The following is a 43,979-nucleotide window of genomic DNA, read 5'->3' on the forward strand; positions in this document are numbered from 1 at the left end:
CGCTGGAGTCGAGGCATCAGGCGCTGGGGAGAACCAGAGCAGGTCTATCTCAACCAACGAGACAAGGAGCGCCGAGCGGCATAAGCAATTTAAAGCTCGACGCGTCAACTACCTTGACAGACGCCGGATCGACCGTGGCATCAATCTGGGCGTCTGAATAGGCTCGCCCGAGGATCTTGGTCAGCAGGCGGCCACTCACGCTGGCGGATCCGCTGAAGGTGCCTGTCTGAAAGGCCTCATGGCTTGGCGCGGAGATCACGAAGCTGTCCGACCAGGATGCCGTCGCGTTGCCCTGGAAGCCTCCCGCCAATCCATCGCTGGCTGCAAAGCCTGCTGCCTGCAGTGTGCCAGGGGTGCTGGAGGCCTGGGCCCTGATCGTGGCGCCTCCTGGAACAAGCCTTTCAATGCCAGCCTGCGCCCCCTGTTTGTCCTGGGTGTCAGACTGGCTCAAGGTGTGGCCACTCACGAACGCGGATGCGGTGGCTCCGGTCGTTGTCGCCATCGCGTTGCTGGCAACGGTCAGGGCGAGAAGCCATGGGGCCAGCACTGCAGGTGTTCCAGAGATCCGCATCGCCGTGCTCCTCCCAAGTGGCTTGTGAGCAAGGCTACGCCGATCCAGGGCCTGAGCCCATCCCTTGTTTTTCTGCCTTCCTGGCTTGTTCTCCCTCGTTCTAGGGCTTCCAGGCAGAGGGAGAAGAGGGCTCAACCCAAGCCACGGCGGCGTTCAATCTCACCGGCATCGGCCTTGTTCTGCAATATGGTCCGACTGCTTGGTCCGACTACTGGGCGCACAAGGGCGTCTTGCCGATGTTTCCCCAGGTCCGGTAGCGCTTGGTGTCGATGTGGATGCGCCCGGAGGCATAGCGGCTCATGCCCATGTTCCAGGCTTGCCCTTCGTCTTGCCAGAAGCGGCACAGGCCGGCGATCCAGCGGGATTGATCCTCCGCCGTGGTGATGTCCAGCGCGAAGTGCGTCTTGTGGGCGCTTTGGGCGGCACCATGTGCGCAGTTATTCAAGGCCGGGTTGCGGTAGGCGGAGTGCACTTCGAAGGCTGGCAGAAGTTGGCGCCGCTGGAGTTCGGCCACCAGCTTCAAGGTCAAGCGCACATCAGGCCAGTTGCTGCGCGGCGGTACCTCGAAAGGCACGGCGCCGCAACGCTGCCAATCACTGGCGGTGCGCAGCAACTGGCGCAGGGGGATGATGCCGGCCAGTTGCTCCTGGGCCAGAAACGCCTCGAAGGCCTGAACCTGTGCGGGCTGGCCGGATCGCCATTGTTCGAACAGCACGGTGCTGCGCTCGTCAATGGCCTGTGCCAAGGCCAGGCCAGGCAAGGCCATCAGCAAAAGGAACAAACGGAAAAGGAAGAAGCGAGAAAGGCGGTTCATGCCTGCTGGTGCGCGCCATGCTTGTCAGGACGCGCCCATTAGACATCAACCGCCTTGGCTCAACGCCTGGGTGCCGATCAGGCCAGATCGAAGCGATCCAGTTCCATCACCTTGGTCCAGGCCTTCACGAAGTCCTGGACGAACACGCCCTGCGCATCGCTGGAGGCATACACCTCGGCCAGTGCCCGCAGTTGCGAGTTGGAGCCGAACACCAGGTCGGCCACGGTGGCCGTCCACTTGGGCGCGCCAGTGCCGCGGTCACGGCCTTCCAGCACGTTCTCGTCGGCATCGGTGCGCTTCCACACGGTGTTCATGTCCAGCAGGTTCACGAAGAAGTCGTTGCTGAGCGTGCCTGGGCGTTGCGTGAGCACGCCGTGCTTCGTGTGGCCGGTGTTGGTGTCCAGCACGCGCAGGCCGCCCACCAGCACCGTCATCTCCGGTGCGCTCAGGGTCAGCAGTTGGGCCTTGTCGACCAGGCGCTCGCCCACGGCACCCTTGAAGCCCTGGCGCACGTAGCTGCGGAATCCATCGGCCTTGGGCTCCATCACCTCGAAAGACGCTACATCGGTCTGCGCCTGCGTGGCATCCGTGCGGCCGGGGTGGAAGGGCACGGTCACGTCCTGGCCGGCGGCCTTGGCCGCGGCTTCGACGCCGGCATTGCCCGCCAGCACGATCAGGTCGGCCAGCGAGATCTTCTTGCTGCCGCTCTGTGCATCGTTGAAGGCCTTGCGCACAGCCTCGAGCTTGCTCAGTACCTGAGCCAGTTCGGCCGGCTGGTTCACGTCCCAGTCCTTCTGCGGGGCCAGGGCGATGCGTGCACCGTTGGCGCCGCCGCGCTTGTCGCCACCCCGGAAGGTGGAGGCCGAGGCCCAGGCCGTGCCCACCAGTTGGCGGATGCTCAGGCCCGAGGCCAGCACCTGGGCCTTGAGCGCGGCCACGTCGGCGTCATTGACCAGAGGGTGGTCCACGGCGGGCACCGGGTCTTGCCAGATCAGTACTTCGCTGGGCACCAGCTTGCCCAGGTAGCGCTCACGCGGGCCCATGTCGCGGTGCGTCAGCTTGAACCACGCACGAGCGAAAGCATCGGCGAACTCGGCCGGGTTCTGGTGGAAGCGGCGCGAGATCTTCTCGTAGATGGGATCGAAGCGCAGCGACAGGTCGGCCGTGGTCATCATCGGCGCGTGCTTGATCGACGGGTCGTGCGCGTCGGGGATCATGTGCTCGGGCTTGACGTTCTTGGCGCGCCACTGGTGGGCGCCGGCCGGGCTCTTGGTCAGCTCCCATTCGTAGCCGAACAGGGTGTCGAAGTAGCCGTTGTCCCAGGTGGTGGGGTTGGGCTTCCACGCGCCTTCGATGCCACTGGTGGTGGTGTGCACGCCATGGCCTCCGCCGAACTTGTTGATCCAGCCCAGGCCCATGTCTTCGACCAGGGCACCTTCGGGCTCGGCGCCGACCAGGCTGGGATCGCCCGCGCCGTGGGCCTTGCCGAAGGTGTGGCCGCCGGCCACCAGGGCCACGGTCTCTTCGTCGTTCATGGCCATGCGGGCGAAGGTGTCGCGCACGTCTTGGCCCGAAGCCACCGGGTCGGGGTTGCCGTCCGGGCCTTCGGGGTTCACGTAGATCAGGCCCATCTGCACGGCGGCCAGCGGGTTGGCCAGATCGCGCTTGCCGGAGTAGCGGCTGTTGGGTTTGTCGCTGGTGGCCAGCCATTCGGCCTCGGGGCCCCAGTCGATGTCGGTGGGGGGCTCCCACACATCGGGGCGGCCACCGGCGAAGCCGAAGGTCTTGAAGCCCATCGATTCGAGGGCGACGTTGCCGGTCAGGATCATCAGGTCGGCCCAGGAGAGCTTGCGGCCGTACTTCTGCTTGATGGGCCACAGCAGGCGGCGGGCCTTGTCCAGGTTGCCGTTGTCGGGCCAGCTGTTGAGCGGGGCGAAGCGCTGGGTGCCCGAGCCGCCGCCGCCACGGCCGTCGGCCAGGCGGTAGGTGCCGGCCGAGTGCCAGGCCATGCGGATGAAGAGGGGGCCGTAGTGGCCGTAGTCGGCGGGCCACCAGGCTTGCGAATCCGTCATCAGGGCGGTCAGATCCTTGACCACGGCGTCCAGGTCCAGGGTCTTGAACGCCTCAGCGTAGTCAAAGCCGGGCTCCATGGGGTTGGAGAGCGCGGAGTGCTGGTGCAGGATCGACAGGTCCAGCTGGTTGGGCCACCAGTCGGTGTTGCTGCGGATGCGGGCGGGGGCTGGTTGCGCGCCGTGACCGAAAGGGCACTTGGCTTCGTTCGACATTTTGTTCTCCTGTGGTGACAATGGGCAACGACGGACAAAGTCTAGGAGCGTGCCCCGCAGCCCGCAATCCAAGAATTTCTATGGCACGCATAGGCATGTGATCGTCCTGTCCTTTCGGACCATGGGCTGTTTCATGCTGCGGTAGCATGCCGCGCAATGTTCCGCCGGCTTCCCCGTCCGTTTCCCCTTTCGTCGTCCATGCAACTCAAGGCGAAGATCGTCCTGCTGGCCGCGCTGCCGCTGCTGCTGAGCCTGCTGGCCATCGGCGTGTCGGTGCTCGACCAGCAGCGCACCCTGGCGCGCCAAACGCAGTCGCTGGTGCGCGAGGCCTACATGAACGCCCGGCGCACCGAGCTCAAGAACTACGTGGATCTGGCCATCGGCATGCTGCAGCCGCTCACGGCCTCCGCACCCGCGCAGCGCACCCCGCAGGAAGAGGCCGAACTGCAGCGCCGCGCGCTGGCGGCCCTGGAGGCGCTGAACTATGGCCACGATGGCTATTTCTTCGTCTATGACCAGCACGGCACGGTGCTGATGCACTCCCGCCAGCAGGAGCTGATCGGCAAGAACCTGTGGAACCTGCAGGACACCCATGGCCGCTACACGATCCGCAACCTGCTGGCCCAGGCCAAGGCGGGGGGCGGCTACGAGAACTACCTGTGGCGCAAGCCCTCCAGCGGGCAGATGTCGCCCAAGCTGGGCTATGTGGAGCTGCTGCCGCCCTGGGGCTGGATGGTGGGCACGGGCCTGTACCTGGACGACATCCAGGCCACGCTGGCCGAACTGGACATGGAGATGAACAACAGCATCCGCACCACGCTGGGCTGGCTGATGGCGCTGGCCGCCGGGGGCACCGTGGCGATCAGCGTATTCGGGCTGATGCTGAACCTGCGCGAGCACCGCCAGGCCGATGCCAAGCTGCGCCTGATGGCGCGGCAGGTGGTGCAGTCGCAGGAAGATGAGCGCGCCCACCTGGCCCGTGAACTGCACGATGGCACCAGCCAGACCCTGGTCGCCGGCAAGCTGCTGATCGAATCGGCCGTGGTGGAGCTGGAAGGGCGTGGCCAGACGCCGCCGGATGCGCTGGCGCAGGCGCTCAAGCGCATCAACGATGCCCTGCACGAGGTGCGCCACCTGTCGCACAGCCTGCGCCCCGCCTTGCTCGACACCCTGGGCCTGCCGGCCGCGCTGGCGCACCTGGCCTCGGAGTTCGGGCAGCACGCCGGCCTGCGCATCGAGGCGCACACCGAAGGCCCCGAGACCGAACTGCCTGATGAAGTCAAGACCGTTTTGTTCCGCGTGGCGCAGGAGGCCCTGACCAACGTGGCCAAGCACGCCCGGGCCACCACGGTGGACCTGAGCCTGGCCTTCGAGCCGGACCACATCGAGCTGCGCATCAACGACGATGGCCGTGGCTTCGACGTGGACCGTATCAGCGCACACCCGACCGCGGGCATCGGGCTGCGCAACATGCGTGAGCGCCTGGCCGCCATCGGTGGGCGGCTGGAGGTGCACGCGGACCAGCCCTCCAAGGCCGCCCCCATGAGCGCAGATGATGCGCTGCACGGCACCCTGGTCATGGCCAGTGTGCCGCGCCATGCCCTGCAGCGCTGGGCGCTCGATGAAGCCATGCAGGCCTCGTCGGTACCCGTGGCGCGCGTGCTGGACAATGCCACCGCCCGCAGCCTGGACACCTGACATGACCGATCCCGCCTCCATCCACCTGCTCATCGTCGACGACCACCCGCTGGTGCGCGACGGGCTGCGCCTGCGCTTGGGAATGCTGCCGTCCATCGCCTCCGTCGGCGAGGCGGGCAGTGCCGGCGAGGCTTGGGACTGGATGGAGCGCTGCCCGCCCGAGACCACGCCCAACCTGGTCCTGATGGACGTGGGCATGAAGGACACCAACGGCATCGACCTGACGGCCGCGCTGCTGGAGCACTACCCGGAGCTGCGCATCCTGATCCTGAGCATGTACGACAACCCCGAGTATGTGCACCGCGCGCTGCAGGCCGGCGCCCGCGGCTACGTGCTCAAGGATGCGCCGGCCAGCGACATCGTCAGCGCCATCGACACGGTGGCGGCCGGCGGCACCTACCTGAGCGCGGCCGTGTCCGGGCGCCTGTTCAGCCGGCCCGATCCCAAGCCGGTGCTGACCCCGCGCGAGGCCGAGATACTCAAGGCCCTGGGGCAGGGCCAGAGCAGCAAGCAGATCGCGCGTGATCTGGACGTGAGCGTGCGCACCGTGGAAACGCACCGCCAGAGCATCAAGCGCAAGCTGGGCATCGAAGGGCAGGCCGAGCTGATCAAGGTGGCCGTGGAGCGCACGCGCGACTGAGTCTGCCCTGCGGACCTAGGGTTATCGAGTACGTGCTCCCACGCGCAGCCCCTGCGCAGCACGACGGATGCGCCGCACGGCTGCATGGGCGAGACTGCCGCAGCCCCCAAGGCCAGCGGCACGTGCCGCATGGCCGGCCCTGAGGAGACAAGACCATGCTCGACAACTTGAAGCGCCACGCCGTGTGGCTGCTGATATCCATCCTGGGCGCCTTTGCCCTGGCCACCGTGGCGCTGGGCCGCGGCGAAGCCATCAGCGCCTTGTGGGTGGTGGTGGCCGCGCTGTGCGTCTACCTGATCGCCTACCGCTACTACAGCCTGTACATCGCCACGCGCGTGCTGCAGCTGGACCCCACGCGCCGCACGCCGGCCTGGGCGCACAACGATGGGCTCGACTACGTGCCCACCAACAAGTACGTGCTGTACGGCCACCACTTCGCGGCCATCGCGGGCGCAGGCCCGCTGGTGGGCCCGGTGCTGGCCGCGCAGATGGGCTACCTGCCCGGCCTGCTGTGGCTGCTGGCCGGCGTGGTCTTCGCGGGGGCGGTGCAGGACTTCATCGTTCTGTTCATCTCCAGCCGGCGCGACGGCCGCTCGCTGGGCGATCTGGTCAAGCAGGAGATGGGCACGGTGCCCGGCCTGGTGGCGCTGTTCGGTGCTTTCATGATCATGATCATCATCCTGGCGGTGCTGGCGCTGATCGTGGTCAAGGCCCTGGCGCACTCGCCCTGGGGTACCTTCACGGTGGCCGCCACCATCCCTGTGGCGCTTTTCATGGGCCTGTATGTGCGCTACCTGCGCCCGGGCCGCATCGGCGAGGTGTCCATCATCGGCTTCGTGCTGCTGATGCTGGCCATCGTGGGTGGCCAGTGGGTGCATGACAACCCGGTCTGGAACGCCGCCTTCACCTTCGATGGCAAGGCGCTGACCTGGATGCTGATCGGTTACGGCTTCGTGGCCGCCACGCTGCCCGTGTGGCTGCTGCTGGCCCCGCGTGATTACCTGTCGACCTTCCTGAAGATCGGCACCATCATCGCGCTGGCCGTGGGCATCCTGATCGTGGCGCCCGAGATGAAGATGCCGGCCATCACGCAGTTCGCACAGGGCAACGGCCCGGTGTGGTCGGGCAGCCTGTTCCCCTTCCTGTTCATCACCATCGCCTGTGGCGCGGTGTCGGGCTTCCACGCGCTGATCTCGTCGGGCACCACGCCCAAGATGCTGGAGAACGAGACGCACGCCCGCTTCATCGGCTACGGCGGCATGCTGGCCGAATCCTTCGTGGCCGTGATGGCACTGGTGGCCGCCTCGGTCATCAACCCTGGCGTGTACTTTGCGATGAACAGCCCCCCGGCGCTGGTGGGCACCACCCCCGAGGCCGTGGCCGCCACGCTGTCGACCTGGGGCTTCGTGGTCACACCCGACGTGCTGATCCAGACCGCCAAGGACGTGGGTGAGAACACCATCCTCAACCGTGCCGGCGGCGCCCCCACCCTGGCCGTGGGCATGGCGCAGATCCTTCACGAGGTGATCAGCGGCGACGGCATGATGGCCTTCTGGTACCACTTCGCCATCCTGTTCGAGGCGCTGTTCATCCTGACCGCGGTGGATGCGGGCACGCGGGCCGGCCGTTTCATGCTGCAGGATCTGCTGGGCACCTTTGTGCCCGCCCTCAAGCGCACCGAGAGCCTGCCCGCCAACCTGCTGGCCACTGGCCTGTGCGTGGCCACCTGGGGCTACTTCCTGTACCAGGGCGTGGTCGATCCGCTGGGCGGCATCAACACGCTGTGGCCGCTGTTCGGCATCGCCAACCAGATGCTGGCTGCCGTGGCGCTGATGCTGGGCACCGTGGTGCTGTTCAGGATGAAGCGCGAGCGCTTCGCTTGGGTGGCCATCCTGCCGACCATCTGGCTGCTGGCCTGTACGCTGACGGCCGGCTGGCTCAAGGTGTTCTCGTCCGACGTGAAGGTGGGCTTCCTGGCCAATGCCGACCGCTATGCGAACGCCCTGGCCCAAGGCCAACTGCTGGCCCCGGCCAAGACGCAGCACGCCATGGAGCAGATCGTGTTCAACAACCGCCTGGACGCCGGCCTGTGCCTGCTGTTCCTGTTCGTGGTGCTCACGGTGCTGGTCTACAGCGTGAAGGCCTGCCTGCAGGCGCGCGCCCAGAATCGCGCCACCTCCAGCGAGACACCTTACCACCGCCTGCCGGACGAAGCCCTGCAGGGCGCCCGAGGCTGAGGCTGAGATGGCTGCGCAAGGCAACGATCATTTCTCGCACGGCCGGCCGACCTCGCCGGCCGACCCGGGCGAGCCATCCGGTGCAAAACGCTGGATGGGCTCGCTCGGGCAAGCGGGGCGTTACCTGGGGCAGAGCCTGCGCCTGATGGTGGGCATGCCCGACTACGACAACTACCTGAACCACATGGAGCGCACGCACCCGGATCAGGAGCCGATGAGCTACGAGGCCTTCTTCCGCGAGCGGCTGGAGGCGCGCTACGGCGGTGCCGCTGGCAAGTGCTGCTGACGCTCTGGATGGCGCCTGTACGCTGATCCATGTCGAGCCCGACAGGCCGCGCGTGCGGCCTGTTCATCGCGGCAGCAGGCGCTTGATGGCCGCATCGAGGGCCGCTTCACCCCCTTCGCCGAAATGCCGCAACACCACGCGGCCATCCGGCCCCACCAGGTACTGCGCAGGCCAGTAGAGGTTGCGCCAGGCCGTCCAGGTGGCAAAACCGTTGTCCTGCGCCACGGCGTACGTCAGGCCATGGCGCTTGACGGCGGCACGCACATTGGCCGTGTCCCGCTCGAAGGGGAACTCCGGCGAGTGCACCCCCACGATGATCAGGCCCCGCGCGGCATAGCGCGCCTGCAATTGCTGCAGGTGCGGCAGCGTGCGGATGCAGTTCACGCAGGCGTAGGTCCAGAAATCCACCAGCACCACCTTGCCCTTGAGCGAGGCCATGCTCAAGGGCGGGCTGTTGATCCACGGCCCCAGCCCGGCAAACTCGGGCGCCTGCTCGCCGATGTCCACCGGCGCCGCCTGGGCCGAAGGCAGCAGCACGTCGCTGGCCGAGCTGGCGGCGCTGGACACGGTGCGTGCGAGCCAGGCCATGGCCTGCGTGTCCACCTGGGCCAGCATGGCCACGGCGGTGGCCAGCACCATCGCTCCGAAGGCCTGGCGCAGGCGCCCGGCATGGCGTGCCAGCAGGCCCAGGCGCGTCAGCGCCCAGTGGCCGCCGTGGGCCAGCAGCAGCATGGGCAGGCCCGCGCCGAGGGCATAGGCCATCAGCAGGGGCGCGGCCTGCGCGGGCGAGCCGGCCCCGACCGCCAGGGCCAGGATGGACGCCAGCACCGGGCCGGCGCAGGGCGTCCACAGGGCGCCGAGTGTTGCCCCCAGCAGCAGGCCGCCGGCCGCGCCGCCTCGGTCGAAGGTGCCCAGGCGGTGCGCCTCACAGGCCAGCGCCCCCAGCGGACGTGACAGCCCGGCCATCAGGCGATCCGTCAGACCGGGCCACAGCATCAGCAGGCCGGTCAGCAGCAAGGTGGTGGCGGCCACGTGGCGCAGGCCTTGCGCCGACAGGCCCAGCGCCTGGGCCGAGGCGCCGAAGAGCAGCACCACGCCCACGAAGCCCAGCACGATGGCGATGGGCCGCAGGCGCCCACCCTGCACCGAGACACCCAGCATGGCCGGCAGCAGCGGCAGCACGCAGGGGCTGGCCACGGTGGCCAGGCCGGCGCCAGCGGCCAGCGCGGTCTGTGCGAGGTCGAGGCTCATCACTGCGCTCCTTGCGGCGTGAAAGCTTGGGCCGCAGGCCGCGCGGTGGCGGCCGCATCGGCGCGACGCCACACCTGCGTGCGGCCGAACAGCGGCAGCCCGACATAGGGCCGCAGCACCAGGCCGCGGTAGGTCTTGCCGTTCTCGCGGTTGTAGATGTGGCCCTGCCAGCCCGAGGGGGCGCTGCCCTTCGTGCCGTCGCCATCGGGCATGAAATCCTTGAGGATGGTCATGACCAGGGCGGGGCGCGTGTCCACTGGCGTCATCACCTCGCCGGGGCGGCTCATGGACTGCGTGCCCAGCACGCGGGTGATGGTGCCGCACCAGGCGGGCCCGCAATGGGCGATCTCCACCTCCACATTGCCGTTGGCGGAGATCCAGCGGCCTTGCGGGCTGCCCGGCGGCGGGGTCTCTCGATGGGGCGGGTGTGTTGGGCATGGCGGGCTCCGGTGCTTGCGTTGAACGAGCCTCCATTGCAGGCGCCACGCGTATCCGGCGTTTGTCCGCCCAGGCGCTGTTGAGCAACCGTGCTTGTCAGCTCAGGCCGCAGACAAACTGCGATACAAAAATCCCCTGGTGCCTGGCGCTTCAAGTGCTGCCGCGTCATGCGCAGGGCTTAAGGTAGCGCCCATGGACACCCCCGATCACCTGCTGCTGGTCGACGACGACCGGCCCATGCTGGGCCTGCGGCGCGATTACCTCGAAGCCAGCGGCTACCGCGTCAGCACCGCTGCGAACGGGCGCGAGATGCGCCAGGTGCTGGCCGGCCACCGCATCGACCTGGTCGTGCTGGACCTGATGCTGCCCGGCGAGGATGGCCTGTCGCTGTGCCGCGACCTGCGTGCGCGTGGCGAGGGCCACATCCCCGTGCTGATGCTGACCGCGCACGGCGACGAGGCCTACCGCGTGCTGGGCCTGGAGATGGGCGCCGACGACTACCTGGCAAGCCCTTCGCCAGGCGCCCGGCGCGAAGGAGCTGGCTTTCTGTGACTGGCGCCTGGACACCACCGCGCGCCATCTGCTGGAGCCCAGGGCACCGTGGTGCCGCTCACCGGCGGCGAATACCGGCTGCTGATGGTGCGGATCGAGCACCCGCAGCGCGTGCTCACGCGCGACCAGTTGCTCAACCTCACGCAGGGGCGTAATGCCGACCCGCTGGACCGCTCCATCGACCTCCTGATCAGCCGACTGCGCCGCCGCCTGCGTGAGGAGTCGTGCGAGCCGCGCTACATCAAGACCGTGCGCAGCGAGGGCTATGTGTTCTGCGCCGAGGTCGCCTTCCGGGGGCCGGCGGCATGAGCACGGCCAGGGAACAGCTTGTGCCCGAGGCGCCAGCCCAGCCAACGCGAGCCTAGTGGCCCCGCACGCTGGGCTGGCGCATAGGGCTCATCCTGCTGGGCGGGTTGGCGCTGGCCTATGGGCTCTCGCTGGCCTCGATCATGCGCGAGCGCCAGGGCGTGGCCGACACGATGATGCGTGCCTACGTGGCGCGCGACCTGGCCTCGTCGGTGGGCGTGCTCGACCGCCTGCCCGTGGCCGAACGTGCCACCTGGCTGGCACCTTTGTCCCGGCCTAACTACCGCCTGGCTCTGGGTGACGAGCTGGACGTGGCGGCGGCCCCGGGCGCCGAGCCTTCTGCCATCGCGCTGGCCCTGGCTGCCGACCTGCGCCAGCGCCTGGACGACAGCCGTGTGCGGGGCCTGGCGCCTGAAGGCGAGCGCGGCGCCCTGATCCGTCTGCGGCTGGCCGACGGCACGCCGTTGGCCGTGCACCTGGCTCCGCCCATGCGGGGCGTGAACGCGGCCAACGCGGCCTTGCTGCTGGCGCAACTGGCCGTGCTGGGCGCTTGCGTGGCCTGGGCGGTGCGCCTGGCCACGCGGCCGCTGGCACAACTGGCGCAGGCCGAGGTGCTGCCGTCCATCGATGCGGCGGATTCTGCCGAAGTGCAGCGCGCACATAGCGCCTTCCAGGCCATGCAGGCTCGCATCCGCGAGCACATGGCCGAGCGCCTGCAATTGCTGGCCGCCATCTCGCATGATCTGCAGACGCCGATCACCCGCCTGCGCCTGCGCACCGAGGCGCTGCAGACACGGCGCTGCGCGAGAAATTCGAGTCGGACCTGCTGGGCATGCAGCGGCTGGTGGAGGAGGGCCTGGCCTATGCCCGCACCGTGCACGCCAGCGCCGAGCCCGCCTGCCCGGTGGACCTGCACGCGCTGCTCGATGGCCTGGTGTGCGACTACACCGATGCCGGCCGGGCCGTGACGCTCGATGCCCCGGCCACGCTGGTGGTGACGACACGCCCGCAGGCCGTGCAGCGCATCGTCGGCCACCTGGTGGACAACGCGCTGAAATTCGCCGGGGCGGCCAAGGTGTCGGCGCAGACTGCGATGGGCGGAGGGTTGGCGCGCGACACTTTTTGGCTCACGCGTCAGGCTTTTCGTGTCGCGCGTGACATACCCGTGTGTGACACGCCACCCTCAAAGCGTCATCGTCGAAGCTGAACGCCTCGCGTGCCGCGGTGCGGCGATGATGGGCCGACCCAGTACCCCAAGTTGTCCACCGTTGTTGTGGATAACTTTGTGCGGAAGGAGGGGAGAAGGGCGGGGGAAGGGCAATTTCCCCTGGGAAGCGGGTTGGCTTGCCTCAAAAGGCAGCACACAGCGCCCCCGCGGTGTTTCACGCCCGTCGGCGGGTGGTTTCACGGCCTGCAAGGCGGTGTATTGCTGCAGCACCGCCTGGAACAGGGCGATGAAGGCCTAGATGTCGGCCTCCGTCTTGACGAAGGGGGCGCAGTCTTCCAGCCAGCCATCGAGCACGATGTTGTTGACCTTGGACAGCAGGCGGGCTACGTGGTCCAGGGCGTCGCGCGAGGCTGCCAGGAAGCGGTCGCCCGCCGGGCTGCCATCACCTTGCGAGACCCCCAGCACCTGCTTGAGCATCTCGAAGGTGAGCGCGACTTCCTGAGGCGAGGCCATGGCCTCGTCCACGCGCGTGGTGCTGCTGCACGGCCATGAAGGCACGGCCGCAGCGGGCAAGGTCATCGAGGCTTTCGGCCACGTGGCCATCGGCTCGCTGATGCACGATCTGCCGTTCGGCGAGTCCTTCCGCCAGTACGCGCTGCTGACCATCGGTGACGGCCTGGTCGCCCAGATCCCGGCGCCGCTGCTGTCGGCCGCCGCCATCATCGTCACCCGCATGAGCGACGCGGGCGATCTCTCGCAGCAGATCGGCTCGCAGCTGCGGGCCTCGCCCAGCGTGCTCTACAGCGCCGCCGCCGTGATGGGCGTGCTGGCGGTGATCCCGGACATGCCCTGGCTGACCTTCCTGTGCTTCACGGCGGTGCTGGCCTTCGCGGCCTGGCGCATGGACCGGTGGCACAAGGCCAGGCTCGCAGCGGGGGAGGCCGAGGCCCTGGGCGCTGCGCTGCTCACATCGCCGACCGAGCCGGAGTTGAACTGGTCCAGCCTGCCGGTGGTCGAGCCCATCTCGGTGGCGCTGGGCTACAAACTGGTGGGGCAGATCGACCAGGCGCAAGGGGCGCCGCCGCTGCTTAAGCGCGTGAAGGACGTGCGCCAGAACCTCAGCGAGCAACTGGGCGTGCTGCTGCCGCCGATCGGGGTGCGTGATGACCTGGCGCTCAAGCCCTCACAGTATTCGGTGCTGCTGGCGGGGTGCCCATTGCCCAGGCAGAGGTCTTCCCGGATCGCTTGATGGCGGTGCCATCGCCCCAGGTGTACGGTGATCTGGATTGCATCCCAGGTGTGGAGCCGGCTTATGGGCTGCCAGTCACGTGGATCGAGCCGGATCAGAAGGCCCACGCACTGGGCCTGGGCTACCAGGTGGTCGATGGGCCCAGCGTGGTGGCCACGCACCTGTCCAAGCTGGTGCGCGACAACCTGCCCGAGCTGTTCCGCCATGAAGATGTGAGCGCGCTGATGGAGCGCTTGTCGGCCTTGTCACCCAAGCTGGCCGCCGCGCTTAAAAAGGCCATCACGCCGAGTCTGCTGCTCAAGGTGTTTCGGGCCTTGCTGGTCGAGAACGTGTCGCGCAAGGACATCGTGCCCATCGCCACCACCTTGCTGGACAACGCCGAGGCCGTGAAGGATCCGATCCTGCTCGCCGCCGAAGTGCGCTGCACCCTGCGTCGCCAGATCGTGAGTCACCTGTGCGGCACCAGGCCCGAGATGAAGAGCTTCAACCTCAGCGGCGAGCGGGAGAACATGCTGATGGGCGCGCTGAACCAGGCTCGGCAAGCAGGTAAGGTGATGCTCGATAGCTTCCCGGTGGATCCGAACCTGCTGTCGCAACTGCAGACGCACATGCCCATCGCCCGTGAGCAGATGAAGCAGCAGTCCACGGCGCCGCTGCTGCTGGTGATGCCGCAGATGCGCCCCCTGCTGGCCCGCTATGCGCGGCTGTTCGCGCCAGGGCTGCATGTGCTGTCCTACAACGAGATCATCGAGAACCGCGAGGTCAACATCATCGGCACGCTGGGTTGATCGGCTGGCGGCCTCACCGAGGCCAGGGCATGCCTGCGTGGCCGGGGTGATCCCCGGTGCCCACCCCAGTACTCATCTGCACGGCCGCGCCAACGCTGCCCATGGCCACGAGCACCTCGGCCCCGGCGCGGAACAGGCTGCCAGGTGGTCAGGCGGGCATATGGGCTCTGGGCCGGGAGCCAACTGCACGGCCAGGGCAAAGCCTTGGCCACCTGCTTCAGCCTCTTCCGCCGGCAACTGGTTCATCCATCGGCATGCCGTCAAGCGCTGGCCCGCACGGGTCACCGCATCAGCCAGCAGGGCAGAGGCTTTGCGCAGCAAGCGCAGCACGGCATCGTCTTCGACCAGGATGGTCAGTTCCACCCCGTCAGCCACCATCTGCGTCTGCAGCTCGACCTGGCCGATGCCGGGCAACAGCCCGGCGACTCGCAAGCCCCAGCCCGGCCGGCGGCCAACAGCCTTGTGGTGCCGCGATGGGGGCGTCCTGGGGGCAACAGGTGCATGGCCAGGGCTTCGGCGTTGGTGTGCAAGCTGAGCATGTTGAACTCCTTCAGTGATCCGTTGGCGCCGTTGAGTGGTGGGGGCATCGCCTTCGACGCCCTCATCCACACAAGGCGACGCTTTTGTCGCGCGCATTAAATCGGCGGAGCAAAAAAGATGTCGACGGATCGACGGGAGGCTCAGCCTCCCTGGCCTCAGCTCGACAGAAGGAATTCGGCCACGCGCGCTGCGGTGTCCGCCGGGTGCTCCTGCATGAAGCAATGCCCGCCATCCACCGCTTCCACCGCCACCACGGCATTGCTGCCGGACCACAACTGCGCCGATGAGATGACGAAGGGGAAGGTGTGGTGCCCGTGGATCAACAGCGTGGGCGTATGCACGCGCCGCAGGGATGACCACAGCCCCACGGGCCCCGAGCTGAAGATGGCGGCTTCACGGGTGGGGTGGCACTTGAGTTCTACCTGGCCATCGGGCAGATCCTTGACGGCGTGGTCGACGAAGGCCCGCAGGGCTTCTTCTGTCCAGCCCTTGTAGGTGCCCCGGCCACGCAGCCCGTCCATGGCGCTCTCCCGGTCAGGCCAGTGCGTGCGGCGGCGCAGGGCTGCGCGCGCCAGAGGCGTGTGCTTGGCCAGCCCGGTGCTTTCGGCCAGCGTCAGGCCCAGGGCCATCATGGCCGGGAACAGTACGGGATCGAGCAGCACGGTGCGCTTGAACAGACGAGGGTGCTCGGCCATGGCCAGGCAGGTGAGTACACCGCCGAAGCTGTGGCCCAGCCCGAAGCAGGGCACGGCGCCGAAGAGATCGTGCTGATGGTGCTTGAAGGCCTCCACGGCCAGATCCGCGCACCGGTTCCAGCCGACGAAGCGCTCGCCGGGATCGCTGTCGCCATGCCCCTGCACATCGCTCAGCCACAGGTCGAAGTGCTTGCTCAGCGCGCGCAGCATCGGCTCGTACGCGCGGGCGCAAAAGCCGTTGCCATGGATGAAATGGATCAGCGGTTTGCCGGACGGCGGGGTGTGCCAGCCGCGCAGGGTGAAACCGTCTCGGGTGTCGTAAGCCCAGGCAATCAGTTGCATCGGGGGATTTGGTAACGCGAAGCAGCCAGGATCCTAACCCTGCGGGGGCATGTCCGGTATCGCCGGTTCATGCATTACCATCCGCGCATGAAAATCAAACAAGCGCTTGATTTTGGAAAGGCGCCTGAGCCTAAGAAAGTTCGGCCTGATGATGCCGTGTCTGACCGTGGCGCACGTGCGCGCGGACGACTGTTGTGCGAAGCCACCAGAATCTTCTCGGAGAAGGGCTTTGCCAAGGCATCGACGAGAGAGATTTGCCAGGCTGCCGAGCTGAACGTGGCGTCCATCCACTACTATTTCGGGGACAAGGCCGGGTTGTACCGGGCGGTGCTGTGCAAGCCGCTGGAGGACTTTGGGGAGGATTTCGAGCAGTTCGACCAGCCGGGCTTGCCCCTGCGCGAATCGCTGCGCCGCTTCGTGGCGGCCCTGCTGTGTCCCTGGGGACAGGATGAACTGTCCACCTGGCTGATGCGGGTCCATCTGCGTGAGATGGTCGAGCCTACGCCCGATTACAAGGACGTGATGGTCAGCCACATCCAGCCTTACCACCAGCGCCTGGTGCTGCTGCTGGCGCGGCATGCGGGCGCCAGCAAGCCGGACGATGCCTTGCATCAGCTGGCGTTCGCGTTGGTGGCCATGGTGCAGGACTACGGCGTGTCGCGCGAGTTCATGCAGATCCTGGCGCCCACGTTGCTTAAGGGGCCCAAGGCCATGACGCAGGTGCTCGAACGCCTGGTGGGCTATGGCGAAGCCCTGATTGAACATGAAGCCCGTGTGCGTGCATCGGCGACTCCGCGAGCCCCTTCGCGCACGGCACCAGAAGGACAGAAAAAGAGGACGATGAGATGACATTGAAGAAGACGACATGGGCCGGGGGCGTGGTGGTGGTCGTGCTTGCCGTCGGGGTCATCTGGCTGTTCACCCGTGATGACGACAAGGCCGCTGACTCGGCCACGCCGGCCGCGAAGAGCGCATCCGGCCCCAAAGCGGCCTTGAGCGTTTCCACCGTCAGGCCCGAGAGCTCGCAATGGCCGGCCGCGGTCACGGCCACGGGCTCCATTGCAGCTTGGCAGGAAACCGTCATCGGCCCCGAGCTGTCAGGCCTGCGCCTGGTGGAGGTGCGGGTGAACGTGGGCGATGTGGTCCGCAAGGGGCAGGTGCTGGCGGTGCTGCAACGCGATGCGGTGCAGTCCGAGGTCAATGCGGCACGCGCCAACGTGGCGCAGACCGAGGCCAACCTGGGCGAGGCCAAGGCCAATGCCGACCGTGCGCGGGTGCTCGAGCCCAGCGAGGCCATGAGCGCCCAGGAGGCGCAGCGTGCCTACACCGCCGAGAAGACGGCGGCGGCCCAGGTGGCATCGGCGAAGGCCAGCCTGCAATCGAACGAGCTGCGGCTGTCACAGACACAGGTGGTGGCCAGCGACGACGGCGTCATCTCCGCCCGCCCGGCCACGGTCGGCACGGTGGTGCAGGCCGGGCAGGAGCTGTTCCGGCTGATCCGCCAGCATCGTCTGGAGTGGCGCGCCGAAGTGCCGGCCGCCGATCTGCTGCGTGTCAAGCCTCGCATGGCGGTTCACCTGACGCCGGCCGGAGGCCAGGAGATGCAGGGCACTGTGCGCATGGTCGCGCCCACGGTCGATGCCGGTACGCGCAATGGCCTGGTCTATGTGGATCTGCCCGTGCAGGCGGGCGCACGTGCCGGGGCGCGGGCGGGCAGTTTTGCCACAGGGCGCTTGGACATGGGTACCGCGGAAGGCCTGACGCTGCCGCAAGCGGCCGTGCTGCTGCGTGATGGTTTCAACTACGTGTTCATCGTGGGCACGGACCACAAGGTCACGCAGACGAAGATCAGCGTGGGTCGCCGCATGCAGGATCGCATCGAGATCACGAAGGGGCTGCCGGCCCAGGCCGAGGTGGTGTCTTCCGGCGGGGTGTTCCTGGCGGATGGCGACACTGTGCGTGTTGTGCCAGCCCCGGCATCATCACCGGCGCCTGCCGCATCGGCCAGCGTGGCCGGAAAGGCCCAGCCATGATGAACGTCTCGGCCTGGTCGATCCGCAACCCCATCCCGGCGGTGCTGCTGTTCCTGATGCTCACGGGGGTGGGCCTCATGGGCTTTGAGCGCATGAAGATCCAGAACTTCCCGGACATCGACCTGCCCACTGTCAATGTCACGGCATCCCTGCCCGGTGCTTCGCCCGCGCAGTTGGAAACCGATGTGGCTCGCAAGATGGAAAACTCCATCGCCACGCTGCAGGGCATCAAGCACATCTACACCCAGGTGCAGGATGGCCTGGTCGTGCTGACGGTGGAGTTCCGCCTGGAAAAGCCCACGCAGGAGGCGGTCAATGACGTGCGTGATGCGGTCTCGCGCGTGCGTGCGGACTTGCCGTCCGACCTGCGCGACCCGGTGGTCTCCAAGGTCAACATCTCCGGTCTGCCGATCCTGACGTATACCGTCTCGTCCGAGCGCATGGACGATGAGGCGCTGTCCTGGTTCGTCGACAACGATGTGACGCGGGCTTTGCTGGCCGCCAGGGGTGTGGGCGCGGTGGCCCGTGTGGGAGGCGTCACCCGCGAGGTGCGGGTCGAGGTCGATCCGGCGCGGCTGCTGTCGCTCAACGCTACGGTGGCCGATGTGTCCCGCCAGTTGCGCAAGATCCAGCAGGAGGCCTCGGGCGGGCGCTCGGAGGTGGGCGGCGCGGAACAGTCCGTGCGCACCATTGCCACCGTGCGATCGGCCGACGAACTGGCCGCCATGAACATCACGCTCAGCGATGGGCGCCGCGTGCGTCTGGATCAGATTGCCACCGTCTCGGACACCGTGGCAGAGCAGCGCTCAGCGGCCATGCTCAATGGCAAGCCCGTGGTGGGCTTCGAAATCTCCCGTGCACGGGGATCGGGTGAGGTCGAGGTGGCGGACAGCGTTCGCGCTGCCCTGGACGAGCTGAAGGCCAAGCGCCCCGACATCACCATCACCGAGGCTTTCAACTTCGTCGACCCCGTTGAGGAGAACTACGAAGGGTCCATGCACCTGCTCTACGAAGGGGCCGTGCTGGCCGTGATCGTGGTGTGGTTCTTCCTGCGCGACTGGCGTGCCACGGTGGTGGCCGCGGCCGCCTTGCCGCTGTCGGTGATCCCGGCTTTCTGCGTGATGTACGTGTTCGGCTTCACCATCAACATCGTCACGCTGCTGTCGCTGTCACTGGTGGTGGGCATCCTGGTGGACGATGCGATCGTCGAGATCGAGAACATCATGCGCCACCTGCGCATGGGCAAGACGCCGTTCGAGGCTGCGATGGAAGCGGCCGACGAGATCGGCCTGGCCGTGATCGCCACCACCTTCACACTGATCGCCGTGTTCCTGCCGACCGCCTTCATGAGCGGCGTGCCCGGCAAATTCTTCGTCCAGTTTGGCTGGACGGCGGCCATCGCGGTGTTTTTCTCGCTGGTCGTGGCCCGGATGCTCACGCCCATGATGGCGGCCTACATGCTGCGCCCGCCCAAGGGCGATCACGCCGATCCGGGCTGGATGCGCATGTACCTGCGCTGGGCCCGCTGGTGTCTGCATCACCGCGGCTGGACCATGCTGGCTGTGGTGGGCTTCACCGCCGCGTCCATCGTGCTGTCGGGTCTGCTGCCCACCGGGTTCATCCCGCCGGATGACCTGTCGCAGACGCAGGTGAGCGTTTCGCTGCCGCCAGGCAGTACCTTCGAGCAGACACGGGATGCATCCGAACGTGCGCGTGACATCGTCCAGCGCAATGAGCACGTCAAGATGATTTACACGGCCATCGGCGGCGGAAGCTCGGGAGGCGATCCGTTTGCGCCGCAGGGCGCCGGCCAGGTCAACAAGGCCACCTTGACGCTGAACCTCACGCACCGCAGTGATCGCTCCGGCGTGAGCAAGCAGGACATCGAGAACCAGTTGCGCCAGGCCTTGCACGCCTTGCCAGGCGCCCGCGTGACGGTTGGCTTTGGTGGTTCGTCTGAAAAATACGTGCTGGTACTGGCCGGTGAGGACGGGGACACCCTGAGCGAGTACGCCCGCACGGTAGAGCGGGAGTTGCGTGCCATCCCCGGCATTGGCAGCGTGACGTCCAACGCCAGCCTGACCCGTCCCGAGCTGATCGTGCGGCCCGACAGTGCCCGCGCAGCAGACCTGGGCGTGAGCACCGCGGCCATTGCCGACACCCTGCGCATTGCCACGGCGGGTGACTACAATCAAGGCTTGGCCAAGATGAACCTGTCGCAGCGGCAGGTGCCGGTGATGGTGCGCCTGCCGCAGGAGGCACGCAGCGACCTCAACCTGATCGCACGCTTGCCGGTCCCTGGCGCACGCGGCCCCGTGCCGCTGGAGAACGTTGCTGTTATCGGCGTGGATGGCGGCGCGGCACAGATCAACCGCTATGACCGCCTGCGCAACATCAACTTCGAGATCGAGCTCAATCAGCAGCCGCTGGGCGAGGTGGAGAAGGCCGTGTTGGCCCTGCCGAGCCTGCAGGCCTTGCCGCCAGGCATCATCCGCACCACCGTGGGCGATGCCGAAGCCATGGCCGAGCTGTTCACCAGCTTCGGTCTGGCCATGCTCACCGGGGTGATGTGCATCTACGTGGTGCTGGTGCTGCTGTTCAAGGATTTCGTGCAGCCGATCACCATCCTGGCAGCGCTGGTGTTGTCCGTGCCCGGGGCCTTCATGGCGCTGTTCATCACGCAGACGGCCTTGTCCATGCCGTCCATGATCGGCTTGATCATGCTGATGGGCATCGCGACCAAGAACTCGATCCTGCTGGTGGACTACGTGATCATCGCGCGCAAGGAGCATGGGCTGGATTGCTGGGAGGCCATCATCGATGCCTGCCACAAGCGGGCCCGGCCCATCATCATGACGACCATTGCCATGGGCGCTGGCATGATGCCGATTGCCCTGGGGATTGGGGTGGATCCAAGCTTCCGTGCTCCGATGGCCATCGTGGTGATCGGCGGCTTGATCACCTCGACCTTCCTGAGCCTGCTGGTGATCCCAGTGGTCTTCACCTTCGTGGATGACCTGATCGACTGGACGCACCGGCTGGTTCGCCGCAAGGGCTATGGAGAGGCTTCGGTGAGCGAGGGGTGAGCCCCTTGCCTCACAGGTGGGTGGGCTCAATGTCCATTCGCCCATGAAAAAACCGCCCTGGCCGAAACCAGGGCGGTTTTTTTGCCATCAACCAACCCGGTTACCCAGGCCGGCTGACAGCGTCAGCCTATCAGGCTTGTTGCTTGCGGGCGCGACGAGCGGCCACGCCAACCAGGGCCAGGCCAGCGATGGCCATGGCGTAGGTCGAAGGCTCGGGCACGGCAGCCACGTTGATCGTGGAGTTGATCGAGCCGTAGTCCGTCACGTTACGCAGAGTGGTTACACCCAGGTCCACCAGGCGGAGGGCGCTCACAAAGTGGTTGAAACCCGATTGGGTGATGGTCAGGCCGGTGATGGAGTTGTTGTAGCTGCCAGCACCTTGCAGCGTGGTCGGGCCGCTGATGTTGGCGAAGTCCCACAGGTAGAAGTCGTTGATCGTGGTGATCTGGTCGCTGCCGTAGGGAGCAGCTTCGCCAGCGGCGGCACCGCGGAAGTCACCCGTGATGGAGGCGTAGATGCGCTTGTTGGTCAGGTCGACCGAAAGGTTGGTCACGGACAGGGAGCCACCCAGCGAAACGCCTTCCAGCACGCCAGCGGTCTGGATGGCGCCACCAGCGGTGTTCACCGTCAGGACTTCGCCGGCGGCGCCAGTCACCACGGAAGTGATGGGGGCGCTGGCGGACACACCGGTGCGGGTGCTACCGAACGGGGGGCGAGGCGTCAGGGTTTCAACCACCGTGGCGGGCGCGGCGGCCTTCACAACAACCTTGCCGACGTTCAGAGCAGTGATCAGGCTGCTCGAGAACGACAGCGTGCCCGTGCCACCTTCCAGGGTGGTGCCGTCAGGCAGAGCGTTGCCCACGGTGGTGGTGGTTTGAGCGCTGGCGACGCCGGCGATGGTCAGAGCTGCGGCGGCAGCCAGGGTCTTCAGTGTGTATTGCATGTCTTCTCCACTATCTCTAACAGCGGACCTTTATTAGTTCCTGCTTTGATTTGTGAAGGCGTCCGCGTATTCCTTCACGAATGCCCTGTCTTTGTCTACAGGGCTGACGCATCCTAAAGGTGCGTTTTAGGGCTGACTACCTGCTGTTGACCCTTAATTACCGTCGTTACGTATGTAACGGAGGTGGGTTCACTTTTAAACATGCGAGTGAGGGGGTGTTAGGGGTAAATACGCTGGTTTCTAAGATCCTAAAACCTAGATCAATCAGGGTTCCGGCGCGGAGTCAAAGGCTTTTTTGCGGATACGAATGGCCAGACCCAAGACCCCCAGGCCCACCATCAACAAGGCGGTGGTGGATGGTTCGGGAGCCGCTGACGTGATCACGCCATAACTGGTGACGTTCCGCAGTGTGTGGCTGCCGAGGTCATAAAGCCGCAGGGCACTGACAATGTGTTCATAGCCTTGCTGGTTGATGCTGAGATTGCTCAGACTGAAATCGGGAGGGCCACCAACCGGGAAATGGGTGCCTTGGGGAATCGATTGAAGACCGCCGGCCAGATGGCCCTGCACGCTTTGAAAATCCCAGAGCCTCAGGGTTGTGGTGGTGATGAACTCGCTGTCGAACGGTGCAAAACCTTCCGGGGTGCCCACGCCTCGGAAATCCCCGGTGAACGTTGCATAGACACTTTTATTGTGGAAATCGATGGACAGGCTCTCTATCGAGAGCGTCCCGCCGAAGGACAGACCGACACGAAAGGTGGTCGACCATGACATGCCACCCACCAGGTTGATTGAGGCAACGCCGCCAGCGTCGTCCATGCCGACGCTTCTGACCGGGCTGGCCATGACGATGTCACTGCGCACAGCACCCAGGATGGGATGCGTTGAAATGGATTCGTCGATGATCGACGGCTCGATGCGCTGGACGCTGGCCTTGTTGGTGTTGAAAAATTACAGCAGGCTGGCAGAGAAAGGCAACTGGACAGCGCCGCCGTGGAAAACGAGGTTGTCGTAGCTGTCCCCTACCTCCATGGTGGTAATTGCTTGGGCAGGAAATGTTGACAAGCCCAGGGTAATGAAGCCCCCCAGGGCGATAAGCCTGGTTGAAAAGCGCATAGGTCTCCCCTGCTGATCAATGTTGATGGATGCCGGGTGTGCGGGTAGAAAAGGTTTGCCACAGCCCCCGTCGCATGCTAGCCATGAGCGCTCAAGTGACCTGTCAGGGGTAGCCCTGAATTCTTATCGTTTGTTGCATGGCGTTGTTAAATTGCCTGCAGGGCGCAAAAAGCCCGGCGTTGCCGGGCTTTTTGCGAGGGCTGGTGGCCCAGCCTCTGCCGAAGCGGATCAGCTCAGACGCGCTCGATGACCATCGCGATGCCCTGGCCACCGCCGATGCACATCGTGATCAGTGCGTAGCGGCCGTTGACGCGTTGCAGCTCGTACAGGGCCTTGGTCACCAGGATGGCACCGGTGGCACCGACAGGGTGGCCCAGCGAGATGCCCGAGCCGTTGGGGTTGGTCTTCTCGTTGGGGAAGCCCATTTCCTTGGACACGGCGCAGGCCTGAGCCGCGAAGGCTTCGTTGGACTCGATCACGTCCAGGTCTGCCACGCTCAGGCCGGCCTTGGCCAGTGCAGCCTTGGATGCGGGTACGGGGCCGATGCCCATGTACTCGGGCTCGACACCGGCGTGGCCGTAGGACACCAGGCGGGCCAGGGGCTTGAGGCCCAGTTCCTTGGCCTTGTCGGCAGAAGCCATGACCACGGCGGCGGCGCCATCGTTCAGGCCGGAGGCGTTGCCGGCGGTCACGGTGCCTTCTTCCTTCTTGAAGGCGGGCTTCATCTTGGCCAGCACTTCGGCGGTGGTGTCACCCTTCACGTGCTCGTCGGTGTCGAACAGCGTGGTGCCCTTGCGGGTCTGCAGCTCGACGGGAACGATCTGTTCCTTGAAGTAGCCGGCGGCGATCGCGGCGGCGGCGCGCTTCTGGCTCTGCGCGGCGTAGGCATCCTGTTGTTCACGCGTGATGTCGTAGCGTGCGGCCACGTTCTCGGCGGTGATGCCCATGTGGATGTGCTTGCGCGGGTCATGCAGGGCGCCGAGCATGAAGTCCAGCATCTTGACGTCGCCCATGCGCGCGCCCCAGCGGTTGCTGGTGACGAGGTAGGCGCCACGGCTCATGGATTCGGCACCGGCGCCGATGGCCACGTCGCAGTCACCCAGCAGGATGGATTGCGCGGCGGACACCACGGCCTGCAGGCCCGAGCCGCACAGGCGGTTCACGTTGAAGGCAGGGGCTTCTTGCGGCACGCCAGCGTTCAGGGCCGCCACGCGGCTGATGTAGGCGTCTTGCGGGATGGTCGGGATCACGTTGCCCAGCACCACGTGGCCCACGTCCTTGGGCTGCACGCCAGCGCGCTCCATGGCGGTCTTGATGACCAGGGCGCCCAGGTCGGCAGGCGGAACGTCCTTGAGCGAGCCGCCGAACGTGCCGATGGCGGTGCGGGCGGCGCCCACGAAGACGACTTCACGAGTCATGATGCTTTCCTTCAGGATGTGGCAGGTGGGGTGGTGCAGGCCTTGTCCGGAAGACCGGCAAGATCTGGTCTGGTTCATTGTCAGATTATGAGGCTTCGGCAGTGTGCCAAACGTTCCGCCTGATGGTTTCAAACACGGCCAGATGCCGTGGGATCTGAGGGTAGTGTGGTCGGCTTCGCTGCCAGCAGTTGCGAGGCCTGTTCGGCGATCAATGCGTCGCCATGCTCCAGCATCAGGTAGCGGAAGGCTTCTGCAGCGGGGGACAGCACCTTGGAGGCCTCGTGCACCAGGTTCCAGGTGCGCATCACGGGGGTGTCTTCGAACTCGATGATCTGCAACTGGCCGCCGCGCAATTCGGCGGCGACGGCATGCAGGGACAGAAAACCGATGCCCAGGCCCGCCATGATCGAAGCCTTGACCGTCTCATTGCTGGGGATCTCCATCGCCACGCGCGGCGCCAGGCGGTGCTCGCGCAGGTAGTTGTCCAGCGCGTGGCGCACCTCTGAACCCAGCTCGCGGGCGATCAGCGGGTAGTGGACCAGCGCCTCGATCGGCGGGTGGCCCACGCTGAGCAATGGATGCCCAGGCGGGCACACGAACACCATGGGGTGCCCGGCGAAAGGCTCGGAGCGCAGGGCGTATTCGCGCGGCGGGCGCCCCATCACCGCCAGGTCGATCTCGTTGCTGTGCAGACGATCGAGCAGTTTGGTGAGGTCTCGCGTTACATCGAGACGCACGTCGACACCCGGGTGCTCCGCGCGGAACCGGGCCAGCAACGAGGGCAGGAAGTAGCCGGCCGTGCTCAGCAAACCAATGGTCAGCACGCCGGTTTCGACCCGTTTGAAACGTGCCATCACGTTCTCGGCGTCTTTCAAGGTGGACATCAGCCGCTTGGCGTAGACGAGGAAGTACTCGCCGCCCATGGTGAGCTGCACCTGCCGGCCCTGCCGTTCAAACAGGGGCAGGCCAACGTGACTTTCCAGTTCCTTGACCTGCATGGTCACGGCCGGTGGCGTCAGGTGCAGGCTTTCGGCGGCACGACTGAAGCTGAGGTGCCGCGCGACCTCCGTGAAGACCCTCAATTGCCTGAAAGTCACGCTCTTCATTAAGTAATTCCTTAACTGTGGCGAAACAAAGTCTGAATTTACCTTACTTGTCCGATTCCCTACATTGATTCGCAACCCCTTCAACGAGTCATTGCAGCGAGGTCGACATGAACAAACCGGTCGAGGATGGCGTCATCCTGGATGCCAAGAAGCGCTACAGCGCGGGCGTGCTCAAGTACCGCCAGATGGGCTACTGGGCACCGGATTACGTGCCCAAGGCCACGGACGTGGTCTGCCTGTTCCGCATCACCCCGCAAGAGGGCGTGGACCCGATCGAAGCCGCCGCCGCCGTGGCCGGTGAATCCTCTACCGCGACCTGGACAGTGGTGTGGACCGACCGCCTGACCGCCTGCGACAGCTACCGTGCCAAGGCTTTCCGCGTCGAGCAGGTACCGGGCAACCCGGAGCAGCACTTCGCCTGGGTGGCCTATGACCTGATCCTGTTCGAAGAGGGCTCGATCGCCAACATGACGGCGTCCCTCATTGGCAACGTCTTCAGCTTCAAGCCGCTCAAGGCCTGCCGCCTGGAAGACATCCAGATCCCCGTGGCCTACGTGAAGACCTTCAAAGGCCCGCCCACTGGCATGGTGGTCGAGCGCGAGCGCCTGGACAAGTTCGGCCGCCCGCTGCTGGGGGCGACGACCAAGCCCAAGCTGGGCCTGTCGGGCCGCAACTATGGCCGCGTGATCTACGAAGGCCTCAAGGGCGGCCTCGATTTCATGAAGGACGACGAGAACATCAACTCGCAGCCTTTTATGCACTGGCGTGACCGTTTCCTGTTCGTGATGGACGCGGTCAACAAGGCGCAGGCCGTGACCGGCGAGGTGAAAGGCTCGTACCTCAACGTCACCGCTGCGACGATGGAAGACATGTACGAGCGCGCCGAGTTTGCCAAGCAACTGGGCTCGGTCGTGATCATGGTGGACCTGGTGATCGGCTGGACGGCGATCCAGTCCATGGCCAACTGGTGCCGCAAGAACGACATGGTGATGCACATGCACCGAGCGGGCCACGGCACCTACACGCGACAGAAGTCGCACGGCGTGAGCTTCCGCGTGATGGCCAAGTGGCTGCGCCTGGCTGGCTGCGACCACCTGCACGCTGGCACGGCCGTGGGCAAGCTTGAGGGCGATCCGATGACGGTGCAGGGCTACTACAACGTCTGCCGCGACAGCTACACCCACAAGGATCTGCAACGCGGCCTGCACTTCGACCAAGACTGGGCCGACATGAAGAAGGTGATGCCAGTGGCATCGGGCGGCATCCACGCCGGCCAGATGCACCAGCTGCTCGACCTGTTCGGCGACGACGTGATCCTGCAGTTCGGTGGCGGCACCATCGGCCATCCGCAGGGCATCCAGGCCGGTGCCGTGGCCAACCGCGTGGCGCTGGAGTGCATGGTCAAGGCCCGCAACGAAGGCCGCGACATCCTCAACGAGGGCCGCGACATCCTGGCCGAGGCCGCGCGTTTCTGCAGCCCGCTCAAGCAGGCGCTGGACACCTGGGGCGACATCACCTTCAACTACACGCCGACGGACACGAGCGACTATGCCGTGACGTCCTCGGTGGGCATGTGAAGCGCAACGACCGTATCCACAGGAGATCACCACCATGATGACCAACCCCGCCGGCCGCCTGACGCAAGGCCAGTTCAGCTTCCTGCCCGACCTGACGGACGCCGAGATCTTGAAGCAGATCGAATACGGCCTGAAGAATGGCTATGCGTGGAGCGTCGAGTACACCGACGATCCACACCCGCGCAACACCTACTGGGACATGTTCGGCCACCCCATGTTCGATCTGCAGGACCCGGCCGGCGTGTTGATGGAACTGAAGGAATGCCGCAAGGCCTTTCCCAACCACTACATCCGCCTGCTGGCTTTTGATTCGGTGCGCGGTGTGGAGAGCGTGGTGATGAACTTCATCGTCAACCGCCCTGCGAAAGAGCCTGGCTTCTTCCTGGAGCGCACGGAAATCGATGGCCGCAGCATGCGCTACAGCACGCGCTCGTATTCGGCGGCCCAGCCTGAAGGTGAGCGTTACCAGGGCTGAGGCCTGTACGGGAGGGCACAGCCATGAACGCACCGCTCTACAGCCTGCCGGGAAGCCAGACTCAGGCATCGATGCCTCGTGCGGCATCGACCGATGCGGATGCCAGCGTGTCGCCTGCTGCCGCTGTGGCGGCGACAGCGACACCGGTGTTTCGCACCGTCGCGGACGTGCTGGCGCAAAGCCAGGTCGAGTCCGTGATGGACGAGCTGGACCGCGATCTGGTCGGTCTGGCGCCTGTGAAAGCGCGCATCCGCGACATCGCCGCGCTGCTGGTGATCGACAAGCTGCGTGCGGCGCATGGGCTGGCGGCGCAGAGCCCCTCACTGCACATGTGCTTCACCGGCAACCCCGGCACGGGCAAGACCACCGTGGCCATGCGCATGGCGCAGATCCTGCACCGCCTGGGCTACATCCGCAAAGGCCACCTTGTGGCCGTGACGCGCGACGACCTGGTCGGCCAGTACATCGGCCACACGGCGCCCAAGACCAAGGAAGTGCTCAAGAAGGCCATGGGCGGCGTGCTTTTCATCGACGAGGCCTACTACCTGTACCGCCCGGAGAACGAGCGCGACTACGGGCAGGAGGCCATCGAGATCCTGCTGCAGGTGATGGAGAACCAGCGTGACGATCTGGTCGTGATCCTGGCGGGCTACAAGGACCGCATGGACACCTTCTTCAAGAGCAACCCGGGCATGTCCTCGCGCATTGCGCACCACCTCGATTTCCCGGATTACGCGGTGGGCGAGTTGCTGTCCATCGGCGACATCATGCTGGCGGGGCAGCACTACCGCTTCGGACCGGGTGCGCGTGAGGCCTTTGACGACTACTTGCAGCGCCGCGTGGCCCAGCCGCATTTCGCCAACGCGCGCAGCGTGCGCAATGCATTGGACCGTGCGCGCTTGCGCCAGGCCAGCCGTCTGTTCGAAGACCGCGACCGCATGCTGAGCCAAGAGGACCTGACCACCATCGAAGCGCGGGACATCCGCGCCAGCCGCTTGTTCGGCGCGCCCTCCGGTGCCGACCAGCCAGCCCAGGCGGCCTGAGCCCACTGGGCTCACGAACACACACATCACAAGAACCGCAGGACTCCCCATGAACAACACCACCCCGCCGCCCAACCTGCTGGACGAGGCCTTGCAACGCCACCTGGTCGGCATGGCCCCGGACGCGGCCTTGGCCTTGCGCGAGACGATCAATGCCATCGCCCAGGCCTGCGTGCGCATCAGCGATGTCGCTTCGCTGGGCGTGCTGGCCGATGCGCATGGCCTGGCGGGCGAGCGCGATGTGCATAGTGAGGAGCCGAAAAGGCTCGATGTGATCGCCGATGGCCTGATGGCGTCCAGCCTCTCGGCCTGTCGCCACGTGGCCGCCTGGGCCAGCCAGGAGCACGAACAGCCGCATGTCTCCCATGCCCACGGCACGAAGGGTGGCCATCTGGTGGTGTTCGATCCGCTGGATGGTTCTTCGAACATTGAGGCCAACATCTCGATCGGCACGATCTTCTCGGTGCTGCCGCACCGCTACCGGGGTATGGCGCCCGGCGCGGCCGACTTCATGCAGCCGGGGCATCAGCAGATCGCCGCGGGCTACGTGCTGTATGGGCCAGCCACGTTGATGGTGCTGACCTGCCGGCGTGGCGTGCTGGTGTTCGGGCTGGACTGGCGCGGAGCACGTGATACAGGAGCGGGCAATGGGCCGGGCGCCGCGCCGCAGTGGGTGTTGACCTACGACGACGTTCGCATCCCCGAGCACACCCGCGAGTTCGCGATCAACGCCTCCAACCAGCGCTTCTGGGAAAAGCCCATCCAACGCTACGTGGCCGAGTGCGTGGCCGGTGACAGCGGCCCGCGCATGAAAGACTTCAACATGCGCTGGGTGGCCTCCATGGTGGCCGAAGTGCACCGCATCATGACGCGCGGCGGCGTCTTCCTTTACCCGCGCGACACGCGCGAGCCGCGCAGGCCAGATCGCTTGCGGCTGCTGGCCGAGGCGGCCCCCATGGCCCTGCTGGTGGAGCAGGCCGGCGGCCGCGCCACCAACGGCACGAGCGAACTGCTCGACTTGGTACCCGATACCTTGCACCAGCGCGTGCCGGTGATCTTGGGCTCGAAAGACGAGATCGACCGCATCGTCGGCTACCACGCCGATCCCAGCGAGAACGTGTCCTGGCAGCTGTTCAAGACGCGCTCGCTGTTCGTGCAGCCGCAGGCCTGAGGCGGGGCGCATCAGCATGTCCAGACGCCACCCCGTCATCGTCGTCACCGGCTCCAGCGGTGCCGGCACCACCACCGTCAAGACTACGTTCGACACCATCTTTCGCCGCGAGGGCGTGAGGGCCGCCGTGATCGAGGGTGACGCCTTCCACCGCTATACCCGCTCGGAGATGAAGCTGGCCATGGACCTGGCCGAGCGTGAGAACAGGCACCTGAGCCATTTCAGCCCCGACGCCAACGAATGGCAGGAGCTTGAGCAGCAGTTCCGCGCCTACGGCGAGACGGGCCGCTGCCGCACGCGCTACTACCTGCACAACAAGGCCGAAGCCGAACCCTATGGCCAGGAGCCCGGCACCTTCACCGCCTGGGTGGACACCCCCGTGGACACCGACCTGCTGTTCTACGAAGGCCTGCACGGTTGCGCCAAGACCGACACCGTGGACGTGGCCCGCCATGTGGACCTCAAGATCGGCGTCGTGCCCATCATCAACCTGGAGTGGATCCAGAAGATCCACCGCGACACCAAATCGCGCGGCTACTCCAAGGAGGCGGTGGCGGACACCATCCTGCGCCGCATGCACGATTACGTGCACTACATCTGCCCGCAGTTCGCCGAGACGGACATCAACTTCCAGCGCGTGCCCGTGGTGGATACCTCCAACCCCTTCATCGCTCGCGACATCCCCACGGCGGGCGAGAGCATGACGGTGATCCGTTTCCGCAACCCGCGCGGCATCGACTTTCCCTACCTGCTGTCGATGATCTCGGACTCGTTCATGTCACGGGCCAACACCATCGTGGTGCCCGGCGGCAAGATGGACCTGGCCATGCAGCTCATCCTCACGCCCATGATCCTGCGGCTGATGGAGATCCGCCGTGCACAGATGCAATGACCCAGGCAATGACCATTGACGCCATGACCAAGCCAAGCACGACCTCTGCAGCGCCACCCTCCGTGCGCCTGATCACTTTCGACCTCGATGGCACCCTGGTGGACACCGCCCGTGAGATCGCCGAGGCCGCCAACCGCACCTTGGCGCAGATTGGCCTGCCGCGCCGCCCGCTGGCCGACGTGACGTGCCTGATCGGCCACGGCACCCGCGAGCTGATGCGGGGCCTGCTGGCCCAAGCCGTGGCGGCTGGCGATGCCCGCGCGGAGGATCTGGACCTCGACGCCATCATGCAGCGCTTCGAAGGCCACTACCACGACACCACCGGCACCGACAGCCAGCTCTACCCAGGCTGTCTGGAAGGCCTGGTGCGTCTGCGCGATGCGGGCGTGCAGATGGCCTGCGTCACCAACAAGGAGCACCGCTTTGCCGTGCGGGTGCTGCAATCCACTGGACTGTCCGGATTCTTCCGCGTCGTCATCGGCGGTGACAGCTTGGCACAGAAAAAACCCCATGCGGCGGTGATTCAGTATTGCCTAGATGCGCTAGCTGTGCCTCAATCACAGACAGCGCACTTGGGAGATTCCAGCATCGATGTCGACACCGCCCGCCGTGCAGGCGTGGCGGCGTGGGCTGTGCCTTACGGTTACAACGGCGGGCAACCCATCGAAACATCGCATCCGGATGCCATTTTCCCTGGCGTCGACGCCGTGGCCGATCATGTGCTGTCCGTGGCCGCGAAGGCGGCTTGACGTTCGTCACGGTTCGGTCACGAAACTGGCGCGATCATGCGCCGTGGATGTGGTTGGCACTCTGAACCCCTCGACCAGGAGAGAAGCATGGCAGTGAGCACCCCGATCGCCGACATCGGCTGGCCCGCGGCGCCGTTCCGGCTCAAGAGCGTGGACGGCAAGTTCTATACCTTGCAGCAGTTGGCCGGCCCGCGTGGCACCTTGGTCATCTTCATGTGCAACCACTGCCCCTATGTGAAGGCCGTGCTGCCGCGCATCCTGCGTGATGCCTACGATCTGGCCAAGCATGGCGTGAACACCATCGCCATCAACGCGAACGACGACGAGGCCTACCCTGAAGACAGCTTCGAGGAAATGAAGCGCCTGTCGAAGGCGCAGGGCTTCACCTTCCAGTACCTGCACGACGACACGCAGGACATCGCCCGGGCCTACGATGCCGTCTGCACGCCGGATTTCTACGGCTTCGATGCCGATCTGCGCCTGCAGTACCGTGGCCGCCTGGATGGCTCACGCAAGGAGCTGGCCCCGGAAGACGAGCCCCGCGAGCTGTTTGATGCCATGCGCCTGATCGCCCACTACGGCTATGGCCCGGCCGAGCAGAACCCCAGCATCGGCTGCTCCATCAAGTGGCGTGAATCGGCCGTGGCGCCGGCACTGCTTCAAGCCGCGTACGCACAACCTTCGCTCTGAACCACCGGGGCGGCTTGGCGCCGCCCTGCGTCGTGTCCCTGCCTGCGCGCCTGCAGGATCATCTCGGCAGCCTTCTCGCCGATCATGATCGCAGGCGCGTTGGTGTTGCCGCCGATCAGCGTGGGCATGATGGACGCATCCACCACACGCAGGCCCTGCACGCCATGCACGCGCAGTTGATCATCGACCACGGCCATGTCGTCGGCGCCCATGCGGCAGGTGCCCACCGGGTGGTAGATGCTTTCGGCATGCTGGCGGATGTGCCGCTCCAGCGCCTCGTCGCTGGTGGCCTGAAGGCCGGGCGCGACCTCGTCACCACGGAAGGGATCGAAGGCCGGTGACGCGAAGATGCGCCGCACCTGGCGCACGCCCTTGACCAGGGTGCGCAGGTCATCCGGGTGCGTGAGGTAGCCGGCGTCGATGCTGGGTGCCTGCAGCGGGTCCTTGCTGGCCAGAGTGATGCGGCCCCGGCTCTTGGGGCGCAGCTGGCACACGTGCATGGTGAAGCCTTCGTTCGTCATGAAGCGTAGGTCACGGCCATGGTCGCGCAGGCTGGCCGGCATGAAGTGCAGTTGCAGGTCGGGGATGGGCTCATCGGGCGAGCTCTTGATGAAGCCGCAACCCTCGGCGCCGTTGTTGGTCAGGAAGCCCGAGCTGCTTGTCAGGAACTGGACGGCGGCGCCCGGCATGCGGAGCATGTTGCGCCAGCTCAGGCCGGACGACACGCGCTGCAGCGAGCGCCGGGTGAGCGTCACGTCCAGGTGGTCCTGCAGGTTTTTCCCCACGCCGGGCAGGTGGTGCACCGTGTCGATGCCCACCTCGCGCAGATGCCCGGCATCGCCTACGCCGGAGAGCATCAGCAACTGCGGCGTCTGCACCGCGCCGGCGCACACGATCACCTCGGTGCGTGCATGCACCTCGCGGCGGTGACGGCCCTGCATGAACTCGACGCCGGTGAAGCGCCGGCCCTGCGACAGCAGCCGTGTGGCCTGGGCACCGGTCAGGATCGTCAGGTTGGGGCGGGCACGGACCTCATCGCTCAGAAAGCCCTTGGCCGCGCTGCAGCGGCGGCCGTTCTTCTGTGTGACCTGGAAGTAGCCCACGCCTTCCTGCTGCGCGCCATTGACGTCATCGTTGAGCGGGAAGCCGGCCTGCTGCGCCGCTTCCAGGAAGCGCTCGGTCAGCACGTTGGGTTGGCGGAAGTCCATCACGTTCAGCGGGCCGCCCGTGCCGTGGTACTCGCTGGCGCCGCGCTCCTGGTTTTCGGAGCGCTTGAAGTAGGGCAGCACCTCGGCATAGCTCCAGCCTCGGTTGCCCAGGGCGGCCCAGTGGTCGTAATCGAAGGTGTGGCCACGGGTGTAGCACATGGCGTTCATGGAACTGGAGCCGCCCAGCATGCGCCCGCGTGGCCAGAACAGCTGACGATTGGCGAGTTGGGCATCGGGGCGGGTCGTAAACTGCCAGTTGAGCCGGTGGCTCAGCATCAGCCACAGCATCCCGGCCGGGATGTGGATGGCGGGGTGCCAGTCATTGGGGCCGGCCTCCAGCAGGCAGACGCTCACGTCAGGATCCTCACTCAAGCGGCTTGCCACGACACATCCCGCCGAACCGCCACCGACCACCACGTAATCCACCAGCATGGTTTCTGTCCTTCCAGGGTAGTGAGCTTGATCGACCCGCCTTCGATCATTCGAGGCGGGCGACAAGCTCATTTACATACCAAAAGAATTTAAGATACCTATAGTATGTCCGACGGAACGAAAGGCGTCAAACGCCTGAGGGATATCAATGCCGAAGCCACGCGCAAGGCCTTGGTGGAGGCGGCCGCCAAGCGTTTCGCCAGTGACGGGCATGCCGGTACCAGCCTGGATGACGTCGCAGGGGATGTGGGGACGACCAAGGGCGCGGTCTACCACCACTTCAAGGACAAGAAGGCGCTGTTCCTGGCCGCGTACGAGTTGCTGTCCCAGGATCTGATCGCGTCACTGTCGACGGACCCGCGCATGCAGGAAAGCACCGTGGCTGGGCCCATCGGCGCCTTCCTGGTGCTCGCCACGCAGGACCGCTACCGCCGGGTGCTCTTCGTTGAAGGCCCGGCCGTGCTGGGCAGCAAGGTTTGCCGGGAGATCGACATGCGCTATGCCTTCGGGCTGCTGGCGCGCATGGTGGGGCGCTATGGCGTGGTCGAACTGCTGCCGCAGGTGTCGATCGGCGTGTTGTCCAACCTGTTGATCGCTTTGCTGATCGAAGGCGCGCAGCTGATCAGTGCGTCGGAGGATCCGGCGCAGACGGCTCAGCAGGTGGAGCTGCTGCTCACGCAGGCCATCGAGTCCATGAGCCGGCCGTTGAGCAACGCTTGAGGGGCTGCGGCAGTGCGTGCGGACGTGCCTCCTAAGGGCTCAGTCTCGGGGCAGGGCAGCGGCCTGCTGGGCCAGTGCCCGGATCTGATCCCACTGGCCTGCAGCCATTACGGCCTTGGGCGCGAGCCATGAGCCACCCACGCACGCCACATTGGGCAGGGCCAGATACTTGGGTGCGCTGTCCAGCGTGATCCCGCCGGTCGGGCAGAACACGGCCTGAGGGAAGGGGCCGTGCAGGGATTGCAGCAGCTTGATGCCGCCCACGGCCTCGGCCGGGAACAGCTTGAACCGTTCCAGCCCCGCATCCAGGCCCAGCATCAACTCTGACGCGGTGGCCACGCCAGGCAGCAGGGGCAGGGCGCCGGGCTGCTGAACGGCCTCGGCCAGCGCAGGGGTCAGGCCTGGGGATACCGCGAACTGCGCTCCTGCACGTTGTGCCGCCGCGAGTTGTGCCGGGTTGGTCACGGTGCCGGCGGCGATCACGGCCTGGGGCACGGCGCGGGCCATGGCTTCGATCACAGCCAGGGCCTGCGGGGTGCGCAGCGTGATCTCGAGCACCTTGATGCCGCCCTCGAACAAGGCCTGGGCCAGTGGTGCGGCATGGGCCACATCATCGACGACCAGCACCGGGATCACCGGGCTCAGTCGCATGGCTTGGTCGATCAGGGTGGCGCGGGTGTCGGTCATCGTTCGGGTGTCTTGTTTGCGGATGGGGTTGCGGTGCTGCGTTCGGTTCACCAGTCGCCGCCGAAGCTGGCGGCCCCTTGTTCTGCGCCGGTGACGGTATGGCGCATGCCGCCAAAGAGATCCCGCCCCATGCCGTGGTGGTGGGCTTCACGGTCCAGCGCGACCAGTTCGCGGGCGTTCCATTCTTCGGCCGGGACGACGGCATCCAGCGTGCCGGCCACGGCATCGAGCAGGATCACATCGCCGGTGCGCACGCGGCCCAGAGGGCCTTGTGCCACCACCTCGGGTGTGATGTGGATGGCCGCGGGTACCTTGCCCGAGGCGCCGGACATGCGGCCATCGGTCACCAGGGCCACCTTGAAGCCCTGGTCCTGCAGATTGGTCAGCGTGGGCGTGAGCGAGTGCAGTTCGGGCATGCCGTTGGCACGGGGGCCCTGGCCGCGCACCACGGCGATGAAATCGCGCTGCAGCTCGCCGCGCTTGTAGGCGGCCAGCAGTTCTTCCTGGTCATCGAACACGATGGCCGGGGCCTGCACGATCTGGTGTTCGGGCTTGACGGCCGACACCTTGATCACCGAGCGACCCAGGTTGCCCTGCAGCAGGCGAAGGCCCCCATTGGTCGCGAAAGGTGTGGCCACGGTGCCCACGATCTGGTCGTTGCCGCTGGTGGCGGGCGCGTCCTCCCAGGCCAGCACGGGCTGCCCATCGGGGCCTTCGCGCAGCACGGGGTGGCGCGTGTAGGCGCGCAGGCCGGCCTTGCCGCCAGCCACGGTGTGCACGTCCTCGTGCAGCAGGCTGGCGTCGAGCAGTTCGCGGATCAGGAAGCCCAGGCCACCGGCCTGGTGGAACTGGTTCACATCGGCTTTGCCGTTGGGGTAGACGCGGGCCAGCAGCGGCACGATGGCCGACAGGTCGTCGAAATCACCCCAGTCGATGAGGATGCCGGCCGCGCGCGCGATGGCCACCAGGTGCAGCGTGTGGTTGGTCGATCCGCCCGTGGCCATCAGGCCGACGATGCCGTTGACGATGGCGCGCTCGTCGATCACCTGGGCGATGGGCGTGTACTCCGGGCCGTGCGCGGTGATCTGCAGGACACGGTGGGTAGCCTCGCGCACCAGGGCTTCGCGCAGCGGTGTGCCCGGGTTGATGAAGGCCGAGCCCGGCACATGCAGGCCCATGATCTCCATCAGCATCTGGTTGCTGTTGGCCGTGCCGTAGAAGGTGCAGGTGCCGGCCGTGTGGTAGGACTGCTCCTCGGCGGCCAGCAGGGCATCGGGGCCCACCTCGCCGGCGGCGAAGCGCTGACGCATCTTGGCCTTGGCGTCGTTGGGCAGGCCCGAGGGCATGGGCCCGCCCGGCACGAAGATGGCCGGCAGGTGGCCGAAGCTCAGGGCGCCGATCAGCAGGCCGGGCACGATCTTGTCGCACACACCCAGGCACAGCGCGGCATCGAACATGTTGTGCGTGAGGGCCACGGCCGTGCTCATGGCGATCACGTCACGCGAGAACAATGACAGCTCCATGCCGGGCTGGCCCTGCGTGACGCCGTCGCACATGGCCGGCACGCCGCCCGCGAACTGTGCCGTGGCGCCATGGGCCCGGGCGGCCTCCTTGATCCATTCCGGGAAGGCCAGCAGTGGCTGGTGGGCCGACAGCATGTCGTTGTAGGACGAGACGATGCCGATGTTGGGTGCGTGCTGCGCGCGCAGCCAGATCTTGTCGCCCTCGGGGGCGGCGGCGTAGGCGTGGGCCAGGTTGGTGCAGCCCAGCCCGGCGCGTTGCACGCCCCGCGCATGGTGGGCGGCAACGTGCTGCAGGTAGCGCTGGCGGGTGGCCGCGCTGCGGGCCTGGATGCGGGCGGTGACCTCGATCAGTCGTGGGTGGGGACTCACGGAAGGCGATCCTGTCAATGTGGATTCCACAGCATAAACCCTGGGGGCATGGGTGCGGCCCTACACTGGCGTCATGACCACAGTGAGGACGACGTGATGCATGGCGGCGATGGTCGAGAAGGCGGTGCCGTGCTGCACCGGGCGGCCGATCCAGCCAGCCTGGCGGTGGAGGTGGCCCAGGCCGTGGAGGCCGGTTTGCGCCAGGCCCTGGCAGAACGTGGCCAGGCCACGCTGATCGTGTCTGGCGGTTCCACCCCGGTGCCGATGTGGCAGCACCTGTCCATGGCTCAACTGGATTGGACGTTCGTCACCATCACCCTGGCCGACGAGCGTTGGGTGCCTGTGGATGATCCCGCCAGCAATGAAGGCCTGGTGCGCCGCCACCTGCTGCGCAATGAAGCCGCCTGGGCACGGTGGGTGCCGCTGTACAACGGCAAGGCCACACCGCAGGAGGCGCAGCCGGCGGTGGAGGCCCGCATGTCGACCATTCAATGGCCTGCCGATGTGGTGGTGCTGGGCATGGGCGGCGATGGCCACACGGCATCGTGGTTTCCGGGGCGGGTGATGGATGCGGGTTGGCAGGCCCACTGCGCGGCGGTGTATACGCCGCTGGCGCCCAATGTGCTCGTGCCCCGGATGACGCTCACGCCCCGCACCCTGCTCGATGCGCGGCACATGCTGCTGTACCTCACGGGCGCCGACAAGGAACCCGTGCTGGCCCGGGCCCTGACGCCGGGCAATGCGGTGGAACTGCCGGTGCGCCGCGCCCTGCACGAGTCAAAGGCCACGTGCCACGTGTACTTCGCGCCTTGAGTGCTTGCTTGGCAAAGGCTTGAGGCCAGGAGCGTGTCAGCCGTCCTCGCCCACGGGCTCGGGCATGCGGCTGGCCAGCAGCTTGTCGATGCGCTTGCCGTCCATGTCGACCACCTCGAAGCGCCAGCAATCCCACTCGACGTGGTCGGCCGTCTTGGGCAGGCGGCCCAGCAGCATCATCACCAGGCCGGCCAGGGTGTTGTAGCGGCCACGGTCCTCATCGGGCAGGGCCTTCAGGCCCAGGCGGTCCTTCAGCTCGGGCACGGGGATCAGGCCATCGATCAGCCAGGAGCCGTCCTCGCGCTGCACGGCCCAGGCCTCTTCAGGCTCATCGGCGGCGGTGAATTCACCGGTGATGGCTTCCAGCACGTCGCGCAGGGTGATCACGCCCTGCACCTCGCCGTACTCGTCCACCACGAAGACCATCTGCGAGCTGGACGCACGGAAGTGCTCTAGCAACTCCATGCCCGACAGGGTTTCCGGCACAAACACCGCGGGCTGCAGGCCCAGGGTCAAGTCGGCGGTGTGGGTCTGCGCGAACTGCTGCAGCAACTGCTGCGCGGTGGCCACACCGACCACGTCGTCCAGACCGCCACGGCACACGGGGTAGCGGGAGTGGCCGTGCTCCTTGATGATCGCCAGGTTCTCGTCCAGCGTGTCTTCCAGGTTGAGCCAGGCCATGTCGCCGCGGGGGATCATCATCGAGCCCACCTGGCGGTCGTCCAGGCGGAACACGTTGCGCACCATCTGGTGCTCGTGTGCCTCGATCACGCCGGCGTCCAGGCCTTCTTCCAGGCTGGCGGCGATCTCCTCTTCGGTCACGCCACGGTTGCCGTTGTCCTTGATGCCCAGCATGCTCAGCACTGCGTTGGTGCAGAAGGACAGCGAGGCCACGAAGGGTTTGGTCAGGCGCGACAGCCACTGCATGGGGCGCGCCACCATGCGGGCCACCGTTTCGGGGTACATCTGGCCCACGCGCTTGGGCACCAGCTCACCGAAGATGATGGTCACGAAGGTGATGATCAGCACCACCAGACCGGTGGCGGCGATGCCGGCGACGCGGTCAGGCAGCACGAACTGCTCGTCGATCCAGTCAGCCAGCGGCGCCGAGAACGCGGCCTCGCCGACGATACCGTTGAGCACGCCGATGGACGTGATCCCGATCTGTACGGTGGACAGGAACTGCGTGGGGTTGTCGTGCAGGTCCATCGCCACCTTGGCCCCCTCGTCGCCCGTCTCTGTCATGACCTGCAGACGGGCTTTTCGGCTGGAGGCCAATGCCATTTCGGACATGGCAAACAGGCCGTTGAGAAGAATCAGAAAAATCAGCAGTGCTAGTTCCATGACAGGCGCCGGGCGTGCCGGGCCATCTGTGTCGATGCCGCAAGGGTATCAGAATCAGTTTTCAAGCCCGGTCAATGTCCCCTGGTTGTAGTCGCGCAGGGCCTGTTCGATCTCCTCGCGGGTGTTCATCACGAAGGGGCCGTACTGCACGACCGGCTCGCGCAGGGGCTTGCCGGCCAGCAGCAGCACGTCGGCGCCCTGGGGGCCTGCGGTGAGCGTGAGCTGGGTGCCGTCGCCGAGCACACCCGCCCAACCCTGGTGCAGGGCACGGCCGTCGATCTGCACCTCGCCATCGGCTACGTAGACCAGGGCGGTGTGGCCGGACGGCACGGCGGTCTGCCAGATGGCGCCGGCCGGCAGGTGGGCGTGCAGGTAGACGGGCTGGGTGCTCAGGCCCCGGATGGGGCCGCGCACGCTTTGGCCTTGAGCATCGGTGGTTTCGCCGGCGATCACCTTGACCCAACCGCCATCGGCCAGTTCGGCGCGGGGGATCTGGGCGGCAGGGATGTCGCGGTAGGCTGCGGGCTTCATTTTCTCGGCCGCGGGCAGGTTGATCCACAGTTGGAAGCCGCGCATGCGGCCTTCCTTCTGCTGGGGCATCTCCGAGTGGATGATGCCGCGCCCGGCTGTCATCCATTGCACGTCGCCATCGCGCAGGTGGCCCTGGTGGCCCAGGTGGTCCTCATGCAGCATGTGGCCCTGCAGCATGTAGGTCACGGTCTCGAAGCCACGGTGCGGGTGCGAGGGGAAGCCGGCGATGTAGTCGTCGGCCTGGTCCGAGGCGAACTCGTCGAGCATCAGGAACGGATCCAGGTTCAGCGTGGAGCGGGCCTGGAAAACGCGCGTCAGGCGCACGCCGGCGCCGTCCTCGGCGGGTTGGCCGCGCAGGGCAGTGGCCACGTGGCGCTGGACAGGGCTTGTGGTGAGGCTGGCAGTGGTTTCGGTGCTCATGACGGGTCTCCGATGGGAGAGGGGATGAGTCAATGATGGGGGCGCTCCAACCTTTCGCCAGCCTGAGGGCTTGCACGCATCGTTCAAAGGATTTGAGCGTGGGGTGGGCGCAGGGCATGTGTTTGCCCGCAGAATCCTTTGCATGATCTACATCGTTGGAGACCTGCAGGGCTGTGGCGACCCGCTCGACCGGCTGCTGCAGACCGTGGACTTCTCGCCCTCGCGTGACCACCTGTACGTGCTGGGCGATCTGGTCAACCGGGGGCCGGATTCGCTGGGTGTGCTGCGCCGCCTGCGCGGCCTGGGGGCTGCTGCCACCTGCCTGCTGGGCAACCATGACCTGCACCTGCTGGCCGTGTCGCAGGGCGTGCGCAAGCTGCACAAGGGCGACACCGTTGGTCCGATCCTGGACGCACCCGATCGTGAGGCCTGGCTGGACTGGCTGCGCCAGCGGCCTCTGGCCGTGCACGCCCATGGCTGGCTGATGGTGCACGCGGGCGTCGTGCCACAGTGGGACGTGGCGCAGACCGTGGCCCTGGCCGGTGAGGTGCAGGCGCTGCTGCGCGGCCCGGACCTGGCCAGCTTCCTGCCGCAGATGTATGGCAACGAACCGGCCCGCTGGGACGATGCCCTGCAAGGCGCGGACCGCTGGCGTTGCGTGATCAACAGCCTGACACGCCTGCGCTTCTGCGCGGCGGATGGCACGATGGAATTCGCCACCAAGGAGGGTGCCGGTGGCTCCCCGGAGGGCTACATGCCCTGGTTCGAGGTGCCGGGGCGACGAACGGCGTCGGCCTCTGTGGCGTTCGGGCACTGGTCGACGCTGGGGTTGATCAACCGTGACGATCTGCTGGCACTGGACACAGGGTGTGTTTGGGGCGGGCATTTGACGGCGGTGCGCTTGCTGGAGGGGGGCGGGCGTGAGCTGATCCAGATCCCGTGTCCACAGGCGCAGAAGCCCGGTTAGCTGGGCTGGGGGTTCTCGGATTCAAATCCAGGGTGGCGACGCCGTTTCAGCGGAAGTGCTATAAAAAATCAGAGGCTGGAGGCAGGCTGCAAGCAGCGCCCGTCAGCCTGATGCACCCCACATGGAGGCCCCTACGATGGAAACAATCAACCACGAATTCTTTGAGTTGTTCGAGCAACTCGGACTACCGTCCTCCGAGCCGGAGATCCGCAGGTTCATCAACCAGCACCGCCCGCTGCCTGGCGGTGTCAAGATCACCGAGGCACCGTTCTGGACACCGGCGCAGGCACGGCTGCTGGAGGACCTGCTGGCGCAGGATGCCGATTGGGCAGAGGTGGTCGACAGCCTGAACGTCGCGCTTCACTGAGCTGGACTGCGCCAGCGTCAACACGGGCCGCGGCAGTGGTCTGGTTGACGTTTATACTGCGAGCCTCCTTCAGGGAAGCGTGGCCGAGCGGTTTAAGGCACCGGTCTTGAAAACCGGCGAGGGTTTGCGCCCTCCGTGAGTTCGAATCTCACCGCTTCCGCCATCACAAGTGCTTGTCAGCCAAGAGAATTCAATGCTGATGAGCCTTTTCGGGCGATAGGTGTGACAGTTGGGCGTGACACTTTGGTATCTTCCAGCGTGTGAAGAAAACAGAAGTGGCAAAGCCCATCGGACTGTCCCAGCCTAAGGGACGCCCGCCGCAGATCCGTGTCTGCATCCCCCTCGATCTACAGCCGCACTACGGTGGGCGCAAGGACTTCCGCGTCAGCCTTGGCCGTGTGCCGGCTGCTGAGGCGAAGGCCGAGACCTACCGAATCCGCGCCTTGAAGGATGCCGAGTTCGCTGCCAAGCGCAGAGAGCTTGCGCTGGCCCTCCAGCCGCTACAGGACATCACGCCAGAGATGGCGCAGGTAGTCGCCCAGGGCGTCTACTCGGAATGCTTGCACCAGGACGATGCCGCCAGAGAGACCGCCGATGTATTCGAAGCCCTGCGGGAGCTGGCAAGCCTGACCGTGTCTCAGTCTGTGGGCAAAGCTCTCGCCATCGGCACGCCGCCTGCACGCCCCGAGGTGCCATGGTCTCCCCTTGATGGGCTCCCTGAGGAGGAAGCTGCCACCCTTGCAGAGTTGAATTCAATGGCTGAGGGGCAGGCCGCTGTGGACCTTGCCCGGCGCAAGCTGTCAGCAGTGCAGCCACTGGCCGACCGAGTGGCCCGCTCCCTGGGTCTCGCCGTGGACTGGACGGCTGAAGGGGGTCGCCAAGCGCTCAGGCTGTGTCTGGAGCAGTACAGGAAGGCCTGTAAGGACCGCACGGCCCGTGATGCGGGCGAGGTCATCCCAACGCCGGCAAGGCCAATGGTGCCCACGCCAGGGGCCACGGTGGGTGTAGCGAAGCCACAAGGGCAACACAGGCTGCGTGATGTCTTCGACAAGTGGAAGGCCAGCGGAGACAACCCGGGTGCAGGGACAGTCCGCAAGAAGGAGGTGGCTGTGCGCCTCTACGAGCAGTTCACCAAGGATGCGCCTATCGAGTCGCTGACGATGGAGCAGGGCGCAGAGTTCTCGGGGTGGCTGCTCAAGAAGTGCAAGGCCGAGAAGACTGCCAAGGACCATATGGACGCGGTCAAGTCGCTGCTCAACAAGGCCACCAAGCTAGGCGGCTTGGGCTGGCTGCACGAGAACCCATGGCAGGGCCACCGCATCAAGGTTCGCAAGGCAACAGCACGCAAGCCATGGAGTTCTGAAGACCTGCGCAAGCTGTTCGACTCCCCGCTGTTCAGCGCCTATCAACTCCCCGAGCACCCATCGGCTGGTGGGGCGGCTGGCTACTGGATTCCCTTGCTGGGCCTGTATACCGGGGCGCGTCAGTCTGAGCTTTGCCAGTTGCGTGTGGCGGACATCGAGGCTTCTGAGGATGGCCTGTCGATGTTCATCACGTCCGAGCGGGGAGAGGAGGGCGATGATTCTGATGGCACCAGCACAAAGACCGAGGTATCTCGTAGGCGTATTCCAGTACACCCAGAGCTTGTCCGCTTGGGCTTCGACGAGTATTGGAAAGACACACGGCAGGCCGGACATAAAGCGCTGTTTCCGCAAGTGCAACGCCCCAAGGGCCGGCCTGCTGGTGAGTATTTCTCCGACTGGTTCCTGGTCTATCGCCGGGAGCAGGGCATCGCCACACGTTGGGTTGACTTCCACGCACTACGGCATACCGCGTCCACAAGACTGACCGACGCGGGTGTGGCTGATAGCGTGTCCGACTATCTGACAGGCCACTCCTCGGGGGGCGTGGGAGCGCCCGCACTTACAAGCACATGAAGGAACTCAGAGAGCAGCAAGCGCTGTTGCAGTACCCAGAATTGAAGTTGGCCCCGGTATACCGCAGCGCTGGCCGATGACCCATCTCCCGTGTTTCCGCCTCAAGACTGGTCACCGCCGGCCCTTGTAGACGGCATTCTCACGACGAAGACGCGAACACCGAAGGCTTAGGATCAACTGCACCGGATCCATGAATGGACCCGCTCAATCAGACCCGTGCGCTCCAGTTCATCCGCTATCAGTTGCGCCTGTTGAGGGGCAAATTCCTCGGCCCGCTCGACAAGGAACTCAGTGGGTGTGAAGCCGTTGAAAAGGAGCAGGAGCCGAGCATGCGCAAGGTCCAGCATAGGCGCCTGGGTGGCGGCTGCTCGCTGCCCCTTCAGTGTGCGTTGATGGACAGCTTGATCCGTCGTGTGCGCAGTGACCATGGCTAGCTCCTTCAGTCCAGGTTCACAGCATTGGACACTGCTGGCCCACTTTGCAGAAGCTGCTTTGGTCTTGT

40 protein-coding genes, 1 tRNA gene and 2 pseudogenes are annotated in these 43,979 nt (G+C 66.0%); 25 read left to right on the forward strand and 18 right to left on the reverse strand.

Annotation, left to right across the window (positions count from 1 at the left end; translation table 11 throughout):
* Positions 1-49: 49 nt before the first annotated feature.
* The 3 genes from WAQ08_RS02470 to katG all read right to left on the reverse strand — a co-directional run bounded on the left by WAQ08_RS02470 (position 50) and on the right by katG (position 3,670).
* Positions 50-451, reverse strand: a complete 402-nt coding sequence (locus tag WAQ08_RS02470; protein WP_422189055.1) for a hypothetical protein — start codon at positions 449-451, stop codon at positions 50-52.
* A gap of 328 nt (positions 452-779) precedes the next feature.
* Positions 780-1,385, reverse strand: coding sequence for a D-Ala-D-Ala carboxypeptidase family metallohydrolase (locus WAQ08_RS02475; protein WP_422189056.1), 606 nt, complete (start codon positions 1,383-1,385; stop codon positions 780-782).
* Positions 1,386-1,462: 77 nt separating this feature from the next.
* Positions 1,463-3,670 (reverse strand): catalase/peroxidase HPI, encoded by a 2,208-nt coding sequence (gene katG / locus WAQ08_RS02480; RefSeq protein WP_422189057.1) that lies wholly within the window; start codon positions 3,668-3,670, stop codon positions 1,463-1,465.
* A gap of 198 nt (positions 3,671-3,868) precedes the next feature.
* Between katG and WAQ08_RS02485 the strand changes: the two genes are divergently transcribed.
* The 4 genes from WAQ08_RS02485 to WAQ08_RS02500 all read left to right on the forward strand — a co-directional run bounded on the left by WAQ08_RS02485 (position 3,869) and on the right by WAQ08_RS02500 (position 8,531).
* Complete coding sequence (locus WAQ08_RS02485) at positions 3,869-5,368, forward strand: cache domain-containing protein (protein WP_422189058.1); 1,500 nt, start codon at positions 3,869-3,871, stop codon at positions 5,366-5,368.
* A gap of 1 nt (position 5,369) precedes the next feature.
* Positions 5,370-6,008: a response regulator transcription factor gene (locus tag WAQ08_RS02490; protein WP_422189059.1), complete on the forward strand. Its 639-nt coding sequence runs from the start codon at positions 5,370-5,372 to the stop codon at positions 6,006-6,008.
* Positions 6,009-6,163: 155 nt separating this feature from the next.
* Complete coding sequence (locus WAQ08_RS02495) at positions 6,164-8,245, forward strand: carbon starvation CstA family protein (RefSeq protein ID WP_422189060.1); 2,082 nt, start codon at positions 6,164-6,166, stop codon at positions 8,243-8,245.
* Positions 8,246-8,339: 94 nt separating this feature from the next.
* Positions 8,340-8,531, forward strand: a complete 192-nt coding sequence (locus tag WAQ08_RS02500; RefSeq protein WP_422189092.1) for a YbdD/YjiX family protein — start codon at positions 8,340-8,342, stop codon at positions 8,529-8,531.
* Positions 8,532-8,594: 63 nt separating this feature from the next.
* Here the strand turns inward: WAQ08_RS02500 and WAQ08_RS02505 are convergent, their stop codons facing one another.
* Both WAQ08_RS02505 and WAQ08_RS02510 read right to left on the reverse strand, forming a co-directional pair.
* Complete coding sequence (locus WAQ08_RS02505) at positions 8,595-9,782, reverse strand: cytochrome c biogenesis protein DipZ (RefSeq protein WP_422189061.1); 1,188 nt, start codon at positions 9,780-9,782, stop codon at positions 8,595-8,597.
* Positions 9,782-10,261: a DUF2147 domain-containing protein gene (locus tag WAQ08_RS02510; RefSeq protein WP_422189093.1), complete on the reverse strand. Its 480-nt coding sequence runs from the start codon at positions 10,259-10,261 to the stop codon at positions 9,782-9,784. Before WAQ08_RS02510 ends, WAQ08_RS02505 begins: the two co-directional genes overlap by 1 nt.
* 151 nt (positions 10,262-10,412) lie before the next feature.
* Between WAQ08_RS02510 and WAQ08_RS02515 the strand changes: the two are divergent.
* From WAQ08_RS02515 to WAQ08_RS02525, 3 genes and pseudogenes are all read left to right on the forward strand, one after another.
* Positions 10,413-11,081, forward strand: a pseudogene (locus WAQ08_RS02515) (response regulator).
* A 104-nt stretch (positions 11,082-11,185) separates the two neighbouring features.
* Positions 11,186-12,046: a hypothetical protein gene (locus tag WAQ08_RS02520; protein WP_422189062.1), complete on the forward strand. Its 861-nt coding sequence runs from the start codon at positions 11,186-11,188 to the stop codon at positions 12,044-12,046.
* Entirely contained in the window at positions 11,983-12,285 is a 303-nt protein-coding gene (locus WAQ08_RS02525) for a hypothetical protein (RefSeq protein ID WP_422189063.1), read from the forward strand. Before WAQ08_RS02520 ends, WAQ08_RS02525 begins: the two co-directional genes overlap by 64 nt.
* A gap of 255 nt (positions 12,286-12,540) precedes the next feature.
* Here WAQ08_RS02525 and WAQ08_RS02530 read toward each other — a convergent pair whose 3' ends face one another.
* Complete coding sequence (locus tag WAQ08_RS02530; RefSeq protein ID WP_422189064.1) at positions 12,541-12,759, reverse strand: hypothetical protein; 219 nt, start codon at positions 12,757-12,759, stop codon at positions 12,541-12,543.
* Between the two features lie 61 nt (positions 12,760-12,820).
* Between WAQ08_RS02530 and WAQ08_RS02535 the strand changes: the two are divergent.
* A pseudogene (locus WAQ08_RS02535) lies at positions 12,821-14,283 on the forward strand (FHIPEP family type III secretion protein); the annotation flags it as partial.
* Between the two features lie 72 nt (positions 14,284-14,355).
* On the opposite strand, the gene WAQ08_RS02540 reads toward WAQ08_RS02535, so the two are convergent.
* A complete protein-coding gene (locus WAQ08_RS02540; RefSeq protein WP_422189065.1) occupies positions 14,356-14,715 on the reverse strand; it encodes a hypothetical protein in 360 nt (119 codons plus the stop codon).
* 263 nt (positions 14,716-14,978) lie between these two features.
* Positions 14,979-15,860, reverse strand: a complete 882-nt coding sequence (locus WAQ08_RS02545) for an alpha/beta fold hydrolase (protein WP_422189066.1) — start codon at positions 15,858-15,860, stop codon at positions 14,979-14,981.
* 156 nt (positions 15,861-16,016) lie between these two features.
* On the opposite strand from WAQ08_RS02545, the gene WAQ08_RS02550 reads away from it, so the two are divergent.
* The 3 genes from WAQ08_RS02550 to WAQ08_RS02560 are packed head-to-tail and all read left to right on the forward strand — an operon-like array spanning position 16,017 to position 20,979.
* On the forward strand, positions 16,017-16,709 hold the full coding sequence (locus WAQ08_RS02550; RefSeq protein ID WP_422189067.1) for a CerR family C-terminal domain-containing protein: 693 nt from the start codon (positions 16,017-16,019) through the stop codon (positions 16,707-16,709).
* Entirely contained in the window at positions 16,706-17,893 is a 1,188-nt protein-coding gene (locus WAQ08_RS02555; RefSeq protein WP_422189068.1) for an efflux RND transporter periplasmic adaptor subunit, read from the forward strand. The genes WAQ08_RS02550 and WAQ08_RS02555 overlap by 4 nt, the downstream gene beginning before the upstream one ends.
* Positions 17,893-20,979 carry an efflux RND transporter permease subunit gene (locus WAQ08_RS02560; protein WP_422189094.1) on the forward strand — a complete coding sequence of 1,029 codons (3,087 nt, stop codon included), beginning with the start codon at positions 17,893-17,895 and terminating at the stop codon, positions 20,977-20,979. The genes WAQ08_RS02555 and WAQ08_RS02560 overlap by 1 nt, the downstream gene beginning before the upstream one ends.
* Positions 20,980-21,109: 130 nt before the next feature.
* Here the strand turns inward: WAQ08_RS02560 and WAQ08_RS02565 are convergent, their stop codons facing one another.
* Positions 21,110-21,922 carry a PEP-CTERM sorting domain-containing protein gene (locus WAQ08_RS02565; RefSeq protein WP_422189069.1) on the reverse strand — a complete coding sequence of 271 codons (813 nt, stop codon included), beginning with the start codon at positions 21,920-21,922 and terminating at the stop codon, positions 21,110-21,112.
* A gap of 264 nt (positions 21,923-22,186) precedes the next feature.
* The gene (locus tag WAQ08_RS02570) at positions 22,187-22,741 is read right to left on the reverse strand and encodes a PEP-CTERM sorting domain-containing protein (protein ID WP_422189070.1); all 555 of its coding nucleotides are present in this window, start codon (positions 22,739-22,741) and stop codon (positions 22,187-22,189) included.
* Between WAQ08_RS02570 and WAQ08_RS02575 the strand changes: the two genes are divergently transcribed.
* A complete protein-coding gene (locus tag WAQ08_RS02575; protein WP_422189071.1) occupies positions 22,740-22,937 on the forward strand; it encodes a hypothetical protein in 198 nt (65 codons plus the stop codon). The two genes, WAQ08_RS02570 and WAQ08_RS02575, sit on opposite strands and share 2 nt — an antisense overlap.
* Positions 22,938-23,271: 334 nt before the next feature.
* Here the strand turns inward: WAQ08_RS02575 and WAQ08_RS02580 are convergent, their stop codons facing one another.
* Positions 23,272-24,456 carry an acetyl-CoA C-acyltransferase family protein gene (locus WAQ08_RS02580; RefSeq protein WP_422189072.1) on the reverse strand — a complete coding sequence of 395 codons (1,185 nt, stop codon included), beginning with the start codon at positions 24,454-24,456 and terminating at the stop codon, positions 23,272-23,274.
* 128 nt (positions 24,457-24,584) lie between these two features.
* Entirely contained in the window at positions 24,585-25,562 is a 978-nt protein-coding gene (locus tag WAQ08_RS02585; protein ID WP_422189073.1) for a LysR family transcriptional regulator, read from the reverse strand.
* Between the two features lie 107 nt (positions 25,563-25,669).
* On the opposite strand from WAQ08_RS02585, the gene WAQ08_RS02590 reads away from it, so the two are divergent.
* From WAQ08_RS02590 to WAQ08_RS02620, 7 genes are all read left to right on the forward strand, one after another.
* Complete coding sequence (locus tag WAQ08_RS02590; protein WP_422189074.1) at positions 25,670-27,139, forward strand: form I ribulose bisphosphate carboxylase large subunit; 1,470 nt, start codon at positions 25,670-25,672, stop codon at positions 27,137-27,139.
* 34 nt (positions 27,140-27,173) lie between these two features.
* The gene (locus WAQ08_RS02595) at positions 27,174-27,614 is read left to right on the forward strand and encodes a ribulose bisphosphate carboxylase small subunit (RefSeq protein WP_422189075.1); all 441 of its coding nucleotides are present in this window, start codon (positions 27,174-27,176) and stop codon (positions 27,612-27,614) included.
* 23 nt (positions 27,615-27,637) lie between these two features.
* Positions 27,638-28,657 (forward strand): CbbX protein, encoded by a 1,020-nt coding sequence (gene cbbX, locus WAQ08_RS02600; protein ID WP_422189076.1) that lies wholly within the window; start codon positions 27,638-27,640, stop codon positions 28,655-28,657.
* Between the two features lie 49 nt (positions 28,658-28,706).
* A complete protein-coding gene (locus WAQ08_RS02605; RefSeq protein WP_422189077.1) occupies positions 28,707-29,828 on the forward strand; it encodes a class 1 fructose-bisphosphatase in 1,122 nt (373 codons plus the stop codon).
* A 16-nt stretch (positions 29,829-29,844) separates the two neighbouring features.
* A complete protein-coding gene (locus WAQ08_RS02610; RefSeq protein WP_422189078.1) occupies positions 29,845-30,720 on the forward strand; it encodes a phosphoribulokinase in 876 nt (291 codons plus the stop codon).
* A 23-nt stretch (positions 30,721-30,743) separates the two neighbouring features.
* The gene (locus WAQ08_RS02615) at positions 30,744-31,469 is read left to right on the forward strand and encodes an HAD-IA family hydrolase (RefSeq protein ID WP_422189079.1); all 726 of its coding nucleotides are present in this window, start codon (positions 30,744-30,746) and stop codon (positions 31,467-31,469) included.
* An 87-nt stretch (positions 31,470-31,556) separates the two neighbouring features.
* Positions 31,557-32,159 carry a thioredoxin family protein gene (locus tag WAQ08_RS02620; protein WP_422189080.1) on the forward strand — a complete coding sequence of 201 codons (603 nt, stop codon included), beginning with the start codon at positions 31,557-31,559 and terminating at the stop codon, positions 32,157-32,159.
* On the opposite strand, the gene WAQ08_RS02625 is transcribed toward WAQ08_RS02620, so the two are convergent.
* Entirely contained in the window at positions 32,129-33,799 is a 1,671-nt protein-coding gene (locus WAQ08_RS02625; RefSeq protein ID WP_422189081.1) for a GMC family oxidoreductase, read from the reverse strand. The two genes, WAQ08_RS02620 and WAQ08_RS02625, sit on opposite strands and share 31 nt — an antisense overlap.
* A 105-nt stretch (positions 33,800-33,904) precedes the next feature.
* On the opposite strand from WAQ08_RS02625, the gene WAQ08_RS02630 reads away from it, so the two are divergent.
* On the forward strand, positions 33,905-34,519 hold the full coding sequence (locus WAQ08_RS02630) for a TetR/AcrR family transcriptional regulator (RefSeq protein ID WP_422189082.1): 615 nt from the start codon (positions 33,905-33,907) through the stop codon (positions 34,517-34,519).
* A gap of 39 nt (positions 34,520-34,558) precedes the next feature.
* Here WAQ08_RS02630 and eda read toward each other — a convergent pair whose 3' ends face one another.
* The gene (gene eda, locus WAQ08_RS02635; RefSeq protein ID WP_422189083.1) at positions 34,559-35,206 is read right to left on the reverse strand and encodes a bifunctional 4-hydroxy-2-oxoglutarate aldolase/2-dehydro-3-deoxy-phosphogluconate aldolase; all 648 of its coding nucleotides are present in this window, start codon (positions 35,204-35,206) and stop codon (positions 34,559-34,561) included.
* A 47-nt stretch (positions 35,207-35,253) separates the two neighbouring features.
* Positions 35,254-37,098, reverse strand: a complete 1,845-nt coding sequence (gene edd, locus WAQ08_RS02640; RefSeq protein ID WP_422189084.1) for a phosphogluconate dehydratase — start codon at positions 37,096-37,098, stop codon at positions 35,254-35,256.
* 48 nt (positions 37,099-37,146) lie between these two features.
* Here edd and pgl point away from each other — a divergent pair, with 48 nt between their 5' ends.
* Positions 37,147-37,911: a 6-phosphogluconolactonase gene (pgl, locus tag WAQ08_RS02645; protein WP_422189085.1), complete on the forward strand. Its 765-nt coding sequence runs from the start codon at positions 37,147-37,149 to the stop codon at positions 37,909-37,911.
* 36 nt (positions 37,912-37,947) lie between these two features.
* Here the strand turns inward: pgl and WAQ08_RS02650 are convergent, their stop codons facing one another.
* Both WAQ08_RS02650 and WAQ08_RS02655 read right to left on the reverse strand, forming a co-directional pair.
* The gene (locus tag WAQ08_RS02650) at positions 37,948-39,255 is read right to left on the reverse strand and encodes a hemolysin family protein (protein ID WP_422189086.1); all 1,308 of its coding nucleotides are present in this window, start codon (positions 39,253-39,255) and stop codon (positions 37,948-37,950) included.
* Between the two features lie 54 nt (positions 39,256-39,309).
* Complete coding sequence (locus WAQ08_RS02655; RefSeq protein WP_422189087.1) at positions 39,310-40,206, reverse strand: pirin family protein; 897 nt, start codon at positions 40,204-40,206, stop codon at positions 39,310-39,312.
* 142 nt (positions 40,207-40,348) lie between these two features.
* Here WAQ08_RS02655 and WAQ08_RS02660 point away from each other — a divergent pair, with 142 nt between their 5' ends.
* From WAQ08_RS02660 to WAQ08_RS02675, 4 genes are all read left to right on the forward strand, one after another.
* Positions 40,349-41,173, forward strand: coding sequence for a symmetrical bis(5'-nucleosyl)-tetraphosphatase (locus WAQ08_RS02660; RefSeq protein WP_422189088.1), 825 nt, complete (start codon positions 40,349-40,351; stop codon positions 41,171-41,173).
* A 136-nt stretch (positions 41,174-41,309) separates the two neighbouring features.
* Positions 41,310-41,540 carry a DUF2789 domain-containing protein gene (locus WAQ08_RS02665; protein WP_422189089.1) on the forward strand — a complete coding sequence of 77 codons (231 nt, stop codon included), beginning with the start codon at positions 41,310-41,312 and terminating at the stop codon, positions 41,538-41,540.
* Positions 41,541-41,613: 73 nt separating this feature from the next.
* Positions 41,614-41,703 (forward strand) — tRNA-Ser (locus WAQ08_RS02670).
* A 97-nt stretch (positions 41,704-41,800) separates the two neighbouring features.
* Entirely contained in the window at positions 41,801-43,477 is a 1,677-nt protein-coding gene (locus WAQ08_RS02675) for a tyrosine-type recombinase/integrase (protein WP_422189090.1), read from the forward strand.
* A gap of 173 nt (positions 43,478-43,650) precedes the next feature.
* Here the strand turns inward: WAQ08_RS02675 and WAQ08_RS02680 are convergent.
* The coding region (locus WAQ08_RS02680; RefSeq protein WP_422189091.1) for a hypothetical protein at positions 43,651-43,979 on the reverse strand (329 nt) is incomplete at its 5' end.

The organism is Aquabacterium sp. (assembly GCF_049274795.1).
Taxonomy (GTDB): Bacteria; Pseudomonadota; Gammaproteobacteria; order Burkholderiales; family Burkholderiaceae_C; genus Aquabacterium.

Bases quoted from the DNA above. Each gene is read 5' to 3' on its own strand.
- katG (WP_422189057.1), bottom strand. From the start codon at position 3,670: ATGTCGAACGAAGCCAAGTGCCCTTTCGGTCACGGCGCGCAACCAGCC.
- WAQ08_RS02615 (WP_422189079.1), top strand. From the start codon at position 30,744: ATGACCAAGCCAAGCACGACCTCTGCAGCGCCACCCTCCGTGCGCCTG.
- WAQ08_RS02565 (WP_422189069.1), bottom strand. From the start codon at position 21,922: ATGCAATACACACTGAAGACCCTGGCTGCCGCCGCAGCTCTGACCATC.
- WAQ08_RS02655 (WP_422189087.1), bottom strand. From the start codon at position 40,206: ATGAGCACCGAAACCACTGCCAGCCTCACCACAAGCCCTGTCCAGCGC.
- WAQ08_RS02605 (WP_422189077.1), top strand. From the start codon at position 28,707: ATGAACAACACCACCCCGCCGCCCAACCTGCTGGACGAGGCCTTGCAA.
- WAQ08_RS02495 (WP_422189060.1), top strand. From the start codon at position 6,164: ATGCTCGACAACTTGAAGCGCCACGCCGTGTGGCTGCTGATATCCATC.
- WAQ08_RS02570 (WP_422189070.1), bottom strand. From the start codon at position 22,741: ATGGACGACGCTGGCGGCGTTGCCTCAATCAACCTGGTGGGTGGCATG.
- WAQ08_RS02620 (WP_422189080.1), top strand. From the start codon at position 31,557: ATGGCAGTGAGCACCCCGATCGCCGACATCGGCTGGCCCGCGGCGCCG.
- WAQ08_RS02505 (WP_422189061.1), bottom strand. From the start codon at position 9,782: ATGAGCCTCGACCTCGCACAGACCGCGCTGGCCGCTGGCGCCGGCCTG.
- WAQ08_RS02530 (WP_422189064.1), bottom strand. From the start codon at position 12,759: ATGGCCTCGCCTCAGGAAGTCGCGCTCACCTTCGAGATGCTCAAGCAG.
- WAQ08_RS02610 (WP_422189078.1), top strand. From the start codon at position 29,845: ATGTCCAGACGCCACCCCGTCATCGTCGTCACCGGCTCCAGCGGTGCC.
- WAQ08_RS02590 (WP_422189074.1), top strand. From the start codon at position 25,670: ATGAACAAACCGGTCGAGGATGGCGTCATCCTGGATGCCAAGAAGCGC.
- WAQ08_RS02500 (WP_422189092.1), top strand. From the start codon at position 8,340: ATGGGCTCGCTCGGGCAAGCGGGGCGTTACCTGGGGCAGAGCCTGCGC.
- WAQ08_RS02545 (WP_422189066.1), bottom strand. From the start codon at position 15,860: ATGCAACTGATTGCCTGGGCTTACGACACCCGAGACGGTTTCACCCTG.
- cbbX (WP_422189076.1), top strand. From the start codon at position 27,638: ATGAACGCACCGCTCTACAGCCTGCCGGGAAGCCAGACTCAGGCATCG.
- WAQ08_RS02585 (WP_422189073.1), bottom strand. From the start codon at position 25,562: ATGAAGAGCGTGACTTTCAGGCAATTGAGGGTCTTCACGGAGGTCGCG.
- WAQ08_RS02580 (WP_422189072.1), bottom strand. From the start codon at position 24,456: ATGACTCGTGAAGTCGTCTTCGTGGGCGCCGCCCGCACCGCCATCGGC.
- WAQ08_RS02650 (WP_422189086.1), bottom strand. From the start codon at position 39,255: ATGGAACTAGCACTGCTGATTTTTCTGATTCTTCTCAACGGCCTGTTT.
- WAQ08_RS02555 (WP_422189068.1), top strand. From the start codon at position 16,706: ATGACATTGAAGAAGACGACATGGGCCGGGGGCGTGGTGGTGGTCGTG.
- WAQ08_RS02595 (WP_422189075.1), top strand. From the start codon at position 27,174: ATGATGACCAACCCCGCCGGCCGCCTGACGCAAGGCCAGTTCAGCTTC.
- eda (WP_422189083.1), bottom strand. From the start codon at position 35,206: ATGACCGACACCCGCGCCACCCTGATCGACCAAGCCATGCGACTGAGC.
- pgl (WP_422189085.1), top strand. From the start codon at position 37,147: ATGGGTGCGGCCCTACACTGGCGTCATGACCACAGTGAGGACGACGTG.
- WAQ08_RS02490 (WP_422189059.1), top strand. From the start codon at position 5,370: ATGACCGATCCCGCCTCCATCCACCTGCTCATCGTCGACGACCACCCG.
- WAQ08_RS02575 (WP_422189071.1), top strand. From the start codon at position 22,740: ATGCCGACGCTTCTGACCGGGCTGGCCATGACGATGTCACTGCGCACA.
- WAQ08_RS02560 (WP_422189094.1), top strand. From the start codon at position 17,893: ATGAACGTCTCGGCCTGGTCGATCCGCAACCCCATCCCGGCGGTGCTG.
- WAQ08_RS02475 (WP_422189056.1), bottom strand. From the start codon at position 1,385: ATGAACCGCCTTTCTCGCTTCTTCCTTTTCCGTTTGTTCCTTTTGCTG.
- WAQ08_RS02630 (WP_422189082.1), top strand. From the start codon at position 33,905: ATGTCCGACGGAACGAAAGGCGTCAAACGCCTGAGGGATATCAATGCC.
- WAQ08_RS02485 (WP_422189058.1), top strand. From the start codon at position 3,869: ATGCAACTCAAGGCGAAGATCGTCCTGCTGGCCGCGCTGCCGCTGCTG.
- WAQ08_RS02660 (WP_422189088.1), top strand. From the start codon at position 40,349: ATGATCTACATCGTTGGAGACCTGCAGGGCTGTGGCGACCCGCTCGAC.
- WAQ08_RS02665 (WP_422189089.1), top strand. From the start codon at position 41,310: ATGGAAACAATCAACCACGAATTCTTTGAGTTGTTCGAGCAACTCGGA.
- WAQ08_RS02625 (WP_422189081.1), bottom strand. From the start codon at position 33,799: ATGCTGGTGGATTACGTGGTGGTCGGTGGCGGTTCGGCGGGATGTGTC.